The 57,671-nt window shown below is 36.0% G+C and carries 58 protein-coding genes (2 of these 58 only partly in view); 29 read left to right on the top strand and 29 right to left on the bottom strand.

Translation table 11 applies throughout. The features are described from left to right. Positions 1 to 692, top strand: the 3' portion of a protein-coding gene (locus CH364_RS01090) for an arylamine N-acetyltransferase family protein (protein WP_100741793.1). The gene continues 127 nt to the left of window position 1, outside the view; 692 of the gene's 819 nt are visible here — the last part of the coding sequence; its start codon lies off the left edge, out of view; the stop codon is at positions 690 to 692. A 97-nt stretch (positions 693 to 789) separates the two neighbouring features. After that, positions 790 to 1,290: a group II truncated hemoglobin gene (locus CH364_RS01085; protein WP_243401185.1), complete on the top strand. Its 501-nt coding sequence runs from the start codon at positions 790 to 792 to the stop codon at positions 1,288 to 1,290. 20 nt (positions 1,291 to 1,310) lie between these two features. On the opposite strand, the gene CH364_RS01080 is transcribed toward CH364_RS01085, so the two are convergent. The 7 genes from CH364_RS01080 to CH364_RS01055 form a co-directional block, all read right to left on the bottom strand. Further along, positions 1,311 to 2,876: a methyl-accepting chemotaxis protein gene (locus CH364_RS01080; protein WP_100741791.1), complete on the bottom strand. Its 1,566-nt coding sequence runs from the start codon at positions 2,874 to 2,876 to the stop codon at positions 1,311 to 1,313. 294 nt (positions 2,877 to 3,170) lie between these two features. Further along, entirely contained in the window at positions 3,171 to 3,680 is a 510-nt protein-coding gene (locus CH364_RS01075; RefSeq protein WP_243401184.1) for a DUF1554 domain-containing protein, read from the bottom strand. Between the two features lie 395 nt (positions 3,681 to 4,075). Continuing rightward, a complete protein-coding gene (locus CH364_RS01070) occupies positions 4,076 to 5,119 on the bottom strand; it encodes a hypothetical protein (RefSeq protein ID WP_100741789.1) in 1,044 nt (347 codons plus the stop codon). A 30-nt stretch (positions 5,120 to 5,149) separates the two neighbouring features. Continuing rightward, positions 5,150 to 5,401, bottom strand: coding sequence for a hypothetical protein (locus tag CH364_RS01065; RefSeq protein WP_100741788.1), 252 nt, complete (start codon positions 5,399 to 5,401; stop codon positions 5,150 to 5,152). A gap of 162 nt (positions 5,402 to 5,563) precedes the next feature. After that, a complete protein-coding gene (locus CH364_RS01060; RefSeq protein WP_100741787.1) occupies positions 5,564 to 6,265 on the bottom strand; it encodes a hypothetical protein in 702 nt (233 codons plus the stop codon). Between the two features lie 49 nt (positions 6,266 to 6,314). Further along, entirely contained in the window at positions 6,315 to 6,482 is a 168-nt protein-coding gene (locus CH364_RS18660) for a hypothetical protein (RefSeq protein ID WP_165779466.1), read from the bottom strand. Then, the gene (locus CH364_RS01055; RefSeq protein WP_100741786.1) at positions 6,479 to 6,877 is read right to left on the bottom strand and encodes a TetR/AcrR family transcriptional regulator C-terminal domain-containing protein; all 399 of its coding nucleotides are present in this window, start codon (positions 6,875 to 6,877) and stop codon (positions 6,479 to 6,481) included. The genes CH364_RS18660 and CH364_RS01055 overlap by 4 nt, the downstream gene beginning before the upstream one ends. Positions 6,878 to 7,155: 278 nt before the next feature. Between CH364_RS01055 and CH364_RS01050 the strand changes: the two genes are divergently transcribed. The 3 genes from CH364_RS01050 to CH364_RS01040 all read left to right on the top strand — a co-directional run bounded on the left by CH364_RS01050 (position 7,156) and on the right by CH364_RS01040 (position 8,557). After that, positions 7,156 to 7,398, top strand: a complete 243-nt coding sequence (locus CH364_RS01050) for a hypothetical protein (protein ID WP_125178633.1) — start codon at positions 7,156 to 7,158, stop codon at positions 7,396 to 7,398. Between the two features lie 72 nt (positions 7,399 to 7,470). Continuing rightward, positions 7,471 to 7,926, top strand: a complete 456-nt coding sequence (locus CH364_RS01045) for a DUF3995 domain-containing protein (protein ID WP_100741784.1) — start codon at positions 7,471 to 7,473, stop codon at positions 7,924 to 7,926. A gap of 73 nt (positions 7,927 to 7,999) precedes the next feature. Further along, positions 8,000 to 8,557 (top strand): dihydrofolate reductase family protein, encoded by a 558-nt coding sequence (locus CH364_RS01040; RefSeq protein WP_100741783.1) that lies wholly within the window; start codon positions 8,000 to 8,002, stop codon positions 8,555 to 8,557. A gap of 41 nt (positions 8,558 to 8,598) precedes the next feature. Here CH364_RS01040 and CH364_RS01035 read toward each other — a convergent pair whose 3' ends face one another. Further along, positions 8,599 to 9,660 (bottom strand): hypothetical protein, encoded by a 1,062-nt coding sequence (locus CH364_RS01035; protein ID WP_243401183.1) that lies wholly within the window; start codon positions 9,658 to 9,660, stop codon positions 8,599 to 8,601. Positions 9,661 to 10,066: 406 nt separating this feature from the next. Here CH364_RS01035 and CH364_RS01030 point away from each other — a divergent pair, with 406 nt between their 5' ends. After that, positions 10,067 to 10,432: a DUF2200 domain-containing protein gene (locus CH364_RS01030; protein ID WP_100741782.1), complete on the top strand. Its 366-nt coding sequence runs from the start codon at positions 10,067 to 10,069 to the stop codon at positions 10,430 to 10,432. A gap of 33 nt (positions 10,433 to 10,465) precedes the next feature. Here CH364_RS01030 and CH364_RS01025 read toward each other — a convergent pair whose 3' ends face one another. Beyond that, positions 10,466 to 12,028, bottom strand: a complete 1,563-nt coding sequence (locus tag CH364_RS01025) for an aldehyde dehydrogenase family protein (RefSeq protein ID WP_100741781.1) — start codon at positions 12,026 to 12,028, stop codon at positions 10,466 to 10,468. Next, complete coding sequence (locus CH364_RS01020; protein WP_100741780.1) at positions 12,018 to 13,337, bottom strand: proline dehydrogenase family protein; 1,320 nt, start codon at positions 13,335 to 13,337, stop codon at positions 12,018 to 12,020. Before CH364_RS01020 ends, CH364_RS01025 begins: the two co-directional genes overlap by 11 nt. Positions 13,338 to 13,443: 106 nt before the next feature. On the opposite strand from CH364_RS01020, the gene rocD reads away from it, so the two are divergent. Next, positions 13,444 to 14,664, top strand: a complete 1,221-nt coding sequence (gene rocD, locus CH364_RS01015) for an ornithine--oxo-acid transaminase (RefSeq protein WP_100741779.1) — start codon at positions 13,444 to 13,446, stop codon at positions 14,662 to 14,664. A 33-nt stretch (positions 14,665 to 14,697) separates the two neighbouring features. On the opposite strand, the gene CH364_RS01010 is transcribed toward rocD, so the two are convergent. Beyond that, on the bottom strand, positions 14,698 to 15,744 hold the full coding sequence (locus CH364_RS01010) for an alpha/beta hydrolase family protein (RefSeq protein ID WP_100741778.1): 1,047 nt from the start codon (positions 15,742 to 15,744) through the stop codon (positions 14,698 to 14,700). Positions 15,745 to 16,106: 362 nt separating this feature from the next. Here CH364_RS01010 and CH364_RS01005 point away from each other — a divergent pair, with 362 nt between their 5' ends. Both CH364_RS01005 and CH364_RS01000 read left to right on the top strand, forming a co-directional pair. Beyond that, entirely contained in the window at positions 16,107 to 16,712 is a 606-nt protein-coding gene (locus tag CH364_RS01005) for a hypothetical protein (RefSeq protein ID WP_100741777.1), read from the top strand. Positions 16,713 to 16,715: 3 nt separating this feature from the next. Next, positions 16,716 to 17,471, top strand: a complete 756-nt coding sequence (locus CH364_RS01000) for an oxygen-binding di-iron domain-containing protein (protein WP_100741776.1) — start codon at positions 16,716 to 16,718, stop codon at positions 17,469 to 17,471. Positions 17,472 to 17,623: 152 nt separating this feature from the next. Here the strand turns inward: CH364_RS01000 and CH364_RS00995 are convergent, their stop codons facing one another. The 8 genes from CH364_RS00995 to CH364_RS00955 all read right to left on the bottom strand — a co-directional run bounded on the left by CH364_RS00995 (position 17,624) and on the right by CH364_RS00955 (position 29,258). Next, positions 17,624 to 18,364, bottom strand: a complete 741-nt coding sequence (locus tag CH364_RS00995; protein WP_100741775.1) for a type 1 glutamine amidotransferase domain-containing protein — start codon at positions 18,362 to 18,364, stop codon at positions 17,624 to 17,626. Positions 18,365 to 18,417: 53 nt separating this feature from the next. Then, complete coding sequence (locus tag CH364_RS00990; protein WP_100743331.1) at positions 18,418 to 19,827, bottom strand: beta-propeller fold lactonase family protein; 1,410 nt, start codon at positions 19,825 to 19,827, stop codon at positions 18,418 to 18,420. Between the two features lie 160 nt (positions 19,828 to 19,987). Continuing rightward, positions 19,988 to 21,391 (bottom strand): beta-propeller fold lactonase family protein, encoded by a 1,404-nt coding sequence (locus CH364_RS00985; protein WP_100743330.1) that lies wholly within the window; start codon positions 21,389 to 21,391, stop codon positions 19,988 to 19,990. Positions 21,392 to 21,726: 335 nt separating this feature from the next. Further along, positions 21,727 to 24,111 carry a ribonucleoside-diphosphate reductase subunit alpha gene (locus CH364_RS00975; protein WP_100741773.1) on the bottom strand — a complete coding sequence of 795 codons (2,385 nt, stop codon included), beginning with the start codon at positions 24,109 to 24,111 and terminating at the stop codon, positions 21,727 to 21,729. A gap of 24 nt (positions 24,112 to 24,135) precedes the next feature. After that, positions 24,136 to 25,107 carry a ribonucleotide-diphosphate reductase subunit beta gene (locus tag CH364_RS00970; protein WP_100741772.1) on the bottom strand — a complete coding sequence of 324 codons (972 nt, stop codon included), beginning with the start codon at positions 25,105 to 25,107 and terminating at the stop codon, positions 24,136 to 24,138. A 455-nt stretch (positions 25,108 to 25,562) separates the two neighbouring features. Next, on the bottom strand, positions 25,563 to 28,301 hold the full coding sequence (locus CH364_RS00965) for an MASE1 domain-containing protein (RefSeq protein WP_100741771.1): 2,739 nt from the start codon (positions 28,299 to 28,301) through the stop codon (positions 25,563 to 25,565). A gap of 45 nt (positions 28,302 to 28,346) precedes the next feature. Then, positions 28,347 to 28,763 carry an SRPBCC family protein gene (locus CH364_RS00960; RefSeq protein WP_100741770.1) on the bottom strand — a complete coding sequence of 139 codons (417 nt, stop codon included), beginning with the start codon at positions 28,761 to 28,763 and terminating at the stop codon, positions 28,347 to 28,349. A 45-nt stretch (positions 28,764 to 28,808) separates the two neighbouring features. Next, positions 28,809 to 29,258 carry an SRPBCC family protein gene (locus CH364_RS00955; protein ID WP_100741769.1) on the bottom strand — a complete coding sequence of 150 codons (450 nt, stop codon included), beginning with the start codon at positions 29,256 to 29,258 and terminating at the stop codon, positions 28,809 to 28,811. Positions 29,259 to 29,336: 78 nt separating this feature from the next. Here CH364_RS00955 and CH364_RS00950 point away from each other — a divergent pair, with 78 nt between their 5' ends. After that, on the top strand, positions 29,337 to 30,140 hold the full coding sequence (locus CH364_RS00950; protein WP_100741768.1) for a helix-turn-helix domain-containing protein: 804 nt from the start codon (positions 29,337 to 29,339) through the stop codon (positions 30,138 to 30,140). Positions 30,141 to 30,142: 2 nt separating this feature from the next. Here CH364_RS00950 and omp85 read toward each other — a convergent pair whose 3' ends face one another. Both omp85 and CH364_RS18875 read right to left on the bottom strand, forming a co-directional pair. Then, positions 30,143 to 31,666, bottom strand: coding sequence for an Omp85 family outer membrane protein (gene omp85, locus CH364_RS00945; protein WP_100741767.1), 1,524 nt, complete (start codon positions 31,664 to 31,666; stop codon positions 30,143 to 30,145). A gap of 144 nt (positions 31,667 to 31,810) precedes the next feature. Continuing rightward, on the bottom strand, positions 31,811 to 33,364 hold the full coding sequence (locus CH364_RS18875; protein ID WP_100741766.1) for a methyl-accepting chemotaxis protein: 1,554 nt from the start codon (positions 33,362 to 33,364) through the stop codon (positions 31,811 to 31,813). A 623-nt stretch (positions 33,365 to 33,987) separates the two neighbouring features. On the opposite strand from CH364_RS18875, the gene lsa14 reads away from it, so the two are divergent. From lsa14 to CH364_RS00915, 4 genes are read left to right on the top strand one after another with little or no spacing between them, the layout of a single operon-like run. Next, entirely contained in the window at positions 33,988 to 34,377 is a 390-nt protein-coding gene (gene lsa14, locus CH364_RS00930; protein ID WP_100741764.1) for an adhesin Lsa14, read from the top strand. Between the two features lie 13 nt (positions 34,378 to 34,390). Further along, the gene (locus CH364_RS00925; protein ID WP_100741763.1) at positions 34,391 to 34,708 is read left to right on the top strand and encodes a TRL-like family protein; all 318 of its coding nucleotides are present in this window, start codon (positions 34,391 to 34,393) and stop codon (positions 34,706 to 34,708) included. 2 nt (positions 34,709 to 34,710) lie between these two features. Continuing rightward, a complete protein-coding gene (locus CH364_RS00920; protein WP_100741762.1) occupies positions 34,711 to 35,046 on the top strand; it encodes a TRL domain-containing protein in 336 nt (111 codons plus the stop codon). Between the two features lie 3 nt (positions 35,047 to 35,049). Next, entirely contained in the window at positions 35,050 to 36,054 is a 1,005-nt protein-coding gene (locus CH364_RS00915; protein ID WP_100741761.1) for a hypothetical protein, read from the top strand. Positions 36,055 to 36,162: 108 nt separating this feature from the next. Here the strand turns inward: CH364_RS00915 and creD are convergent, their stop codons facing one another. From creD to CH364_RS00890, 5 genes are all read right to left on the bottom strand, one after another. Continuing rightward, positions 36,163 to 37,491, bottom strand: coding sequence for a cell envelope integrity protein CreD (creD, locus tag CH364_RS00910; RefSeq protein ID WP_100741760.1), 1,329 nt, complete (start codon positions 37,489 to 37,491; stop codon positions 36,163 to 36,165). Between the two features lie 74 nt (positions 37,492 to 37,565). Continuing rightward, entirely contained in the window at positions 37,566 to 38,963 is a 1,398-nt protein-coding gene (gene creC / locus CH364_RS00905; protein ID WP_341476393.1) for a two-component system sensor histidine kinase CreC, read from the bottom strand. A gap of 43 nt (positions 38,964 to 39,006) precedes the next feature. Beyond that, positions 39,007 to 39,675 (bottom strand): response regulator, encoded by a 669-nt coding sequence (locus CH364_RS00900; protein WP_100741758.1) that lies wholly within the window; start codon positions 39,673 to 39,675, stop codon positions 39,007 to 39,009. A gap of 10 nt (positions 39,676 to 39,685) precedes the next feature. After that, positions 39,686 to 41,548, bottom strand: a complete 1,863-nt coding sequence (locus CH364_RS00895; RefSeq protein ID WP_100741757.1) for a gamma-glutamyltransferase family protein — start codon at positions 41,546 to 41,548, stop codon at positions 39,686 to 39,688. 64 nt (positions 41,549 to 41,612) lie between these two features. Further along, positions 41,613 to 43,607 (bottom strand): methyl-accepting chemotaxis protein, encoded by a 1,995-nt coding sequence (locus CH364_RS00890; RefSeq protein ID WP_100741756.1) that lies wholly within the window; start codon positions 43,605 to 43,607, stop codon positions 41,613 to 41,615. Between the two features lie 182 nt (positions 43,608 to 43,789). On the opposite strand from CH364_RS00890, the gene CH364_RS00885 reads away from it, so the two are divergent. Beyond that, positions 43,790 to 44,248, top strand: coding sequence for a hypothetical protein (locus tag CH364_RS00885; RefSeq protein WP_100741755.1), 459 nt, complete (start codon positions 43,790 to 43,792; stop codon positions 44,246 to 44,248). Positions 44,249 to 44,310: 62 nt separating this feature from the next. Here CH364_RS00885 and CH364_RS00880 read toward each other — a convergent pair whose 3' ends face one another. Beyond that, positions 44,311 to 45,156 (bottom strand): DUF4349 domain-containing protein, encoded by an 846-nt coding sequence (locus CH364_RS00880; RefSeq protein ID WP_100741754.1) that lies wholly within the window; start codon positions 45,154 to 45,156, stop codon positions 44,311 to 44,313. A 161-nt stretch (positions 45,157 to 45,317) separates the two neighbouring features. Beyond that, complete coding sequence (locus tag CH364_RS00875) at positions 45,318 to 46,571, bottom strand: U32 family peptidase C-terminal domain-containing protein (RefSeq protein ID WP_100741753.1); 1,254 nt, start codon at positions 46,569 to 46,571, stop codon at positions 45,318 to 45,320. Positions 46,572 to 46,696: 125 nt separating this feature from the next. Between CH364_RS00875 and CH364_RS00870 the strand changes: the two genes are divergently transcribed. The 6 genes from CH364_RS00870 to CH364_RS00845 all read left to right on the top strand — a co-directional run bounded on the left by CH364_RS00870 (position 46,697) and on the right by CH364_RS00845 (position 50,489). Further along, positions 46,697 to 47,197, top strand: a complete 501-nt coding sequence (locus CH364_RS00870) for a hypothetical protein (RefSeq protein ID WP_100741752.1) — start codon at positions 46,697 to 46,699, stop codon at positions 47,195 to 47,197. Between the two features lie 48 nt (positions 47,198 to 47,245). After that, on the top strand, positions 47,246 to 48,643 hold the full coding sequence (locus tag CH364_RS00865; RefSeq protein ID WP_100741751.1) for an OmpP1/FadL family transporter: 1,398 nt from the start codon (positions 47,246 to 47,248) through the stop codon (positions 48,641 to 48,643). A gap of 11 nt (positions 48,644 to 48,654) precedes the next feature. Next, entirely contained in the window at positions 48,655 to 49,137 is a 483-nt protein-coding gene (locus CH364_RS00860) for a hypothetical protein (protein WP_100741750.1), read from the top strand. A 21-nt stretch (positions 49,138 to 49,158) separates the two neighbouring features. Continuing rightward, complete coding sequence (locus CH364_RS00855) at positions 49,159 to 49,572, top strand: hypothetical protein (RefSeq protein ID WP_100741749.1); 414 nt, start codon at positions 49,159 to 49,161, stop codon at positions 49,570 to 49,572. Positions 49,573 to 49,577: 5 nt separating this feature from the next. Beyond that, positions 49,578 to 49,988, top strand: a complete 411-nt coding sequence (locus tag CH364_RS00850; protein WP_100741748.1) for a heme-copper oxidase family protein — start codon at positions 49,578 to 49,580, stop codon at positions 49,986 to 49,988. An 87-nt stretch (positions 49,989 to 50,075) separates the two neighbouring features. Further along, entirely contained in the window at positions 50,076 to 50,489 is a 414-nt protein-coding gene (locus tag CH364_RS00845; protein WP_100741747.1) for a hypothetical protein, read from the top strand. A 14-nt stretch (positions 50,490 to 50,503) separates the two neighbouring features. Here the strand turns inward: CH364_RS00845 and CH364_RS00840 are convergent, their stop codons facing one another. Further along, the gene (locus CH364_RS00840; protein WP_100741746.1) at positions 50,504 to 50,941 is read right to left on the bottom strand and encodes a bacteriohemerythrin; all 438 of its coding nucleotides are present in this window, start codon (positions 50,939 to 50,941) and stop codon (positions 50,504 to 50,506) included. 322 nt (positions 50,942 to 51,263) lie between these two features. Here CH364_RS00840 and CH364_RS00835 point away from each other — a divergent pair, with 322 nt between their 5' ends. The 8 genes in view from CH364_RS00835 to CH364_RS00800 are tightly spaced (at most 30 nt apart) and all read left to right on the top strand, a layout consistent with a single transcriptional unit that may run on beyond the window. Next, positions 51,264 to 51,827: a fasciclin domain-containing protein gene (locus CH364_RS00835; RefSeq protein WP_243401179.1), complete on the top strand. Its 564-nt coding sequence runs from the start codon at positions 51,264 to 51,266 to the stop codon at positions 51,825 to 51,827. A 30-nt stretch (positions 51,828 to 51,857) separates the two neighbouring features. Beyond that, positions 51,858 to 52,319 carry a c-type cytochrome gene (locus CH364_RS00830; RefSeq protein WP_100741744.1) on the top strand — a complete coding sequence of 154 codons (462 nt, stop codon included), beginning with the start codon at positions 51,858 to 51,860 and terminating at the stop codon, positions 52,317 to 52,319. An 8-nt stretch (positions 52,320 to 52,327) separates the two neighbouring features. After that, entirely contained in the window at positions 52,328 to 54,247 is a 1,920-nt protein-coding gene (nosZ, locus tag CH364_RS00825; protein ID WP_100741743.1) for a Sec-dependent nitrous-oxide reductase, read from the top strand. 5 nt (positions 54,248 to 54,252) lie between these two features. Next, positions 54,253 to 54,864 (top strand): hypothetical protein, encoded by a 612-nt coding sequence (locus CH364_RS00820; RefSeq protein WP_100741742.1) that lies wholly within the window; start codon positions 54,253 to 54,255, stop codon positions 54,862 to 54,864. After that, positions 54,854 to 55,240, top strand: coding sequence for a nitrous oxide reductase accessory protein NosL (locus CH364_RS00815; RefSeq protein ID WP_100741741.1), 387 nt, complete (start codon positions 54,854 to 54,856; stop codon positions 55,238 to 55,240). Before CH364_RS00820 ends, CH364_RS00815 begins: the two co-directional genes overlap by 11 nt. Next, complete coding sequence (locus CH364_RS00810; protein WP_243401178.1) at positions 55,194 to 56,552, top strand: nitrous oxide reductase family maturation protein NosD; 1,359 nt, start codon at positions 55,194 to 55,196, stop codon at positions 56,550 to 56,552. The genes CH364_RS00815 and CH364_RS00810 overlap by 47 nt, the downstream gene beginning before the upstream one ends. Further along, positions 56,549 to 57,256: an ABC transporter ATP-binding protein gene (locus CH364_RS00805; RefSeq protein ID WP_100741739.1), complete on the top strand. Its 708-nt coding sequence runs from the start codon at positions 56,549 to 56,551 to the stop codon at positions 57,254 to 57,256. The genes CH364_RS00810 and CH364_RS00805 overlap by 4 nt, the downstream gene beginning before the upstream one ends. Then, positions 57,253 to 57,671: the 5' portion of an ABC transporter permease gene (locus CH364_RS00800; protein WP_100741738.1), read on the top strand. 367 nt of this gene lie beyond the right edge of the window; the window shows 419 of its 786 coding nt (coding positions 1-419); the start codon lies at positions 57,253 to 57,255; its stop codon lies off the right edge, out of view. Before CH364_RS00805 ends, CH364_RS00800 begins: the two co-directional genes overlap by 4 nt.

Below are 57,671 nucleotides of genomic sequence, written 5' to 3'. Positions count from 1 at the left end.
TAGATATTTTGTTAGGTAAAACCATTGATATTCGTTTGGATGCTGTTTTTGAAAAATTAATCATTCAAAAACGCGGTGGTTATTGCTTCGAACAGAATGGACTTCTTTTGTTAGTTTTGCAGAAACTAGGATTTGAAGTGACTCCTATCAGTGCGAGAGTTCGTCTAGATCGACCAAGGGATTTTACTCCTCCGCGAACACATGTTTTTCTACGCGTAGAACTTTCTGGTAAATCTTGGTTCACTGATGTTGGTGTAGGTGGAGTATCACTCACATCAGCAATCCAATTCATTCAGAATACGGAACAAAAAACAAATCACGAAACAAGGAGAATTGTTTGTGAAGGAAATCGTTATTTCCACCAAGTTCTATTTCCTAATGGATGGGTTGATGTTTGTGAATTTACATTAGAAGAAATGCCTGAAATAGATCGTGAGTTAGCAAATTGGTATACAAGTAACCATCCAAAATCTCATTTTAAAGATCGTTTAATCGTTGCTAGGGCAGGAGAGAACGGGAAAAGGTTTACACTTGTAAACAGAGAATTTTCGGAACGGGACAAAAATGGAATTTCCAATAAAACAATCATCAAATCACCCAAAGAACTAATAAAACTTCTTAAAGAAAATTTCAATCTTACCTTTCCTTTAGATACAGAATTTCAGACGTCTGGAATAAAATGGGATTTATAATTTCAAAAATTATAATTATATACGTAAAAAACCTAGGAAAATTGTATAACAACGAATAGATGGAAACAAAACCACAAATGACCAAATGGAGCCAACTTTGAACAAAGACAATTCTACTAAGAAAAATATCCCGACACTTTTCGAATGGGCAGGCGATATGGCGACCTTTGAAATGTTATTTGGCAAATTTTATGAAAAGGTTCTCAAAGACGATTTACTCGGTGACGTTTTTAAAAATATGTCCCCAAATCATGTACAACATGTAGCACACTTTGTTGCAGAAGTTTTTGGTGGAGACAAATTATATACGAGCCAAGACAAGGGTAGCCATTCCCAAATGATTGGACGCCACATTGGAAAAATGTTATCAGAAGAAAAAAGACAACGTTGGGTTCATTTATTATTACAAACAGCGGATGAAGTCGGTTTAAAAAGTGACCCGGAATTTCGCTCTGCCTTTGTTGGTTACATTGAATGGGGCACACGCCTAGCGGTGATTAATTCCCAGCTTACCGAAAATCCAATGGTCACGAACGAACCAATGCCCAAATGGGGTTGGGGAGAAACGGGCGGACCATATCAACCAAACGAAAACTGAGATCCAAAAACCAACCTATCTTAAATGTGTTTTGCCAATCGTTCTGATTGTTTTGAAAGTCCATCCACATTTTCACGTAAGTGAGAGGTATTGGATGCAAGCGAAGAAGCAGATTGTTCGATCGATACAAGTGCTCTTGACATTTCTTGTGTTCCCGTTTTTTGTTCTGATGCCACTACTTCCAATTGTTTAGAGAGTGAGAACAATTCCTGAAATGAATTTAAAAATGATTTATGAATCGATGTTTGTTTTTCCACTTTGATCTTTAAATCAGATAGGTTGGAAACAAGAATCCCAAAACTTTTGTCTTGGATTCCCATTTTTTCTTTTGTTTCGGAGGCAGCAGTGTTTCCACTAACAATCTGTTTGGCTGCTTGTGTAATGATTTTTGAAATTAAGGAAGCATTTTCTTGTGCACTATCGGCAAGTTTTGCAACTTCTTGAGCTACCACTGCAAATCCTCTTCCATGTTCGCCTGCTCTTGCTGCTTCAATTGAAGCATTTAATGCAAGTAAGTTGGTACGATCGGCAATGTCTCTTAAAATCTGGTTCACCTCTTCCACTTTTTGAAAACTTTCTTTGATTTCTTCAAAATTGGAACTTACAGAATCCATTGCTGTGGTAACTTGAAAACTATACTGTTTGGATTCATCTGTGGTTTGCGCCAAATTGATTGTTGATGAATAAACTTCAGACAAAATTTTATCCATCACAGAACTTTCGTGGTTTAAGTCATCAATTCTAGTAAACTGTGATTTTACAAAATCGCTGGCACTGTCCATGGAAGCTGCAAGTTCTTCCATTGATGCGCTGATTTCTTCTACACTTGAAACTTGTGTCTGGATTTCTGAATTTAATGAATCCATGAATTTCAGCATTTCTTGAACACTTTTATTCAATGTCTCTGCTTCCGACTGGATGTTTTGTTTTGTAAGATTTGCTGCTTCTGACTTTTGCCTTGCATCTTCTGCAGATTTTGTTGCTTCAATACTAGAGTTCGACATAAATTTTACGACAGCACTCATCATATGAACACCGCATATTAAAGCAATCGTATTGATTCCAATAAAGGGGATTCCAAATTGATTTGCAGCAGTTGCAATAAATTTGATTTCGGCACCACCAATGACCCCTAAATAAACATACAAAAGTAAACTGAAAATTGCGATGTATCCAACTGCCATTGTTAGCCGATAAGACAAAAGAAATCCTGAATAAATTACGACGAAGAGAAGAACTAACATCACAAATGGCAATGTCGCAATGGCGACCTTTTCCACAGGTGTTTTGGACATAATGACTACGATTGCAAATACACTAGCGTAGATGATGATATCGAGTAAAATGGAGATGTAAGCAAATTTTAAATAAAATTTTTTCTTTCTATAGAGCCAAAAAGTAAAAACACCATACGATAAAACCACAAACTCTAAAGAAGATAGAATGAGGCTCATTGTTTTTTCCGTTGTGGGAATCGCCACCATAAAGAAAATATTGATAGATAACATCACAATCGCAAAAGAAATACGAATCGTGTTCGCAATCATACTTCCTTTTTCTAGGTAGTTCCCGGTAACAGATGACATAAGGCAAAATCTCCAATATAATTGACGAAATCTTTTAGAATAATTCGAAAAGAAATATATCGTATTTAATAAATTTGGTCAAGATTCGAAAAAGTAATTTCGGTGATTACTAGTAGATTTTCTACACTAAGTGATTGTAAAACATACAGAGTTAATTTCCTTGGAATATTGAACTATGTTTTTGTTTTGCTTAGTACAAAATGCAAAAGTTTGGAGTAAATCCAATACTAAGGTAACTAAACTTTAATCAGAATTCCTTTTCGACTTCGCAAAAACGGTTGGAACATAAAGAAACTATTGCTCCACGCAGAGTAAATTGTTTAGAGTATTTCCGCTTGCATAAGCGGATGTGATTGCAATCGCACGGCTGTCAGTCCAAGTTGTAACCCCATAGGTTCCACAGTTTGCTGAGACACTGTCAGTCCAAGAAGAACATGTATGCGCAGTTTCTGTCTGCCAATCCCAGTTTGGATTGTTTTTGATTCCGGTCCAAATTCCAGTCGCTGCCGAAATCATGTTGGAGAAGGTACTGTTAAATACCCCATTTTGATCAGATATGAAAATAACATTGGATGTATTTGCTGATTGAACATAACTTACATTTGGTGATAAAACCCAATCAATTTGTTCCAAAACTCCGCCAGAGTTACAATTAGTACTTGTGCAGGCTCTGCGATTGGCATCATCCACAAGTAATGCTTTATAAATCCCAGTAGGAGGTTTATTTGTATCTGATGAACATTTGTTATCTGCACCGGTAATACCGCCTAAATTAGCATTATACGTCGCTACTGTTACGAACATTTTGCAAGGTGAGCAGTGGGGAGTCCGTGGCAAACTCGTTTCGATTGATTTCGGTACGGTTAACTGTAAGATTCCACATCTACTTGAAGTATCAGCAGGGTTACATAATTCTGCAGGTTTGCAGTTAAGAAAACACAATAGGCCAAGGCAATAGAATTGGATTATAATTCTCATAAATTTAGCGATTAGAACTCTATTCTAACATAGTCGTATTTTTTGTCCTCCTGGGACGGGAATCAGGAAGACAAAAAATACAGCATTTATTGGGGTAGCTAGAGTCATGGTTTCCAATATCTGTCGTAAAATTTGCTAATTTCTAATTCTCATACTAATTTAACTTAAATGGATTTAACTAAACAATGGTAAACTTTCTTCGTTCGAGATTCTGTCGCCATTCAATCATTTTTTGTAAGAAAACCATATCTTAAATCCGGATTGTTCCTTTGTTTCCAAATGATAGCGTCAGTAATATAGTGATGAAATGTCAATGTCATTGCAAGAACGACTGCGGTAGGAACCATTGAATCTTTTAAAAAAGAATCGAGAGTGAATCCTAATTCAGGAAGAAGGTAATACACTGGTAGTGCAAACGTAAGGGTTACTAAAAAGTAAGCAGCAATGTGTTTTGTGCCTCGTTGTGAAATCCAAGACAACACTCGCGACTTCGAATCAAGTCCTGAGGAAAATCGGTTTCTGTTGTACATCCAAACAAAAGCAATGTATTGAACATTATGCCAAACGTTGACTAGTAACCAACCCGAACACAACTCTTCGATCAAAAGATAACCAGAAAAAAATATAAGTAGATGTGAAATCATGTATAAACTATGGCCCATTGCAAGTTCCCCTCTACGATAGGCGGTAAAGCGAGTATAAAACCAATACATCCAGAGAATACAACTTAGGAAACCAACAAGATTAACAAGGATCTGAGATACCGATGGAAGCCAAAATTCTTGGAAAAGAAATTCGTTCGGTCGTTGTGCACATCGATTAAGAATTCCCCAAATGGGAACGGACCACAATGTAATCTCTGAAAGGCGAGTTGAATCCCAAATGAGTCCACCCGCCTGACGACGGTAAGTTTGAGTTATCCCCCAACTCTGTCGAACTGTATGGAAAAATTGACCAAAAAAATAAAGCACATATAATCCTCCAAGTCCCAAGGTTTGTGCCAAATAAAAGAGAACTAATAAGACCAAAAGAGGAACAAAAAAAATCAATTGTCCATGACGTTTTCGATCATCGGGATGAACCAAAAGTTTTGTGTATGTGGCCCAAAGGTGTTCGTATCCAAAAAGCCAACTATGAACTGTTAACATCGGTATAAAGAGCAATGGCCAGTAAACCGTGACACCGGCCATTATACTTGCAAGTAGAGCAATTCCGATAATGAAGATCAGATCAAAGTGGGATACTTTAGGCAAAACTAAATTCATAGATCCGCTAATTCCCACTTTCTCCTAATGTTAAGTCACAGCTCCCGGTGGTAACTTTGGTGGAGGTGGAGCCGTGCAAACATTTTTTTCACCATTATTTGTACACTCATGGTGCTTTTGGCATTCGTCGGACGATTTACACTCCTCTCCCGCCTTCTTTTTGTTTGGATCAAAAGGAATGTAAACTTCTTTTGCCATATCTGCCGGTACAGCAGTATATACACTAAAAGTAACTAGTGCGAAAGCAGTAGTGAATATTATAGTCATTAAGATTTTTTTCATGATTGGCTCTCCTTATTGAAAGACATTCGTGTTTCGTGTTTTCAGAAAAATTACTATATTATTTACTTTAAAACAATCACTATTTCTATTTCATAAATAGTTCATGGATCGAAGTATTCTACTCATAAAATTCATCGGTTCCATTTTATGTGATAAAAATATTTATGGATTATATAAATATTCAACTACATAATGATTACCACCATAACTTGCATAATTCGATTTCCTTGCGAACTCTCTTTCTTGTGGATTGTTCCAACCAAGATTCTGGCCAACAGGTGCGAAAAAAATCTCGGTAACAAGGGATCTTCCGTTGACGAACAATCCGACTCCCCCAGTTCCTGAAACGAAAAATTCGATTTGATCGTTTCCAGTAGCTGTAAAAGGTAAAAAAATGGATGAACCATCGATTTCAGTGTTATTAGCACCATCTATGTAGAAGTCCAGAATGGCTTCGTATTTTTTGCCCGAAATCGTATGAAATTTAGGGATACCATTTTCTATAGAAACAGGTGCCTTGGGGACTTGACCGTTTACCACAAGAGTCTCACCTTCAATCAACTGTTCTCTCACAAAAACCAACAATCCACCTCCTTCTATGGACCCATCTCCAATCAGACGAATGGAATTGTGGCCGTCAGATGTAATCGTATCATTTGACAGATTGATCGGAGATAGCCCTATGTTGATTTCTCTTGTTGAAACCAATCCGGTACTATTGAAACTATTTTGTGATTGTATCAAACTAACACTTGTAAGTAAGGAATCAAAAATATTTGAATTGTTTGATTGTTCCGGATTACATTGAAACACACTCGAAAGAAATAAAAAAATTCCGGTATAACGAAATACTTTTTGGATCATATATCTTAAGCAACCTTTGATTTATTTTCAGTTAAAACAAGTTACTATATTATAATGAATCTTCCAAACCGTCGTCCTGGGACTGGATTTCGGAGTAAGTAAAAACTACTTTCTTAACAAAAAGTAGTTTTGGGGACTTTGTGGCAGGTTTCCAAATGATACCGTCAGTAATATAATGATGAAAATCAATGAATGGAATCAAATAAACATGAATCATTTTTTTCCATAAAACTTTAGGAATATTGATACACTATGTACTGCGTGTTTACGAATCTCTTTTTGATTTGGTAAACTAGAATTTCCAAGAAACATTGCTCTGTTTAAAAAATTCGATAAAATCAGCCAATTAAAATCTTCTGCTGCTTTTTTAACATCTTGAATTTGAAGTAGACCTTTCTTACAAAAAACTGCAAATAGTTCTGCAAGTTTATCAAACGCAACTTGTGGACCTTTTTTGAAAAATAGCGCCGCAAGTTCAGGGAAACGTTCGGCTTCACCAATCACTAGTCTTCGAAGTTGGATGACTTCTGGTGTCATTAAAGTAGAAACCTCAACGATGGCATAATCGATTAAATATTTCTGTATATCTTTTACACCTTCAGGAACCTGCAATACTTTATAGGAATCTTCAGTTTTTGAATTGGTTAAATTGATTATTATTTCACTAAATAAAGATTCTTTATTGGAAAAAAGTTTATATATACGATCCGTCCTATGTTTCGAATGAAAATGAATCTAACGAATACAAACAAACAAAACTAAAAGTAGTGACGCTTTTAAATGAAAAAAAACACTCAAAAGCAATTGATGAATTTCTTGTATCGATCGGCATGCCAAGGTTTTTTACTTTCTTTTTGAGAATTACACCAGGATGGAAAAGAACAGTCAAATTGGCACCAACTCTTCTCTATGATATAACTCTTACAGAAAACATTCCGAATATCGCGAGATTATCAAAAATAAATATTCCGATAAGGATTGTTTATGGTGAAAAAAGTCCGGAAGGAATCAAAAAAGTAGCAAGTTTGATCAGTCAAAATATCAGTAGTTCTGAATTACATGAAGCCGCAAGCCAAGACCATATGGTTGATACTAATATCATTTTACAAGAGATGATTCCTTTTTTTAAATGATAATGATGATAATTTTGAAACAAGGAAAATTACTTTTCAAATCCAACTAATGAATATAAAATCGTTGTCTGCATGAACTCGATTTACGCTTTCCAAATTGGATTGACCCCAATTGCCATCATCTCTTCATTCCTCCTCTTATCCCTCGCTGTGATTCATGTCTACTGGGGTTTTGGGGGGCTTTGGCCCGGAAAAAACAAACAAGAGTTAATTGATTTAGTCTTCGGAAAAGGGGAACAGTTTCCTTCTCCATTTATGTGTGTGTTTGTAGCCATTTTTTTATTTTTGTTTTCAATGTTGCCAATCGTCTGGTCGTTGAGAGTTGATCTTTCGTTAGATCACGAAATGATGATTGGAATCAAACTTCTTTTGGCAATTGTATCATTGATTTTTTTCTTACGAGGAGTTCTTGCTTATTTTCCATTCATCAAGAAACAATGGAAACCTATTTTTGTCTATTACACAAAACGCATTTACAATCCACTTTGTTTGGTCATTGCAATGGCTCTTTTAATACTCATCCTATAAAAATTTCTCTACGTTACAAAATATCCGATCAAAATATACTTTCACAACTAAACTTACTTCTTATAAAAAGACTATGAGAAAGGTTATTTTTGCAATCAATGCAACAACAGATGGATTCTATGGCCACACGGGGATGGTTGCCGACGATAACATACATCAGTACTTTACCGACATTTTAAAGAATGCGGATCAAATTCTCTATGGTCGAACCACATACCAACTCATGGTTCCTTTTTGGCCAGACATTGCAAAGAATCAGTCTTTGTCAGCTGTCAGCAATGAGTTTGCTGAGGTCTTTACTTCGCTTGAAAAGATTCTTTTCTCCAGAACAGTCAAACAGGTGGAAGATCCGAATACTAGGGTAGCTAAAAAATCATTAGCAGACGAAGTGAACGATTTAAAACAAAAACCAGGAAAGGACATTTGTATTGGAAGTTTGAGTCTTGCTTCTCAACTTTCTGAAACACATTTGATTGATGAGTATAGATTTGTGATCCATCCGGTGATCGCAGGAAGTGGGCCTCGATTGTTTGATACGGTCAGTTTACGAGAGACTTTCCGATTAGACTTTTTAGGTTCAAAAACTTTTCCCTCCGGTTCTATCGCACTTCATTATAAAAAACAGAGGTAACTGAAAAATTTAATCAAATTTCATTTGAATAAGTTTTTCAGTTAAAATTTATTCAAATATGAAGATTCCAAAAGTGATGAACAAAAGGATCCATTCGATTTCGGATCTATCACCAATACTGAGTTAGTTGTAGTAGAGAAAGGAATTCCATAAATTTTTCCATTGGGTGCCAGTGTTCCACCGTTCCATTTATTAGTACCAACTAAGCCTGTAAGTGACGTAATGTCAGCTGTTTGATTCATTGGATCAAGGATGAGAATTTCTTCGCTTGACGCTGGAATTCCGTAGATTTTTCCATTTGGTGCTAAAACTCCACCAATCCATTTTGGATTAGTACCTGAAATACCTGAAAATGTTGTAGTATCGGCGGTATCATTCATTGGGTCAATGATGAGAACATTTGTCGCATTATATGGTATTCCGTATATTTTGCCATTTGGTCCCAATACTCCAGAAGACCACCTAAATGACCCACTAAGCCCTGTAATTGTAGTAGTGTTAGCAGTATTCGTAATCGGGTCTATGATAAGAACACTATCTGACAGATTATATGGAATTCCATAGATTTTTCCATTTGGCGCCAATACACCTGAGGACCATTTACTTGTTGCCACTCCTAAACCTGTGATGGTTGTCGTACTTGCTGTATCAGTTACAGGATCAATGATTAGAACACTGTCGCTTTCAGAAGGTATCCCGTAAATTTTGCCATTCGGTGCGAGTACACCGCCATTCCATTTACTAGTTCCCGCTCCTAAACCCGTGATTGCTGTTGTATTTGCTGTGTTCGTAACAGGATCAATGATTAAGACATTGGGACTCGCAAAAGGAATGCCGTATATTTTTCCATTCGGTGCGAGTACACCGCCATTCCATTTATTGGATCCAGTTAACCCAACGATAGATGTGGTATCAGCTGTATTCGTAGCTGGATCAATGATAAGAACTGTTGTTGCTTGATAAGGAATGCCGTATATTTTTCCATTCGGTGCAAATACAGCACCTAACCATCGAAAAGAACCAGTTGGAACTGCAATGGAAGTAGAATCGTAAGTAGGACTTCCAGACGAACCTTGTTGTGACTGAAAATTTATTTCATTCAAAAAATTTTGCGAATTTTTAGTTTGTATTACTGAAGGAAAATCTAGATCACAAATATTCGTTGTTATTCTTATTCCACAGTGAGCAGAATGATCACCTCTCCCTACTTTGACAATTAATGTTTCAAGATAGGAATCAGAAATTGAATCGCATGAATTTTCCAAATTAGAAGGTTTACATGTAAGAAGTATCAACAATATTCCAAACATTGCTTTCATTGTTCCTATATTTCAATATAACCAAACAAGTGCTATCTTTTTTTTATAAAAAACTTTATTGAAAAAATAACTTTAGTATTCCTATATTAGGATTTATACAAATCTTAATAAGAAAGATTAAATTTGTAAGGTCAAATAATTCTTGCTATAAAATATAATTGATTCAGGGTTGATTTTTATTTCGTAAACCATGGAACCAACAGACAAACATAACGAAAAAATGGCGCAAATGACATTTGCTTCAGTTTATCCTCTTTATCTGAGTAAGATAGAAAAAAAAGGAAGAACCAAAGAGGAATTGGATTTGGTGATTGAATGGTTAACTTCATTTGATACGAAAAAAATAAAAGAATTAATCGATGCGAAGGTAAACTTTCAAACCTTCTTTGAAAGAGCAAAACTAAATAAAAATGCCCAACTGATTACAGGTATGATTTGTGGATACCGAGTGGAAGAAATTCAAAACCCATTAACTCAAAAAGTTAGATATCTAGACAAACTTGTCGATGAATTAGCAAAAGGAAAGGCAATGGAGAAAATTTTACGAAATTCGTAAAATAAAACCTCAAGGACAATTCGTTAAAATTGTTTATTGAATTGTATCTCTTGAAAATCCTTGACGCATCGTATTTTCTGTAAAAGTTTTCCCTTCTACAAAAAGATATAAATAATCGGGGCCTCCTGCTTTGGCACCAGTCCCAGAAAGTTTACCTCCACCAAACGGATGTCTGTTTACAATAGCCCCGGTCATTCCACGATTGATATATAGGTTTCCGGCATCGATTTTTGATTTTGCATCTAACACATGTTTAGGATTTCGGGAGACCACTCCACAAGTAAGCGCATAATCGGAATCATTGACCAATTGAATTCCTTCGGAAAAACTAGATATCTTTTGCATCGCCAACAATGGACCAAAAATTTCAGAACTCCACATACTGGATTCACTTGGGGGCTCATAAAGACTCGGTGCAATATAAAATCCTTCATCGGGCACCCAAGAAGTTTTACCAACTAAAAAAGATTCGTTCTCTTTTTGAATTTGAGAGAGTCGTAAAAAACTTTCTTTGTGGATCACAGGTCCAATTCGATTCGAAAAATCCAAAGGAGTGCCAACAAGTAAACCTTCCATCGCATCTACTAAACGTTCTTTTAGTTTTTGATAACAATTTTCGTGAACAAACAATCTAGATAAAGCACTACACTTTTGTCCTTGGAACCCAAAAGCAGAAGTTAAAATAGATTGAATGGCAACATCTAAATCAGAATCTGCATCCACAATCATTGCATTTTTTCCACCTAACTCACAGATTACTTTTTTAATCAATGATTGTTTTGGTAAAACTACCGATGCTGAACGAAGAATGGATAGACCCACATCCCTTGAACCAGTAAAATTAATGACGGAAACTTCTGGATGATTGACAATGGCCTCTCCTATTTCGGAACCAAGTCCCGGTAAAAAATGAAATACTTCTTTGGGAACTCCAACTTCCCAAAAACATTTTGCAATCTCATAAGCTGTGGCAGTAGTTTCTTCTGCTGGTTTTGATAAAACAATATTACCAACAACCAGTGGACCAACACACATTCCTGTATAGATGGCCATTGGAAAATTCCAAGGCGATATACATCCCACAATCCCCTTTGGTTGGTAATAATATAGATTGTCTTCGCCTAACAAAATAGTCTTTTTGGGAGACAATTTTTCTAAAGCAGTCATTGCATAATAACGACAAAAATCAACAGCTTCTGCAAATTCAAGTTCTGCTTCAGTGATGTGTTTCCCTGTCTCCCAGATACAAACGGAAATAATTAAATCTTTTTTTGAAATTAAATTCTCTGCCACTTTCATTAACAAATGAGAGCGTACTTCTTGTGGTTGTTCTTTCCAGTGGCGCCAATTTTTTTTTGAAATTTGAATTGCTTCCTCTAGATCATTTGCATTGGACAAAGAAACTTCGGTTACCAATAATTCAGGGTTCCAGGGATTTTTATGATAGATACGTTTTTCTGAATACTTTTCTTTTGTTCCGATTGAAATTGGAATTTTGAAAGGAAGTGATTTGGGAATAGAATCTAAAGCAGATCGAATCGCAGATCTTTCTTTTTCTAATGAAAAATCTCGAATGGGTTCGTTCTTAAATTCCATATTGAGTTTCCTTTTTTGGATTTTTGACTAAAGAATCTAAACGTTTTCCCTGACTCAATTGATACAAAAAACCTTGGTTAGAAGTATTCTCTAACAATCTCCTGATTAAATATGCCATTCCAGGTAACAAAGAACCTATGGGAGAATACTCTCTTACGGTATAACCAAGAGATTCTAATCTAAATTTATATTTACCGGCCATTCCATACAACATTTGAATTTCAAAATCGGTAATAGATTTATTTTGAGCATGATACAGAACATAGGAAAGGGAACGAAGGTTATGTGTGCCGAAAGCAGATCTCAAATAAGGATATGAATCCATAAGGAATAAAACATTTTCTTCGAATTTTATATCTGTTTCTTGTTTTGTATCAAACACAGGTGTTTTCCATCCACGTTCTTCTGATTTGATACGTTCATATTCTAAATAAGCGCCCTTTACTAGTCGGATGGTAATTGGAACTTTCCTGATTCTTGCAAACTCTTTCCATTCAATTAACTCTTCTTTCGAAGACTTTAGGTAAGATTGGACAACAATGCCAAAATGCGGATATAGTTTGAATTCTTCTTCTAAAAATAATTCCTTAGTTGCACGAGTGATTGTTGATTTTAAATCATATTGTTCCATATCAATATTGATTCCAATACCTTTTTCCATTGCCAAACGAAGAATTGGTCGAAGTGCCTCTTTCAAATAGTTGGTACTCGTTTCTTCAGCTTCAGGAAATAATCTGGTTTCAATTCCAGAACATTTAATAGAAATATTGGTTCTTAATTTTGGATCGATGTTATGAATTACTTCAGGCAAACATTCAATTAGTTCCATATATTGTTTTCTATATTCGTTTGCTTCCTTTGGAGATAAAGCCACCTCACCCAAGATATCATATGTTTTTGGCCTTGTTAGGTTATTTTTTTTATTTAAATCATATGGAGAATCACAAAGAATGAATCGTTTTGCAAAAAATTGCACCACTATTAGTAAAATATAAGAAACAAAGGAATTTAAATAAAATAAATTGATAAAAGTATGAATGAAAGTTTTTAGGAAAATTGGTATTTCTGTATCTTCATCAAAGATATAAATTTTTAAATACGAATAAATGTTTTTTGTTTCAAGCGAAGGCAGAACATCTATGAATTTGAAGGTTTGCAATTTGAGTTTTGGATAACGAAACCCGAAGTGAATGATAACGGATGTGATAAAAAATAAAAAACGTTGGAACAAAGAACCAGATGATACATTTAAATTTTTTGCAATTTTAAGAATTTCCTCATCTTCGTCTTGCAATTGTTTTGTAAACATAATGTAACAACTAATCTTTGAATTAAAACTTTAAATTCTTTCGAGAAATTAGATTACTAAATATGAAAGGAGTTGTAAACAATATCTTAGATGTTTTTATTTCCAAATGGGTAAATTAACAGATTTATTTATCGAAAAAGAATCTAAGTTTGGAGCCTTCAACTATTCTCCTTTACCAGTTGTTTTAACCAAAGGCGAAGGAATTTATCTTTGGGATATAGAAGGAAAAAAATATTTTGATTTCCTCTCTGCTTATAGTGCAGTAAACCAAGGACATTGCCATCCAAAGATTGTGGAAGTGTTTCAAAAACAATCTGCAGTTCTTACTCTTACCTCTAGAGCTTTTTATAACGACAAACTTCCACTCTTTACAGAGTTTATGACATCTACTTTTGGATATGATCGTGTATTACCAATGAATACTGGGGTTGAAGCTGGAGAAACAGCAATCAAATTGGCACGGAAATGGGGATACCAAAAGAAAAAAATTCCGCAAGACAAAGCAAAAATCATTTTTTGTGAAGGAAACTTTTGGGGAAGGACCATCGCCGCCATTTCCTCATCTACTGATCCAAAAAGTAAAAATGAATTCGGACCATTTTTGCCTGGATACGAAATCATTCCTTATAATGACTTAGAAACTTTAGAGAAAGCAGTATCAGATCCAAATGTGGCTGCATTTATGGTGGAAGCCATCCAAGGGGAAGCAGGTGTCATTGTTCCCGACGAACATTATTTAAATGAAGTAAGTAGAATTTGCAAACTTCATAATGTTTTGTTAATCGTTGACGAAATCCAAACTGGATTGGGTAGAACAGGAGAACTAGTTTGTTCTGATTATTCTAACGTAAAACCTGATGTGTTACTTTTAGGTAAGGCACTGTCTGGTGGAATGATGCCAATATCCTGCGTGTTAGGTGCCAGTGAGATATTATTACTTTTAAAACCTGGAGAACATGGCTCTACATTTGGAGGAAATCCCCTTGCATGCGAAGTGGCAATGGCTTCCGTCAAAACAATCATTGAAGAGAAAATGCCAGAGAATGCCCAAAAAATGGGATCAATGTTTCGTGATACAATTATCTCTTGGAAACATCCACTCATCCAATCAGTTAGAGGGAAGGGTCTTTTGAATGCTATCCAATTCCAAATTCAAGTAGATGCCAAACAACTTTGTATCGAACTAATGAAACTTGGAATTTTAGCAAAAGAGACTCATAAAAACACAGTTCGATTTGCGCCACCTCTTGTGATCCAAAAAGAAGAAATGAACGAAGCCTTGGGTTTGATCAAAAAGGCGATTGATTCAATTTCGATTTCTAATTAAACGATTTAGAACGGCAAAACACTGAATCGATTTTTATTGCTTTTGGTCTATCGCTTTTAAAAAAAAGAATGAGAATGATGAAATCAGTTTTGGTAACTCCCATAAGGTGGAAATACCAAATCCGGTATCTCCATGAGAAATTAAAGTTGTGATACAAAGTTTACTTTCAACGCCTCTTTGTAACAACTTTTCATGTAACATCGTGGATTCATACGCTGGTACCACATCATCTTTTAAACCATGGATTAAAAGAATCGGCAAATTGAGAGATTGAATATGGTTGGTAACTGACAAAGCAGAAATCAGATCTCTACTTTTACCCCCATTTTTAACTACGTTTTTCCAGTGTTTGATTCTAAATTCCGTATCGTTTTTCAATTGATCAAAAATCACACGATCAGCTTTTTTCATTTTTTTGTAATGAGGTTCCAGCCTTAAGTCTTTTGATTTGTAGTAGTTGTCCAAAATCGCTAGTTTAATGGCAGTGAATAAACTTTGATTTTTACCAATGGAGATGGGAAGAAAGTTGAGGAGAAGGATCATTCTCCCATATTCATCTAAATTCTGGTTTGCAAATAAATTTTCAATGACATCATCTACTTTTGCAAAAGCACCGATGGCACAGATACAATTGATTTTTTCGGCAATCTTTTGATCACTTGCAGCAACAAGACTCAATGATCCTGAAAAGGATGGAGCAAAGATAGAAACTTTTCCAGAGGGACAAATATCTTTTTGATTTGAGATAAACAATATAGAATCTTTAATATCATCTATATTGCGAAGTGAAATTTTATAATCACAAATTTCGTCAAAAAAGGGACTTACAACTGTATAACCAATTTTACAGAGACTTTTATTGACAGTGATAAATCTTGGATCACGGTTTCCGAGCGGAGCTAACCCGTTGATGGTGACTATGGTTCCAAGGGGCTTGGATTTAGGAATATAACAATCTGCTTTTAAAACTCTCTTCTGAATAGGAATTTGAATTTCTTTTACATAAGGAAGAGTTTCGTCATCACTTTGTAATCCAAGTAGAAAGTTGATGGATTGAAACCAAACTTTGAATCGATTCATTGAGTAGAACTACCGAATCCCTTTTTAAAACTGCTATGTATCATGATCATAAAAATCTTTTTATAGTTTTCTATTTGTATGATGATGTTTCATATCTAAATGATTCATTAAATTGTCTAACTAAAAATCCGAGTAAATGGAGTATAAACTAATTTTCAATCGAAGTCTTGCGCCAAGGATTGCAGTGGAAATCGGAGCGAAAGCGTAGATTGAAACGAAAAGCCTGGTCGGGCCACTTTTTGACTGAAATATTGAATCTAATGCGAGGCGCCCCACTCCCGATATCTCTTCTTGACAAATGGGAAGTGATATGATCTTTTAAGTCTGATCCGATAAATTGGAATTCGTGTTAGGTTTTCCTGATGGCAGATGAAGATACAAAAGAGTTTTTCCAGAAAATTATTTTTACCAATGAAGAAATTTTAAAGCTGCGGATTTTATTATATAGTTTAAAAATTCGAGCACTCAATGCACAAATTTTATCTGCAAATTCAGGAGCGTTTGCTGCTAGCTACGGAGTTGTTGCAGCGGAAATCATTCATTTTAATAACAAAATTCAAGAAGTAAATGAGAAGTTAACAAAAGCAATTACTGTTGTGATTCGAATGGCTAGTGAAATGCAAAAAATTTCGAAGGTAAACCGACTATTACAGGTGTCGGTTGAAACTTGCCAAACGAGAGGTGTGAATCTCAATCATTATAAAAACATACAGTTCAGTTTGAACGATCGAAACGCGGAAAAAGATATGTTGGATTTGCAGTTACGAAAAGAATTTGATGACATTCGCCATATTGTTCGGAATTCCACTAAACTTTGTTTAGAAGGTCGTACAGTCTCTTTGCAAACTCGAATCGAATCTGCAACTATTATTGAGAATCAAAAATTATTTTTAGCAGTTGCAGAAAGTTTTGATGGAGCATTAAATATCATTGAATCATCTTATCGATATCTTTCAAAACTATGGTAAACCATGAAAAAGATCCAAACTATATATTCTGATAACGATCACAAGTGGTCTGTCATTGCAAGAGATCCGTCCAAACCAAACTGGTTGATTGACACAAATGAATATTTAATTGAGTCTGATGGAATGGGTTTGCTCACTGATCCGGGTGGAAGCGAAATTTTTCCCGAAGTATTTTCAGCATTGGTGGATGTGTTTCCTGCATCCCAAATTAAAAATATTTTTGCCTCTCACCAAGATCCAGATATTGTTTCTTCGATTTCTCTTTGGTTAGAAGTCAATCCATCAATTCGTTGTTATGTGAGTTGGTTATGGACAGGTTTTTTGCCACATTTTGGGGGGAATGCTGATACTTTCATTCCGATGCCCGATGAAGGAATGGAAATTGTTCACCAAAATATCAAACTCAGATCCATACCAGCGCATTTTTTACATAGTGCAGGAAATTTAAATCTTTGGGATCCCAAGGCAAAAATTCTTTTCAGTGGAGATGTAGGTGCCGCCTTACTTCCTTTAGACGAAACAGACTTGATTGTAAAAGATTTTGACAAACACATTCGATTTATGGAAAAATTTCACAAACGATGGATGGCTTCTGAACAAGCCAAAGTAGCATGGTGTGAACGAATTTCCAACCTCAAACCAGATATGCTTTGCCCACAACATGGCTCTGTGTTTCAAGGTCCCGATGTGGAACGGTTTATCAATTGGTTTTCGGAATTAAAAATCGGTATGGATGCATTGGAATTGCCAAAACCATAAGATTAGGATTGGATTTTGATTTTTGTTAAGGTATTGCAAATACAAAAGGCATCGAAAAAAATTTCTTTGATATAGATGAAATTTAAATTTTTAAAGTAATTTGTTTTCCAAAGTTTAATTTTAAAAAAATCTAGGAAAATTACTTAAATCTATTAGAGCAATCTTTTGAAAACGTTTGTAAATTGATACGCATCCCCAGGCCATCTCGCAGATACATAATTTCCATCTACAACGGTAAAACCAACATCGGGATTCCCTAAACTATCTCTCACAGATAAACTTCCACCAGTTTTGAACTGCTCTTTTGATTTTAAAAAGCTAGTGACTTCTGCTTGTACAGTCAGCGGATACGTTTTGTAATAATTCCCTAACCAAAGTTTCGTAGTGTAGTATGCGAGGAGTTCCTGTTTTTGTAAAAGGGCAGTTGTATTTTTTTCATATAAGACAGATTTATTTGTCTTAGGATCTATACTTCTTGCGGCAAGCAATACGCCATGACAAATTGCCGCCACTGGTTTTTCTGAATGAAAAAAATCCACGACCACGTTTTGTAAAATTTTAGATTCTAAGTATTCTTTCATACCTTGGGCATGTCCCCCTGGCAAAAGAATGGCTTGGAAATCTTTTTCATTGATTTCAGAATAAGGAATGGGGTTCTGAAATTCATTCGAATTTTCCATTTCGAAGTAAGCATCTCTTGCATCTCTGCGTGCCATAAACCCGGATTTCAAAATTCCAAGTCCCTTTCCAGTTAACATCCGTTCATCTGCCTTTGCTTTTTTTCCATTGGGAGTGGCAAACTGAAATTTGAAATTTGATTCCGATAAAAGTTTCCATGGAAGAGAGGCTTCACTCGGATCAAAATCAGAACTAGGGATGGGAATTAGAATCATATCATTTCCTTAAGGGAGATTTCCAGTCTCAAGCGAAAACTTGATTTTGGCCATTATAAAAAAGTTAAATTCCACTGGGGGCCCCCTGCATTGGCAGTCCCCATCGGAGTGAGCTCACCTGTAATTTGGTTGATACTAAATTGGAATAAATTATTACCCGTATTAGCAGCAACATAGGCAAAACGTCCTGAAGGATCGATTACCATAAATCGCAAACTATTTCCAGAATAGCCAGACACGTTAGACGAGTACGAAATTTTTCCCGTATTAGGATCTACCGTATAACAAGAAACCACACCTTCGTTGATGTGAACTAAATACAGAAATCGTCCACTGGGATGGATTGCTGTGCTATTGATGCTCATACCATAAAAAACAGAATCCACAAATCCCATTTGCCCGAAATTACTATCAAAACTCAATACTGTTACAGCCGGAAAGGTACCAACGTATAAGTATTTGCCATTAGGATGAGTCGAAACATGACCTGGACCATTATTAGGAAATGTCGGACTGACACCTACTTGCGATAAACTTCCGTCGCTATAGTTGATTCGATAAGAAGTAATCTCTGTTACAGAAGGATTCATATAAAAAATAAAATTTCCATTCCGCGAAATTTGAATTTCTCCACGGACCATGGTTGGATAAGAATTTAGAAAAGTAAGAGTACCATTTGGATTGATGGCGAAAGCCCGAATGGCTGAAGTTCCTTCGGAAGCTAAATACAAAAACCTACTATCAGGAGTAGTAACTAAATTTCTTGGATTTGCCCCAGCTGCCACAAAGACAGGGGTATTTGATGTAAGGGCTCCAGTCGTTTGGTTGATTAAAAATTGGGAAATGGTAGCCCCACCAAAATCACCAGTATATAAAAATTTACCGGCTGGATCGACTCCAATTCCAGTTGGCTGAGAGGTTCCAACTAGAGCCGAAGCATTGAAAGTCAAGAGTCCAGTAGAATTATCCATTGTTAAAAGTGCTACAGAATTATTAAAATCTAAACTCGTATATACATATCCCGAATAAACTGTAATGGCACTTGTGGCACTTGCTCTTCCATCAGCGGAGGCGACAGTAATGATAACCTTTCCATTTCCAATACTCTGCACAAGACCCGTAGGTGATACAGTGGCAACAGCATCATTGTTACTTGTCCATTGGAAGGTAGAATCTGTTTTGGCACCGTACGAATAGTACTGTGCTTCCAATTGTAAACTTTCTCCTTTGTAAATTCCTGCCCAGGTACGGTTTAGTTCCACCACTGAATTGGAATTAGATAACAAGGCCCATAACACGAATAAAGAATTGCGGGAAGGATCTTTTTCAGGAAAAAGAAGGCTATGAACTATGGGATTGAGAAGACAGGCATTGAACGAAAAAAGACAAACCAGAAGGGAAAAAGTTTTTCGGATGTTTGTAAACGTTGGAAATTTATTTCGATTCGAACAATTCGTTTTCATGGGAACCAACAAACTTAAATCAAACGATTCAGGAAAAAATGTCATTCTTAAAATTTGACTGTTTTGGAATTAAAAACTGGAAAGGTTGCAGGGGAATTGCCAAAAACTTAAACGAGCAATTAGATCTATGTATCATTGGCTTTACAATGGGTTGTAATGTTTATAGGAAGGTTAAATTCCATTGAGGATTACCTGGATTCACTGTCCCCATTAAAGTAAGTTCACCAGTGGTTTGGTTAATCGAGAATTGATGTAAATTTCCACCATTATATGCCACATAGGCGAAACGTCCGCTTGGATCAATGACCATATAACGCAAGTTTGTAACAAGTCCGGACAGTTTAGAGGAAAGTGAAATTTTCCCAGAATTTGGCTCCACCGTATAACAAGAAATTTCACCTTCAGTGATATGAACTAAATAGAAAAAATTTCCACTAGGATGGATTGTCGTCCCATTGATACTCAATCCATGAAAAACGGAATCCACAAAACCCATTTGTCCCGTATTGCTATCAAAACTTAGGACAGTAACAGTGGGACTGGAAGCAACATATAAATACCTACCATTGGGATGGGTCGAAATAAAACCTGATCCACCATTGGGAAAACTTGGACTAATTCCTACTTGAGTTAAACTTCCATCATTATAGTTGATTCGATAAGAAACAATTTCTGTTAAGTTAGGACTGTTATAAAAGATAAAATTCCCATTCCGTGAAATTTGAATCACGTTATGGGGGACAATAGTTGGATAGGCAAAAAGAAAACTGAGAGTGCCATCGGCATTGATCGCAAAAACACGAATCTCCCTATTGCCTTCCGATGCAAGGTATAAAAACCTTCCATCAGGAGTGATCACCAAATTTCTCGGTCCCGAACCCGCTGGATATGTGGGGATAGAATTTGCAGTGAGAACACCCGTACTCTGGTTGATTAAAAATTGAGAGAAAGTCCCACTGTATAAGTCTGCCGTAAATAAAAACTTTCCTGTTGGATCGACTCCGATTCCCGTGGGTCCATTACCAGTTGGATTTGTACCGACCGAAGATAGGAGACCCGTTGACTGGTTCATCGTCAGAAAGCCAACAGTTGAATTTATATCCATCGTGGTATAAACATAACCGGTATACACGGTAATATCGGAGCTAGCGCTGGTCCATCCATCGGCAGCAGTAGCAGTGATCCAAACCTTTCCATTGCCAATGCCTTGGACCAAACCATTAACATCCACAGTGGCCACAGAGTTGTTGCTACTGGACCATAGAAAAGTTGAATCTGTTTTATTACCGTACGAATAGTACTGCGCTTCGAGTTGCAAGTTGTCCCCTTTGCGAATCCCAGCCCAAGTATGGTTGAGTTCGACTACCTGGTTGGAGCTGGCAAGTAAGGCCAAAAGTCCAAACAACGATTTGGAAGAAGGGTCTTTTTCTGGAAAAAGAAGACTATGAACTATGGGATTGAGAAGACAGGCATTGAACAAAAAAAGACAAACCAGAAGGGAAAAAGTTTTTCGGATGTTTGTAAACGTTGGAAATTTATTTCGATTCGAACAATTCGTTTTCATAGGAATCAACAAACATAAGTAAAGCGGATAGTAAAATTGTCATTCCTAAAATTAGGAAGTGGTGACAAACTGAACAAATTTCAAACCGAGTTAGCGCCAGGGATTGCAGTGGAAATCGAAGCGAAAGCGGAGATTGGAACGGAAAGCCCGGTCGTGACAGAAAAAAATGATTCTTTCAGGAGAGATTCGAGGCGCCCAAAAAATAAACATAACGCTTAAATCTACGATTTTACTTGAACTATATGGATTTACTGTAATCTGAAATTCAGTTTAGAAGTTAGGCCTAAAATCTAACTTCTAAACATTAAATCAATCGAACTTCTAAATTTGATTCGTTAACTTCCGCAAACGAGACAACCTTCTTCCATCGAACAAGTTTCCCCTACAAATTCAGGATTCACCTCGTTTTTGTTAGCTGATAAAGACGACTGGACTTCTTTTCCCAGTGGAATTTCTTCCTTTCCTTTATCTATAGTGAATTGGATGGCCTGCGATGCAGCTTTGGTTCGTAAATAATACATACCAGTTTTTAAACCTTGTTTCCAAGCGTAAAAATGCATAGAAGTGAGTTTGGCAACAGTAGGACTTTCTACAAATAAATTCAAAGACTGAGACTGGCAGATAAAAGCACCACGATCCCTTGCCATATCAATGAGTGATCTTTGTTTCATTTCCCAAACAGTTTTATAAATTTCTTTGATAGAATCGGGAATCGAAGGAATGGATTGGATGCTACCACCTGCAGCAATGATTTGATTTTTCATATCTGAATTCCAAAGCCCTAGTTCAATCAAATCATGTAACAAATGTTTATTGACAATGATAAACTCTCCACTGAGAACACGTCGGGAATAAATATTCGAAGTATATGGTTCAAAACATTCATTATTCCCCAAAATTTGCGAAGTGGAAGCTGTGGGCATTGGCGCCACAAGGAGAGAATTCCTTGTTCCAAATTGAACCACTTCTTTTCGTAGTGATTCGAAATCCCAACGTCCTGTTGGTTTTACATTCCATAAATCAAATTGGAAAATTCCTTGGGAAAGAGGGGAACCAACGAAACTGGGATAACTTCCTTCTTCTTTAGCAATGTCTTTACTCGCAGTCATGGATGCAAAATAAATGGTCTCAAAAATCTCGACATTGAGTTTTTTTGCCTCTTCACTTTCAAACGCCATACGAAGGAGGATAAAAACATCGGCAAGGCCTTGGACACCAATCCCAATCGGACGATGTTTCAAATTTGAATTTTTGGCTTCCGGAACTGGGTAATAATTTTCATCGATGATACGATTTAAATTTACTGTCATTTGGTAGACAATCTCATAAAGTTTATCAAATAAAAATTTATCATCGGCAACAAACTTTGGCAAGGCGACAGATGCTAAATTACAAACCGCAACTTCCTCAGGGCTTGTGAATTCTAAAATCTCTGTACAAAGATTGCTACTTTTTATGGTTCCCAGATTTTTCTGATTACTTTTTGCATTGGCCGCATCTTTGTACAATAAATAAGGTGTTCCTGTTTCAATTTGAGATTCAACGATAGCAAACCAAAGGTCTTGGGCTTTGATTTTGGTTCTGGCTCGCCCTTCTCTTTCATATTGTTCATACAAGGAAACAAATTCTTCTCCATACACATCAGAAAGTCCCGGTGCTTCGTTTGGACAAAACAAACTCCAGTCACCACCCTCTTCCACTCGTTTCATAAATAGATCGGAAATCCAAAGAGCAAAAAATAAATCACGAGCCCGCATTTCTTCTTTGCCATGGTTTTTCTTTAATTCCAAAAAAGGAAAGATATCGGCGTGCCAAGGTTCCAAATAGATTGCAAAGGCACCTTTTCGTTTTCCACCCCCTTGGTCTACATAACGCGCAGTATCGTTAAATACACGTAACATGGGAATAATTCCGTTACTAGTTCCATTGGTACCACCAATATAAGAACCTGTGGCGCGAATGTTATGAATGGACAAACCAATTCCACCGGCACTTTGTGAAATTTTTGCAGTTTGTTTGAGAGTATCATAAATTCCATCGATACTGTCGTCTTTCATGGTCAAAAGAAAACAGCTGCTCATTTGCGGTTTAGGAGTTCCTGCATTAAAAAGTGTAGGTGTGGCATGAGTAAACCAACGTTCGCTCATCAAATGATAAGTTTTAATTACATCATCAATTCGATGTTTATGGATTCCGAGTGCGACGCGCATGTACATATGTTGCGGGCGTTCTACAATTTTTCCATCTAGCTTCAACAAATAGGATTTTTCTAAAGTGCGGAATCCAAAATAATCAAATCCAAAGTCTCTATCATAGATAATGGAACTATCCAAAAGTTCTGAATGTTTTTTTATAGTCTCCCAAACATCATCTGCAATCAAAGGCATTTGTTTATTGGTTTTTGGATCGATGTAGGAATATAACCGTTCCATGGTTTCAGAAAAAGATTTAGTTGTGTTTTTGTGTAGGTTACTTACAGCAATACGACTGGCTAGAAGTGCATAGTCAGGATGTTTGGTGGTAAGGGAGGCTGCAATTTCGGCGGCTAAATTGTCCAGTTCGGAAGTGCTAACTCCATCATAAATTCCTTCGATGACTTTTTTGGCTACATCGATGGGGCTAACCAAACGACTAAGGCCATAAGATAACTTTTCAATCCGAGCTGTGACTTTATCAAATTTTACTGATTCAGTTTTTCCATTTCTTTTGAGTACAAACATAGTATTATTTCCTTATATTAAAATTTAAAAGTCTTCATTCAGAGAAAATGTAAACCCTTGTTCCGAATTCAGAACACCTGCCTTTTGGTAATCACCTACACGTTTTTCAAAAAAATTAGTTTTCCCTTGTAAAGAGATCATTTCCATAAAATCAAAAGGATTGGCGGAATAATAAAGTTTTTCAAATCCAAGTTCAATCAGCCAACGGTCAGCTACAAACTCAATGTATTGTTGCATTAGTTTTGCATTCATTCCAATCAAATCCACTGACAAAGATTCGGTGATGAATTCCTTTTCAATATTTACGGCATCTGTAAAAATTTCATACACACGTTCAGCACTTGGTTTTTCTTTTATCATTTTAAAAAGAATACAAGCAAACTCGCAGTGTAAAGCTTCATCACGACTAATCAGTTCGTTTGAAAAACTAAGTCCGGGCAAAAGACCACGTTTTTTCATCCAAAAAATGGCACAAAAACTCCCACTGAAAAAAATTCCTTCTACAGCTGCAAAAGCAAGAAGACGTTCCGCAAAATTTCCTTCACCAATCCAACGTAAGGCCCATTCAGATTTTTTTTGAACGGCAGGTATTGTTTCTATAGAATGGAATAATCTATTTTTTTCTTTTGGATCTTTGATGTACGTATCAATTAAAAGAGAATAGGTCTCGGAATGGATATTTTCCATCATGATTTGGAATCCATAAAAACACCTAACTTCAGGAAGTTGAACCTCACGCATAAAGTTAACTGCTAAGTTTTCGTTTACGATCCCGTCACTTGCTGCAAAAAATGCCAAAACATTACTTAAAAAAAATCGTTCGTTGTTTGATAAAGAATTCCAATCATCTAAATCACTACTCAAATCAATTTCTTCTGCAGTCCAAAAGGATGCTTGTTGTTTTTTATACATTTCCCAAATTTTAGGAAACTTGATGGGAAGGATCACAAATCGATCCTTATTTTCTTTTAACAAAACTTCTGATTGGTAATCCATCCAACAACTCCAGGTTTTCAATTTTTATATTTGTATATGTATCCTTTGCCAAAGGAAGTATTACATATATCACCAACAAACATAAATTTGTTGGTAAAGACTGGAATGGATGTTTATTTTCCACGGCCAAATCTCATCGACCCGGAACACTACAACTTGTTTAGAAGAAGGTGTGGGTATCCCGGTAGCAATAGTCCGGGGCCCTGAAAAAAAATTTCGGTACAGATGATCGTTTACGGGCGATTCATATGTGGGAAGATCCGACTTTCCCTATCCATTTGGATAAGAATTTACGGTTGCGCCGTCAGTTGAGGAATTTCACCTCATTCCTCCCGGAATAGAATCTAAATAAACCGAATGAGACATATTTTGTCAATGGAATAAATCAAAAGTACTTTTAAAAAATGAATTGGAAAGTTTTGTGAGTTTTTGAGGACCAAACGGAGGTCTTGGCTTTATTTTAAATTTTTATAAATCGTTGTCAAAAGTTCAGAAAGAATGATTGGTTTTTTTACATATCCATTCATTCCATTTTCCAAATACTCTTTTAATTGTGAATCCATACTATTTGCTGTAATGGCAATGATCGGAATATCACGGTAAGAATCGTCACGTTTGCGAATGATTTTGGTTGCTTCCATTCCATCCAAAACTGGCATTTGAATGTCCATAAGAATGATATCAAATCTATTTTCCAAATGGCCAAGAGAATCATCTAACAATTGTATTACTTCGACACCGTTTGATGCAACACTGACTTCAATACTCTCTTTCTGAAATATTTTTAGAATAAACTTTTGGTTTAATAAGTTATCTTCTGCAACAAGGATGTGATATTTTTTATCGGAACTAATCGACTTTGAATTATTTTGATCTTCGGTATTTTCTCTTTGGTCTGTTTTTTCAAACGGAATTGAAAATTGAAAACTAGAACCTTCATTTAAATGACTATGAACTTCTATTTCACCTCCCATTAAGTTTACTAGTTGTTTTGAAATATATAAACCAAGGCCAGAACCTTCAAATTTTTTAGTGCGCGAATCTTCTAGTTGGACAAAACGATTGAACAATTTTGAGATATCCTCATCAGAGATTCCTATACCTGTATCTTTAACTGTAAATATAAGAAATTTTCGATCACTACTTAAAGAAACATTTAGACAAACGGAACCAACAAATGTAAACTTCAGGGCATTTGCAATTAGGTTAATCAATATTTGGCGTAACCTGTTTTCATCAACCAATATATGTGTGTCAGAATCTAAATCAGAAACATTGATATGAAATTCTAAATTCTTTTTGAGTGCATCTGCCAAAAACAACTGCACCACATCCTTACATAATTTATTTATATCTGTAGGTTTTGGAAAAATTTCTAATTTTTTATTTTCTAGTTTCGAAACATCTAAAATATCATTGATGATTGTCAAAAGCGATAACACAGATTTTTTCGCGTTATCTAAATAGTCTTTTTGTTCAAAATCTATATTTGTTTGCTCAAGTAGTGTCAACATTCCCAACACACCATTCATTGGAGTTCGGATTTCATGACTCATGTTTGCTAAAAATTCAGATTTTACACGATTTGCTTTTTCTAATTCAAAAGTTCTTTTTTCAACTATGTCTTGGATACTTTTTTCTTTACCCATAATGATGAGTATCAAAATTCCAAGTAGGCCGGTTAACAATGAAGATACAATCAAAAGAAATCGAGAAGCATTTGTTAAATTCAATTGAAAGTATTTTTTTGTGGCAATGGTTTTGATATTCAAAACATGGGAACCAATTGTAATTGGATGTTCATATGAAAATTCAGAAAAAATCTTTTCGTCAGTATTGGAGCAGTCTTTGGAAAATATCTCAATATGATTGGCTTCGTGAACTTCTTCAATTCTAATACATAGATGGTTTTGGTCATTCCCGATAGCTGCATTGTTGACAATGGTTGCGATACGAACTGCTGCCACAGCATATCCAAATTCTCGATTCATTCGAGTCACTGGATAAAAAATTAAAAATCCCAAATTGTTTTCTACATTCTGAACTAAGTTAATTTTTCCTGTGATTTCGATTCCTTTTCTTTCTGCAGCACTAAACAAAGCTTCTTCTCTTGTGGAATCAGATAATAAATTAAATCCAATGGCTTGTTTGTTTTCAGAATATGGAAAAATATATCGAATGAATACATAATCGGATTTTTCCTGTGCAGGAAAACTTCTATCCTCTTTTTTTTCATAGATCCCCTTTGATTCTGGATAATCTATTTTTAATTTTCTTTCACTATCTAGACGTGAAGAATTGCGGATGAGAGGATCCCAAGACAATGCTGATACACCAACAGCATCTTCTATAATAGTTTTTGAAAATCGATCAAAGTTTTGACGATTCAAATTTTCAGTGAGTGTCAAAAATGCACCCAAGGATTTTACAACTCTTAGTGTTTCTAAAAATTGATTTTCAATTCCTGTGGAGATAATTTGTCCATCTGATTTGATTCTATGCTTAATAAATTCTTTTTCCCAATTTCTCGTAACAAAAAATATTGATAAGGTAAAAATAAAGGTACTCATTGTAGCAGAAGCAAATATCAAAAGTCTTAGTAGTTTTTCTTCACCACGATACCATTTACATATCAAAATCATTAAAGGAGTAAAAATGATGATTCCTATCGAATCTCCCATCCACCAAGTAAGCCATGTTTGAAATAAAAATTCAAAATAGATAATTTTGAAATAGTATAAAGACAAACTTCCAATGATCGATGAAATGAGTGCGTTTACAGGACCAGCAAAAATAAAAAAGATTAATATCTCATGTGCTTGAAAGATATTTAAATTTGGATTTGAATATTTCTTTAAAAAATAAGCTCCAAGAATGGCAGCTAAAGAATTTCCAAATGAAATTGTTATGTTTTGCGGATTTGATATCAGAAACTGAATCAAATTTTCCGATGTAGGAAGATGGTTTGTGTTAGTAAAATAGGCTCCGAGAAACAGAGCCGGCCAAATTCGTTTACCAAATAATAAAGCAAACCCAAGTGCCAAACCTGCTGGTGGCCACACAGGCGTGCTGTATCCATCGATGGAAGAAAGATTTAAGCTTAGTTTTCCTGCAAATAAATAGATCCCAAAAACCAGATTCTGCAGGCTTATTTCCCGAATGAAATTTCTGGTAAAGACATTCAAGGGGCTCATACACTTAAAGACGATGAAAATTGAAAGAAAATGTAAAAAATAAAGTTAATTGGACTCTACATACTTTTTAAAGTTATCAAGTATGGCTTGCCATCCACCCCTTTGCATCTCAATTGGATTTTGATTTTCAGCGTCAAACTTTATAGTTACTTCTGTTTGACTTCCCAAAGATTCAAACGCAACACTTGCTTTTCTGCCATCTTCCATGGTGTAACTAATCAATTTTTGATCTGCAACTTGGTCATAAATGGCTTCAAATTCAAAACCAAAACTTCCGTCTTTTGCTTCCATTCTTGCACTGTATTTGCCACCAACTTTTAAATCATTTTTTGCCCAAGGGCATTGCCAATCATCAGAAGCAAAGTTCCAGTGGATGATGTGTTGTGGGTTGGTGTAATTTTCCCAAACTTTTTTAACTTCTGCGTTAATCGTTGATTGAACTATAATTTGGTCGGAATTCATATCGGAAAATACTATCGATTTAGCTTTTAATTGAAAAGCATTTTCTTATCCCTTTTCAGCAATTTCTTTTATGATATCCAGACATTGGTTCCAACTACTTTCAGAATGTTTTAATTTTTCTTCAGAAGTGAATCCAGTTTGAATTAATTGGATTGTCACAATTCCATTTGCTTCTGTTAGATTATTTTCAATGATCGAGTAGTTTTCAGGATTGTCTGGTAATTCAAAAAAAGCAGTAAAATAAGAATATTTGAATGTATGAGAAGGTTGGAATTTAAGAATGATACCTTTTTCTTCGTATGGTGTTCCTTCCCATATTCCTTTGAATGTAAGAGAACTTCCCTCTTTCCATTCCGAAATTGTATCGGTGCCGTATAAATATTCTTTAATGTATTTGGGTGAAGTGAGAATTTCCCAAACTCTTTCTAAACTAGAATGTATAGATTTGGTAAGACGTAAACTTAAGTTGTGATTCAATTGATTGATTGTATTCATTGTTTTCCTCGAAAGATAACATACCAGAAAAATAAAGATTTGGATTGTAAAAACACGACAAAACAATAAATAAGTGGTATGGTCAGGGAAAAAGGAAAACCAGCAAGAGGAGTTTTAAGGCAATCCAAAGCCGATCTGGTAGCAAAACACAATCGATTTTTTGCTAGTGAAAAATTAGATTTTTTTATTGAGCACTATTGGACTGTTAGTTGGGATTTAACAAACAGTGACCCTTACCTTGCTGAAACTCTCCCCTATCCAAGCATTCATATTGTATTTGAAAGAGAAAATTCAAAAATCTTCGGAGTCACCAAAGGTAGATTTTCTACCTTATTACAAGGAAAAGGTTCTGTGTTTGGAATCAAATTTAGGCCAGGAGCATTTTATCCTTTTTATAATAAATCTGTCTCACTTCTCACTGACAAAAAAATGCCACTTTCAATTCTCGCAAATGACGAAATTTTGACTCTAGAAAATAAAATTTTTAACTTAGAAGAAGAAACCAGTCGTGTTGAATTGGTTGAGACTTGGTTAGAAAAAAATCTAACCAAGCCAGATCCAAAAATCACCTTCATCAATGGAATCATAGATACTATCAAAGAGGATCGAGGGATACAATCCGTAGACCAAATTGTTAAACTTACATCGATGAACCTTAGGAATTTACAAAGACTGTTTCGTGACTATGTGGGAGTGAGCCCCAAGTGGGTGATCCAAAGATTTCGTATACAAGAAGTAGCAGAACGAATTGAAAAAGAAAAAACAATCCACTATGCGGAAATGGCTTTGGAATTAGGTTACTATGATCAGGCGCATTTTATAAAAGATTTTAAGAAAACCATTGGTCATAGCCCAGAGGAATACTTGAAAACCATCCTTTAATTTTAAAAAACATGGCTGAAATTTACAAACAACTGTTCATCTTCTCTCGACTTTGCATAATCGATCATGATGATGGTTGCTTGGTTCCAAGCAATGCGTAATCCGATCCCTCGAGAATAAGCATATCCTTTCCAACCTAACTTATGTTCATCGTCCCAAACACGACCATAATCAAAAAAAGGAACTAAGTTAAAGGCAAAAAATTCGTCTCCAAATTTGGCTTCCGCAAATTTCCATCGAACTTCTGTGTTACCCCAACCCATGGCCCGTCCCACAAATCGATCTTGTTTAAAACCTCGAATGGTTCTTAAACCTCCAAGTCCTCCCACAAGTCCTTCCGTTCCCCACATGTTTCTATATTCATAAAAAGGTGCTTCCCCATCGGTTACACCCAATCCAAATCGATTGGCAATGACTAACTTATCAAACACCTTAGGGAAAGGACTCCAAAACAACTTGGTTTGAGCAAAGTATTTTTGATAATTGTAATCAGATCCAATAGACTTTGTATGTTTTTCATAAGTTGCTTCTGCAAAAATTCCAGAATTTGGATCAGGTTCAAAATCTCTTGTGTCATAAACGAGTCCAACACGAAGAGCATTTACATAACCACCATTATATCCAATTATTTTTTTTCCTTCATAGTCTTCCGTAAGACGAGTTTTTCCGTTGGGAACATCTGCAGTATGTTCACCACCAAGAAGTGGATCCACACCGCGTGCTAATTTTCCATCATACGTTCTGACGATGTTGTTTGAAAATTTTAAACCCGCAACAAGACGTACAGTTCCACCTACAAAGGAACGTTCCGTACTGGTTGTTGCCATCGGGGTTTCAATCGTATAACGGTTGTACATTTTATCTGTTACAACAAATCCTGGGGCCGGTGGAAATCCGGAATAAGTTTTCCCGCCAAGACTAACGGGATCTGAACTATTTCCCGGGCGATAATAAGCCAAGTTGTTTTCTTGGTCCATATAACTTGCGTTTATGATATGCCTTCCATCTTGTTGGTTTCTATCCAAATAAGAAAGTGGCTTCATACTTTCTTCACCAATTCCAAAATAGAGAGTGGTCGGTGTGATGGTTAGAAACAAATCAGCACGTAACCTCCATTGTGTGTCGCCAATGAAGGGCATGTCCAAACTTACTTGATGGTATTGGGCATTTTTATTTGTGTTAAAGTATTGTCCAAAGACACGCATCCGATATGGAGTATAATAATATAATGGATCGGTTTTTTTTCCATTATCATACAAATAAGCGCGGACACCATACCCAATCCCTTCGTTAGGATCAGAGTTTACGAGAGGGAGCCCAGTTGGGTACCAACCTTCCCGTTTGTCCTCTATATCCTTTTTACAAAGTTGTTTTGTCGGATCCATGGGAAAGGGAAGGTTTTTTGGCGGAGGGTCTTTTTCACAACCAGCACTGGGTATATATTCTTGTGCTGAAAGAGAATTTGGAATGGCAATGGATGCCAAAACCAAACAGGAAAAAAGAACAAGGCTACTAGATCGGTTCATAGTTGTGCGAGTGTACACAAACCATGGACAATACCTGCACAATAGAATCAGTCAACAAAAAATGAATTTCCACTCACTTTTTGAAACCTGAACAAAGTCCCGACTCTTACCAGGCCAAAAGAGAAGAAACGGACAAAATGATCCTTAATTAGTCATTTCCTTTGCCATTGTATCCAGCTGAACAATGATCTCTCCGGTAGATTTGCTACTTTCCGATATTTGTTTGGAAATTTCGACTATGTTGGTCGCATATTCAGAAATGCTGGCAGTGATTTTTGTGGACTCTTCGGTTGCAATCTTTTGGAAGTTTGTAGAATTTTCGATGGTTTTGCTGGTTTCGTAAATTCTGGTGTTTAGATTGTCGATGGTTTCAATCGCTTTGTCAATCTCCACGATTTTTGAACCAACTCCGGTGATTTCATTTTTGATGATACCAATTGCCGTATCCAACTTACCCATCATTTCTGAGGATCTGTTGATCAGTTCACTACTTTCACCAATCAATGAAAGATTCTCTTGGATGATTTTAGAAATTTCTTTGGAGTTTCTAGTCGTGGCATCAGCTAACTTTGATATTTCTTCAGCAACAACAGCAAAACCTCGTCCATGTTCGCCTGCTCTTGCGGCTTCAATGGCAGCATTTAAAGATAACAAGTTTACTTTATCTGCAATGTCATTGATCACAGAGACAAAATCAGAAATCTCCGTACTTTTTTCTTGGAGGATATTGAACTTATTAATGGAAAGATGAATGTGTTCTGAAGTGTCAGATGAATATCCCATAACAACATCTAAGTTTTTATAAATCCTACCTGTTCCTGTTTGTACAGTTTCGTTAATGGCTTTTAAATCATTCACAGATTGGATGGATACTTCTGATTCGTTATACAATGATTTTGCGATCTTGTTGTTTGAGTCGGCTTTGGAAGATAGTTCTTGTAATGAAGTTGAAATTTCAGAAAGAGAAGTTGCTTGGTGTTCCGAAATATGTTTTAATTCATCGGAGATTGTATCCTGGTTTTTAATCTGTTGTTTCATCAAATCAATTGTATTGAGAATGGTTTTTGCCATATTCAACAAATTGTCTAAAGCTTTTTTGGCTTCTTTTTGTTTTTCAACTGCTAAGTTTAAGAGAGTTCTTGTTGCTGTTGCCCCAACAGTCGCACCAATCCCGACCCAAACAAAAATTAGAAATCTAACAATGATATTACTTTTAGGGCCACCAGGAATTAACTCTGGTCGCAAAACAAACAAAACAATTTCAGAAATAATGATTAAAATGAAGTTATAAATCGAAGCATTACGGTTAAAGTATAATACACTTAAAACAAATGAAATATAAAATGTTGCGGCAAGTTCTGTTGCCCCATAAATTTCATATTGAAATACTAACAAACACAACGTAACTCCAGTGATGGATATATAACTTGAAGACCAGTGAGTTTTCAATTTTGAAGAAAGTAAAAAACCAATGACCAGTATGGATGTTGCCAGAACAAACTCGATGAGTATGCTTTGGTAGGTCAGATAATCAGATCCTTTTCCCGCAAGTTTAATGGAAAGTGTAGCTACGTTGGCGAGTGCAAGGATCGACAGAAATGATAGAAACATCCGTTTGTTGTTTCGTAACATCACTTCCGTAAAAAGATCATCGGAAATCGTCATGGCTTTCTTTGGGGCAAAAAATTTAGCAAACAAACAGTACCTTCTTTGGAAAGGGTATAGATTTAGGTCATACTTTTAAATCAGGACCGATTGGCAAGAAACGTCCTAAAACCCAACAAGAGTTCGGAAAACCAAGGTTTTGTCCCTAATTTCCGCCGAATGGCAAATCCAGAACCAGCCAGCGTCCTTCCTTCATTTCGTTGGGCAAAATACCTGAACCTAGTTCACCTTGAAGCTATGAGACGAAGCGAAACAGATAGAATTACAAAATTTTTCCCTATCGCTAGAAGAATCGATTAGAACCTTTCAAAAGACTGGAGCATTGATTTCCAATCCAGTTTCGGGAACTGCCCCTATCAAATTTGAGTCAAAAAATCATTTGCAAAGTATTAGCGATGTCTTTGTAATCCAATGAAATTAGGATTTAGAATTTTTAAAATTTGTTAAGAAAAAAATACATTTATGCAATAAACTTTTCACCACAAGACATTCATTAGGCCAAAAAAAACAACATTCAAATAATATATTATTAAAACATAGTTTTTTCTCTAAATTACCAAGAATCACCTGTTAGTATTTAATTTAAAATTGCCAAGACGGTTGACGCAAAACAGGCATTATTTTACAACTGTTAAAAAAATGATCAGGAGAATCATGTGAAAAAGAGCATTTTCTTTGGCATCTCACTCACATTCATATTACTAACACAAAACTGCACGGGTACTTCATTCCACGCTAGTTATGTGTCAAGTGCTAACACTAACCCAACTAGGGAATACGCAACGGCTTCCACTCTTTACAAAGGTGGACTTTTCTTCCACAAAACCTATGTTCCTGGGCCACTCGGACTCAACGCAGAAGGAACTTCTGAAGGAAGAGGTTGTAGCCATTCCGTTCTATACTTGTTCGCCTTCGGTGACTCATCCATCGAAACAGCAAAGAAAAATGGAAACATTACAAAAGTGGCATATTTGGATTATGAACAACTCGGAATCATAGCGGGTTACATTTACCACAGAGTATGTGTTGTTGTTAAAGGATCATAATCGGAGTTTCCCAATGAAAATGAAATTAGTATTTATCTCTCTATTAAGTGTGTTTTTATTCGCAAATTGTGCTATTGGACCAACGCATGGATTTCTTTTTAACTCAACTAAATTTGCGGGTACGTTTAACCCAGAAAACAATGTGAAGTCAACGAAAGAAGGAAAAGGTTGCCAGTTTACTATCCTTTATCTTTTCAGCGTTGGTGATGCTGGTGCTGGATCTGTCGCAAACAAAAACGGAATCAGCAAAATTGCAACTATTGACCACTCTTCTTTATCTGTCCTTACCGGTTTATTCCGTAACTACTGTACAATTGTATCTGGAGAATAATCATGAAATACCTTTTACTTTCAATTTTTAGTTTGGCCCTTTTTACAAACTGTGTGACCACTCCACTTCCAGGTTACCTATTCTCCAACACCACCCAACATCTAAACGGGGATGCTGTTGGTAATATGGTAACTTCTGCTAAAGTCGAAAAATCAGGAAAATCTTGTAGTCTTTCTGGTTTGATCATAAACATTTTCTATTACGGAGCAGGAAACTCTATTGAGGAAGCTGCACAATATGCAGGGATCAAAAAGATAGCTGTCGTTGATAGAGAATCTTTAACGATTTTGCCATTCGGACTCTTTTATCGCGAATGCGTAATTGTTTGGGGGGAATAGACCGTGTTCCATAAAAAAATCATCCTAACATTGGGGGTGGTGTTTTTATCTTTTGGCAGCCTACTTGCCAAAGACTATGACTCCACTCACGAATTGCCTGAAGTGATACAACCAGACAAACACCGAGTGTATATTCGTGGTAACGTTGGCTATGGAGGATTATATTTTCCAGGAATGGATTATGTAAAAAATGAGATATACACAGGGCTTGCCCTCGGTTCATACACTGTAAATAACCTATCTCAATTTGGTAAATTAAAGGACGCCAATGAAGGAACTTCAAGACAGTTTGATATTGAATACCGTTACATGGACAAATTCCGGATATTTAGGGAAAGTCGTACGCTGGTTAACGAGATACCAAACGATGATTTTAGAAAGTTACAATTCAAAGAGAAAAGTTCCAGCTTAGGAGTTGCTTACTTTCATCCGTTAACACCTCACCTAAATATTGGTGTAAGTTTACGACAGGTAGATATCGACCAAATCACAAGAAAGAACTATGGTACCTTTGATTTTGGATTTATTAACTATACAACTTCTGTTTCTTTGTTATCAGCTATAAACAGAGAGTTCAACATGAATGTGAAAGGTATAGTACCTGGACTTCATATAGAAATTAAACCACTACGCTGGTTTGAAATCCATTTCGGAAAACAATTCTATAATCTTTCAGGAAACGATGTCAGATCCACATTGATAATCGATTCATATCGGGTAGCAAATATCAGTAATGTGATTCCCTACTTAGAAGCTTCTAATGGTAGCGTTGGTTATACTGGAGAAAAAACAACTTTGGATTTTGTGTTCCGATTTTCTTCTTGGTTTGCAACAAAGTGGGGTTACACTGTAGAAAGATACACAATGAAGTATAAAAATTACTTTATATATACGGGTAACATTGAATCATCAATGCTTTATTCTGCAATAGAAGGTTCTCAAAAACAAAAATTTGAGTATGGTTCTATGAATTTCACTTTAGAATTTTCAAAAAGTTTCGGAGAATAATTTCTAAAGGAACCTAACAGGAAATTTGTCTCCTGTTAGGTTCCTTTCTTCACTAATTAAACTTTAAGAACATTTCGATTTTACCTTCTTCTGTAAGTTCGTTTTCAATTAACTTTCCGTTTTAATCCCAAACTGATACCAATCCACCTTGCGAGTAAAATGCATCACAGCGGAAAGAACCAAAAACAGTGCCAAAGAACCCAGAAGTAATGCTTGTTCTTCGGAAGCCAAAATCACGTATAAAAATAAATACAAAACTAAATAATAAGAAGCAGTGATTAGTCCTTTCTTTTTATTTTTTAAAACACTGATGGCATAATATCCGATGAGTCCAGTCACAGCCAAACTAGACAAAAGATAGGCTATCAAAAATCCAAAGTGCTCCGAAAACGATAAATTTAAAATATAAAACAAAACCATAGCTGATCCAATCAGAATGTATTGGATGGGATGTAACAAAACTCCGCCAAACACTTCCATAAGAAAAAATAAGGCAAAACTTGTTACAATAAAAAGTAACCCATACTTAACCGAACGTTCCATTTTTAAATAATGATCCACCGGAATCACCAAATTCACACCATAAGCAGAATTCATAATGGCATTCAATATCGATTCATCCATAGAATGGATTACTTGTGGATAAGATCTAACAAAGTAAGAAGTCTCCCAAACGGCAGAAAAACCATCATCTTGGATCGAACGATCTTTTGGTAAAAAGTTTCCATTAAAAGATGGATCTTTCCAATCTGAATTCATCACTAATTTGGATTTTTTACCAATGGGAACAACTGAAAATGTTTCTGATCCTTTGATCTCTAATTGAATTTCAAATGGAATGGAATTACCAGCTTCTGGAATGGATACAGAGGCATTGAGTCCAGTAGGTAGAGAAGAAGATCGGGTTCCAGGTAAAAACTTTTTATCTTTTCCAGCCCAAATTAATTTTATTTCACTTCCAAGCCCTTTCATATCAGATACAGAAAAAATGACTCTTACATCATCCCAATAAATATACGTTGTGTCCAAAGGAAAATCAGAAGAGTACATTGGTGAAAATTTACCAGAAAGTTTCATCTTACTTGTGTATAACGGAATTTCATAGATACTTCTTTTGCGAAGTTCTGATTTCATCTCAACGACAGAATCCAATTCATCAGGTAAAAAATATGCATAATCAGTAATATAGTCCCACTTATCTTTTTCCTTTGTGGAACCTGATTTCGGAATCCTTAAGTTATAAGGAACCATCAAAATAGGACCCACAATAGTTTGATTTGATCCCCATTTTTCGCCTACTTCCACTACAGCTTGGTTTCTAGATGCACTTCTTTCCTCTATTAAAGAACCAATCATCACAAGTGGGATGATAAATAATAAAACCATTCCACCAAGGATGGCCAAACGAAGATTGACTGATGTTTGTAATTTGCTCATAAAAAACTCCTATCATTAAGATAAGGTTTTTTCGTGAGTCTTTTATGATCGAAATGTGAGGATTCTGTGAGGACCTATTTTTTTGGAAACAGAATTGAAACCTCCACACCACGAGGATTTCGATTTTTTACCTTTAATTTTCCACCATGTAAATCTACAACCTGACTGACAATGCTTAAGCCCAATCCAGAACTTTTTCGATTGTTGGTAGGACGAGGTAAGGAATAAAACTTTTCTGTGATTCGTTCCAATGCAAAATCCGGAATGAGGTGCCCCTCATCCATTACAGTAAGATTCACTGAATGATCAGATTCTTCAATGCGAATCAGAATAGAATCTTTTTCATTGGCAAAGTCGATCGAATTTCTAATTAAGTTTTCAATGGTTAAATACAAATAGTTTCGATTTCCTTGCATTTCTAAATGTTTATTTTCACATTCTATGATAATTTGAATGGATTTCCATTCTACTTCAGATTTAAAACTGGCGATCACTTCCAAAGTTAGATCATATAACAACACTTTGTCTTCAATTGAAATAGATTTATTTCCTTCCAAGGATGAAAGCTCTAACATCTGCTCAATGAGATTCTGAATTCGTTTTGCTTCTTCATGAATGTTCTTGGTGAGTCGTACTGATTCATTTGGATGTGATAATAAAAGTTCAACAGATGCCAAAATGGAGGAAAGAGGACTTTTGATCTCATGAGTCAGGGTTTGCACATAAGATTCTATATATTTTTTTCCTTCAATTTCTTCGACCAACAAATCTACTTCTTTTCCAAGTTCATTAATTTCACGAATTCCAATTTTTGGAAATACCACCTTTTCTTTTTTCCGTAAAGAACTGACATACTTCGAGAGGCGTAAAATTGGACGAAAACTCAAATAAGCAAGCAAACTGAAAAGGATAGCAATTGATGAAGCAACCAGTAAAGATATTCGCCAAAACTTTCTTTTTGCTTCTTCAATAAATGGAATCACACCTGTTTTAGGTTTAATGACTGTGAGCACACCAACAACTTGATTTTTAAATCGAATGGGAGAAGCCACAAACAATGCACCTTCCCCTTCTGTATCTAGCAGTTTACTTGATCTGGCCCCATACTTACCTTGAAGTGTTAAATACACATCATTAAACTTTGAATAGTCGAGGCCTTCCCTGTAAGATTCAGAATCGAAAATCACCATTCCTTTTCCATTGGTAATATATACTTGAATATCTGTATTTGTTTTTAACAACGAATAGATCTTAGCTTCAAATGAACGTTTGTTAGTATTTTTAAAGACGGGTGAAAAAAAGGAATGGAGGAATTCACTGAAGTGGAAAATTTCTTTTGGATTTTGATCCAACCGTTCCTCTACAATGGCTGATAAAATATGAGCTGTGTCATTGAGTGATTCCTCAACAGTCTCCATATACCGAGGTCGAATCGAATCTTCTGTTTTATCGATTAAATAATAAAAACCAATACTTAGGATAAAAAAAAACTAATAATAATGCGAATCCAAAGGTTCATATTTTTTCCTTTAATCCATAACCTTGTCCCCTTCTTGTTTCAATGGGGTCAAAATTTGGTTCCAATTCTTTGAACCTTGCACGGATGTTCTTGATGACAGTATCCACTGCGCGGTCGAAACTATCTTCCGGCTCTGTCCACACAATGTCCATAATTTCTTCTCTAGTAAAAATTCTTCCAGGCCACTTAAAAAACAGTTCCAAAGTTTTGTATTCGTAAGGCGAAAGATTTAAATTGATTCCGTTAAAATATACCAACTTCTTATCCAATGAAATTCTAAGTTTGTGATCATCTTGATTTTGTGTTTGTGTGGATCTTCTTAAAATAGCACGAATCCTTGCCAAAAGTTCCCTGGGGCTAAATGGTTTGACTATATAATCATCAGCGCCAATTTCGAGCCCCAAAACTTTATCAATTTCGGTATTTCGTGCCGTCAAAAATATAACAGGAGTTACATATTTTTTTCGAATTTCCTTTAATACTTCAAATCCATTTTGGTCAGGTAAACCAACGTCGAGAATGACCAGGGAAACCTCGTTTGAAATCCTTTCTATTCCTTGTTTCCCAGTGGAGGCTATAGAAACAATAAAACCTTCTGATTCCAATGTAATTTGGATAGTTTCTTGAATTCCAGGTTCATCTTCTATAAGAAGTATTTTTACCATTGATTCGTAATTATTTTCCTTCTGCCCAAGACTCTTCCCTTGGATCAGCAACGCCAATGAGTTTATGATTTTTAGTGTCGTTTAACACTGCACATACGGAACCTAAATCATTATCCAAATGGCCTTTTTTATATACTTTATATCCTTTTTCTTTTAATGAATCTGATACTAAATTGTATAAAGATTCTTCTAGTTCAATTCCACCCGGACGATACGTGTGAGGCGAAAAACTATCCGGCCAGTTCACCGAACGAAATCTAGGTGCTTCTACTGCCTTTTGTGGATCCATGCCAAAGACGATGACATTCAAAAAAAACTGAATCATAGCTTGGCTTTGTACATCTCCACCAGGAGTACCAAAACTCATCCATAACTTTCCATTTTTCAGAACCATACCTGGATTGGGAGTGATTCTTGGACGTTTGCCAGGAACCAATGAAGACGGGTGATTTGGATCTAGCCGAAATTGAGTCATTCGAATGCCTAAGGTAAGCCCAGTACCGGGAACCATTGGTGACTGAGGGAAGTCACTTGGAGTCAGAGAAACTGCATTTCCTGATACATCAACGATACTTAAATACGTTGTGTCTTTTCCATATTTAATTTCACCTACAGAGACATCCTTTACTTCGTTAGGTGGTGTTTGTATAGAGATAGGTTTTTTAGATGAGAACAACCAAGGATTCCCGCTAGGAGGAGTGGCCCCAAATGCTTCTTTCTGTAACAGTTTACGTCGAAGCATCGCATATTTTTTGGAAAGTAATCCTTCAACAGGAACATCCACAAATTTTGGATCTCCAAAATACCTTTCTCTATCTGCTACTACCAGTTCGATTGCTTGTGAAACTGTGTGAATGTACTCCGGTGAGTTGTGACCCATTGATTTTAAATCCACACCATCTAACAATTGTAATACCATTGGAACCACGGGACCTTGCGTCCAAGTTTGGTTAGAAAGAATTTGGTATTCCCCATACTCACCAGAAATTGGTTTTTCCCAGCCACCAGAATAATTTGCCAAATCTTCTTTTGTAAAGAGTCCACCTTTTTCAGTATGTAATTTAACGATTGAATCGGCAACTGGACCTTTATAAAAATAATCTCTTACAGATTCTAACGCTTGTTTTCTGGTTTTTCCTTTTTTGAGAGATATAACTTCTTCATTTGCCATAGACTTCCAAGTTTTTGCAAGATCCAAACGTTTTGTAAGTTCGCCTTCTCTTATTCCATACCACCATTTTTTTTCCAGATATACTTCTGAATTATAAGGCATAATCAGTGTAAAACCCAATCGTTTGTAGAGAGGTAAATCTAAATTTTTCACCAGAATTCGATTGGCAGGAAATCCTTCTTCTGCAACTGCAATAGCCGGTTTTACTAACTCAGAAAAAGATTTTGTTCCATGATCTTGTAACAGTCTTACAATGACATCTGGCGATGCAGGTAACAACTGAGCCAAAATAGAATTTTTCGGCATCACATCATAACCGTTTTCTTTAAACCATTCTATATTTGCTTTTTTAGGAGCTGTACCTGCACCAATATAACTTTTGACCTGTCCTGTTTTTTGGTCATAAACCAAAGTAGGTGCAACAGATGGAAAACTAGCTGCTTCACCATTTGTTACGTTTAACACTAACAATGCGGCTACTGCTGCATCAACGGCATTCCCACCTTCATCTAAAACTTTGATAGCTGCTTTGGTTGCGAGTGGGTTTCCGGTAGAAACCATATATTTTTTTCCAACGGCCGTTTCCCTTAAACTTCCTTGTGGGTCTACATAGGAAGGAACAATGGGTCTACGACTTCCTAAACATTGAAAGAAAAAAACAAAGGCAATAAATGAGATTAAAATTTTAAAAAAATGAAACATAGAACCCTCAAAACCATCATTTGATCAAGATGATGGCAAATTTTGATTCTATGTCGAACCATTTTTATAACTTAAATCGGTCCGTAATCCCTTTTAAAATCTCAGCGGTGGATGCTAAATTTTGTGCAGATGAAGACATTTCTTCTGATCCCGAAGCAGTACTTAACGTGTGTTCGTTGATTTGGATAATGACTTCGGAAATTTCTCGAACTGCTCTTTTCTGTTCGTTAGTAGAAAGTTTGATTGATTCAGCATCTTGTCCCATTTGATCAGCACCTTCGTCTACTTCTCGTTTAATGGATTCTTGTGCTGAAGTAACAGAATACAATTTGTTCATTGCTATACTCACTGTTTCCACATTTTGAATGATACTGTGTAGCATTGCAGCTGAAGAACGAATGGCATTGGCACCTGAGTCCAACTCCCGATTGTTTTTTGTAATCATTGTTCCGATCGATTTAATAGATGAAGCTGTTTTTTCTGAGAGTTTGGAAATCTCATCAGCAACTACGGCAAACCCTCTTCCAGCTTCACCTGCCCTTGCTGCTTCAATCGCAGCGTTCAATGCCAAAAGTTGTGTTTGGTCAGAAATTTCATTGATGATTTGAATGATCGCCGTCATCTCTCCCGAAGAATGAAGGATGTTCTCAATCATTTGGCTCATTCCTTGGATGGATTCTTCACCTTTTTTAGCTTGGTTCGAAATGGATTCTGCTAATTTCAATGTGCTTTCAATTTCAGAACCAATTTTGCGGATGCTTTCTGATAGTTCGCGAATTTTTGAATGGAAGTTGGCGAAGTTTCCAAACTGTCTTTCAGTAGAAGCAGCAATATAATCCATTCCCGCTGACATTTCTTCAATGGTGGCTGACATTTCCTCTGAGGAGGCAGCTGTAGACTGTGCCCCAGTTGCAAAATTATTTGAAGAAGAGGTAAGCTGTTCTGATGCCGAAGCAAGTTCCATTGTTATTCTTTGAATTTCTTCGAAAGATTTTCTTAAGCTAGATATAAAAGTATTAAGGCCTTGGCCCATTCTTCCAATTTCGTCATCATAGACTACTTTGATGGAAGAAGTTAAATCTCCTTCGGACATTTCTCTGAAAATGTTACTAACCTCTTCCAATGGATTTAACCGTTTACTAAGTAATATATACAATAACCAAATAGAAATTAAAGCAATGACGATAGAAGAAATTACAATAAGAACAAGTAATTCTAAAAGGGCTTCCTTGATTTCTTCTTGTGGTTGGATTGCAAGAATGATCATTCCCCAATCATTGAGCTGATGGCTCACGGCTAGATGGTCTCGTTCTAAATATTTAAACTCAAGGACTTCTCCGGTTTTTAGAGATAACATGCGCGAACCCGATTCATCTTTAGATAAATCATATTTTAAAATTTGAGCTTTTTCTTTTAAAGCGATCAGTAATCCAGCTTTTGTAGAAACTACAACATAACCATCACGACCAATTTTAATTTTATTAATCACTTTGTCCGTTAAGTTCATAAGTGAAAGAGCTATGCCTGCATTTCCAATCAATTTGCCATTATCATAAACTGGGTATGTAATCGTAACTACAGGATTGTTAGTGAGAGGATTTAAAATTGGTTTCCCGATAAAATATCTTTTTTCTTTTCCAGCCTTTAGTTCTTCAGGATCCATATCTTCTGGTTTCATTTTCCATCCGATGGCTTGCCCAGTAGCATCGGCAACAACTCGAGGATCATTATCATAAGTATGAGTGTATATATTTTCATATACCGCATAACGATCATTCAATTCTTTAAAATATGTTTGTGCGATTGGTTTTCCTGTTTTAATGGAATCAATAGTTCTTCTGTCATTTGCTACGGTTTTAATGACATTGACATGGTTAACAAAAAAATCGTCGATTTCCTGGCCAACAACACCTACTATTCCATGCATTTGACCAAGATAAGCTTCTTTTATCTTTTGTTGTCCAAAGTAATATGCTACAGCTCCAACAGAACAACTGATGATAAAAAGAATGGAAGCACCACTCAGTAGTAATATGAATTTTATAGAATTACGCTGCATATAATTTCCTTGTTTTTTTATTTTGAAGGAGGTTAAGAATATCAAAATATTCTTAAAAAACTCAATCTCAGGCTTTTAGGTAAGAATTTGAAACCGCTGTTTTTTTGCAATCTACCTAGAATGATTCTAAGGAAAAACCCTTTTTTTGAGACCTAGGGATTACTCCTCAAAGTCCAAGAAATATGAAAAACGAAATATATACCAAATGGGAAAAGGAATCTGACCTTGTGGTCACGCGCTTCTCTGGTGCCATCTCAGAAGCAGAAGTAACGGAATGGAAACAAAGTTTAGAAACAACGTTCGCCACCATACCTGCGGGAACCAAATTCAAAATCTTTGTTAATTTACACGGACTCAACCCCATCTCTGTTTCTGCTCACAAAGCTTACCGAGATATCATCCCGCTACTCTTAAGCAAATACAATTGGCGGATTGGATACCTTGACTTGTTTGAAGAAGCAAAAGATTTAAAACTAACATTTGAAAATGGAATTGAATGTCTGGCAGCAGTGCATTGCCATCACGATAGTTATAAAATCAATGAGTATGAAAGTCGATTTGGAAAACCATCGGAACATTTTTATGATGATCCAAATAAATCGGAAACTTGGATAAGGAGTTATTCGATTTCCGCAAATTGAAAACAACTAATCATAAAAAAGATAGGAATCAAACATTTGGTTTCATTCCTATCTAAATATATTTATTTTTTAAACTGTTTGTATATCTTCTTGATTGGGAAATAACAAACGATAACCAATAAAAGAAAAGGTACCATCCAAACCAAATAATAGGTTAATTCTAAAAATACATTAAGAATGCCTACAAATGCATTTCGATATAAAGGAACTTGAATTCTATCCGGAGGAATTGGACTTGTAAAATTGATACTCAACGTGGCCCATTTCACCTTATCTTTTATTTTCCAAATCTCGTGTTCTGCAGTGTCCAAATTATTTTCGCTATCGGTAACTGCTTCTTCAATCGCCTGCCAATTTTTAGAATTTGCCGATGTTTGGTTGTTTGCATTGGTTCGCCTTGTTAAACGAATTTTTTCACGGTTTGATTTTATCTTTTGCCAAACCATTCCTTCTGTGTGATCCACAGTCGATATATCTTCGCTGAGTAACACTCCATACGTATCCAATTCAATCAATGCTTCATATAATTTTTCAGATTTTATATGAATGCTTAAATTCATATAAGGTGAATCCGTATTCACAGCGGAACTACTTTCAATATAACCATACTTTGAAATAAAACCAAGGATATCTTTTCTCGTTTTAATCAAGTCCTGAGTTTGGTAACTTAATTGGACTTGGTATTCGAGCAATCGCTCTGTACTATTTTGAATTGGTATAAATACTTGCCCGAGTTGATTCTCAACTGACGGTTGTTCTACGCCATCGTCGATGCGAGAGGAACTGGCAGCCAATTTTTTTTCCATAGGCATGTCCATAGAACGTTTTTCCGCTTCGACTGATGCGGTAGATTCGCTGTTTGATTCTCTGCCACATTGCAGAAGGAAGGCAAAAAGAATGAAGACCATCAATTTAAAAAATTTTTTCACAAAAGATCCCTACTTGTTTCTACTTAGACTTAACAGTTCTCATGAAAAAGTTTCTCAAGTTTTAGGGCGAATCCAACACCAAAAGGTGTTGGACCGGGCTTTTCGCTGCAATCCCTTTCGCGTTGGATCTGGTTAATAAACTACACCTTTTTACTTAAAAATGATCGGGAAGGAATGGCAAAAGGAACTTCCAACTCCACAGTTCCCATCCCACCACTGATCACTTCGACTGGATTTTGTTTATAAAAAATTTGATCTACTGTAAAGGTTGCGGGATTAGAATCAATGGCTGTGATGACTTCCATCAAATCGCCTTTTTGGATTTTATTTTTAACTTCAATGACAATTCGTTTTGTATCTGGTTTATACTCTTTTACAAAACCTGCATACTTTTGGTTCATTTGCAAACTAGTTCCAAATTCATTGTTTTGAAAATTTTGTTCTTCTTCGGGAACTCTGTCTTCCATCCCACGAGTTAAAAAACCAGAAAAATATTTTCTGGAAGAAACTTTATCCAATTCTTCTAACCACTTCCGATCAAACCCTTTGCCACGTGCAATGTTATCTAATGTATGTCGATAACTACGTGCGACCATTCCCACATAATAATCATTTTTAGTTCGGCCCTCTACTTTCAAAGAATCAACACCAGCATCACATAACTCTTGTAAAAATTCGATGGCACGTAAGTCTTTCGAATTCATCAAAAAAGTTCCTTCTTCATCTGTAATGAGTTCCATTGGCTCATCATTCTGTTTGGGATTTGTGACATACACTTTATACAAGTCACGACATGCATTATTACAAGAACCTTGATTGGCATCCCGTTTTTTAAAATAATTACTCATAAAACAACGACCACTATGTGCAATACAAATCGATCCATGAACAAACACTTCGATTTCCATATCAGGAACGTGATTTTTAATTTCTGCAATTTCAGAAATAGATACTTCACGGGAAAGAATCACTCGAGTCGCACCAAACTGTTTCCAAAATCGAACTGCAGCATAATTCATTGTATTGGTTTGAACAGAAATATGGATGTCAATTTCAGGATGAGCTTCCTTTGTCAAAAGGATCAACCCAGGATCTGCCATAATCAAAGCATCTGGTTTTAATGCAGCCATTTGATCCAAATACTTTGGATATGAAGGAAGTTTGGAATTTCTTGGAATGTTGTTTACAGTAAAATAAATTTTTTTACCAAGTTGTCTTGCTATCGAAACTCCCTTTTCCAAAGCCTCCATCGTAAATTCATTTTCCCTCGCTCGTAATGAAAACCGAGGCACTCCACAGTAAGCTGCATCCGCACCATAAAGATAAGCAATTTCTAATTTTTCTAAATTTCCTGCAGGGAGTAACAATTCTGGAATGTTTCGAATCTGGGACATATACAATACCAATCCCAAAAGAATCCCGTTTTCGAAAAGGGAAAATATATAACTTATTTTTTAGATTGTTTCTAAATGTAAAAAGGAAACGACAAAGAAATCCTCATTTCTAATTTTAAGATATCATGTTTCTTTACTTTGTACTTTTAATCCTTCACGTTCTCTCTGCAATGATTTGGGTTGGGGGAATGATATTTTATGTGATTGTTTTTATTCCTGTCATTCGAAACCCAGAACTAAAAGATCAAAAACTCCGCCTCTTGCAACTAACAGCAATTCAATTCAGAAATATTTCTTATTATATATTTTCTGTATTTATTTTTTCAGGAACTGGAATTTTATATCAAAAAGGATTTTTCCAATCTGGACTTAATTGGGAATTATGGACATCTAATATTGGTTTTATGTTTATAACAAAAATTGGTTTGTTCACTATATTATTTTTATCTTCCTTATATCATGATTTTGTCACTGGACCAAAAACTTTTACATACTTAATATCCGATCCCGTACGTTTTGAACGGTATAGAAAAACATCTTCATTTTTCGGAAGATTTAACCTACTCGTTTCAGTTACCATTGCGATCTTTGGAATTTTCGTTTCCAGAGGGTTCTCGATTTTCTAGTCATTTATTCCCCTTGACAGTGCCAGAGGCCTTCATTCCCTGAAACAAATGATTTCGAGTCGCATTTTCATAACTATTTTCATTCTAATTCTAATCTTGGAGCCAAGCCTTCCGCAGAAGGAAATCCAAGCCTTTCACGGAATCATGCAACCTGCTTTTGGTGCCAGACAAGCGGGAATGGGAGGAGCCTTCCAAGCAGTCGGAGGATCTGTGATGGATTTAGAATCCAATCCTTCTCATTTAGCAAGAGTTAAAAGAACAAAATGGGAGTTAGGTTCTGCGATTCATCTTCCGACCATCGAATACAATGATGAATACATCGATCCAGACCCCAATCGTTCCTATCGAAATGCAACTGTGGAACATCCGAGGGCAGTTCTTCCCTATATCGGTGTCATAAAGCCAGTCACCGATAATATTAGCATTGGATTTGCTCTTTATGCTCAAGGCGGCGGCGGTGGCCAATTTAAAAACATCAAACGTAATACTCCCGATGGAAGAACTCTGAATGAAACTTTTGGATTGAACATTCCCATCATTGGAGAAAGTACAAAAACTGTAGAAGATTTGAATTTTAAGTTTATGACCATGAAATCCACGTTTGGTGCCGGTTACAAAAAAGGTAACTTCGCCATTGGAGCAGGGATAGATTTTGTTTATGGGTTTATGGAATTAAAAAGAACCTACCAAGACGAAACAAGAAGCCTTACAATTCCTGGTGGAATTCGTTACCAAAGTGATTCCGCTTATACGATGGGAGGAAAAGTAGGAGCTTCTTATGATTTAACAGAAAACATACGGGTAGCCTACTCTTATACAACCAGAAACCTTTTACCAATGGATGGAACCATGAAAGTAGATGGTTATGCTCCGGAAAGATCATTTGGGACGAGAGTATCTCGCTATATGATTTGGCCCGACAAACATGTAGCGGGAATCTCTTACCGCACAGATAAGTTTATCATTGATTTTGACATTAAATACATTCCTTGGTCCGAAAGTTTTAATACCAGTAAGTTTCGTTTAGAAGATGTTTGGATGAGAACACCTATCGGTGTAGAAACAAATACCTTCCAGTTTAATTTAAATTGGAAAAACCAAACTATATTGGCAGTTGGATTTGAATACAAATGGAATGAACGTTTTATGAGCCGAATGGGTTATAGTTATGGTAACAATATAATTCCTGCTAGTGGAGTGAGTCCGATGTTAGGAGCCAGTATCGAACACCATCTTGCATTGGGAGGAAGTATTTCTTGGAATGATACTTCGTTTCATATTGCATGTGAGTATGGATTTCCTAAAAAAACCTATGGTGGAAAAACTTCCGACTGGACTTTATCTCATGCCGTTTTTTCTAATAAAGAAATTCATCCATTCCAGTTTTCATATAATAAACAAATGAGTATTTTTAGTATTTATCTGGGAATGGAACAAAATATATAAAAGGAAAAACTATGAATTCAAAAATTATTGGGAAATTAGCGATTGGGCTTTGGTTTGTTACCATCATTACCTTAGGATATTTTTTTTATTTCGGAAGTACGAGTCGTTCTCTAGACAACCGCACAGCCATTCATTTGACACCAGCAGAACGCCAATTGGTTTTAACAGAAATGAGAGCCTTACTCACAGCTGTAAATGGTATGTTAAGTGGGCTTGCAGACAAAGATTACGAAGGTGCTGCCAAAGCAGCTGATGCCGTTGGTATGGGACTAGTTGCAAGTTTAGAGAACCAAGAAAAAACCATCCTACTAAAACTTCCCGTGGAATTTAAAAAACTGGGATTTGGAACTCACGAAAAATTTGATGCCATCGCTGTCAAAATTCGCAACAAACAAGAAATCCATTCTTTACTAAAAGAGATGGATGAACTCACTCGCAATTGTGTCGCTTGCCATGCAAGTTACAAAATAGAAGTTGATACAAATGAAAAATAATCTAATATAAAACCGATTTTTATGCCAAAACTTTCAAGGTACTTTATAAAATCGGGAATGTTGTATTTATTTTTTGGAGTCCTTGTTTATGCTTTTTCAGAATTCCCAGGATTACAATGGGAAATTCACCTAATGCCGGTTTATTGGCATATGATCACTCTCGGATGGATTACCCAAATCATTATGGGAGTTTCGCTTTGGATGTATCCCAAAGGGAAAAACCCGACTCCTAAAAATGGAACCAAGATTGCTTGGACGGCCTATTTATCTTTAAACTTGGGTTTAATCCTTCGAATCGTTTCTGAACCATTTTTGTATCAACATAAAGAACTCTCCATTTATCCTTTTGTTTGTTCCATCTTCTTTCAATTATTAGGAATTCTTTGTTTTGTTTTGGAAATTTGGCCAAGGTTAGAACCACAAGGGAAAAAATAAATTTTATGTTTCCTCTTCCATCCGTTTGGTTGATTCGAGTTTCCCTTATTTATTTAATGATAGGATCTTCATTAGGGGCTCTCTTAATGATCAATAAAGCATTTGCCTTAGATCCAGAAATTTGGAGAGTTCTTCCGCTTCATTATTCAATTCTAATTTGGGGATTTTTGATTCAGTTAATTATGGGAACTGCCTATTGGATGTTTCCCAAGTTTCTATCCGAACAACCGAGAGGTTCCACCTGGCAAATTTGGTTTCTATTTTATAGTTATAACCTGGGTTTGGTTTTATTTTTAATGACAAAGTTTATTTTTCCTTTTGATTCTTTAGCATTGTTTGGAAAATTTCTAATTTTTTTAGGTTTAGTTACATTTTTGAAGTTAGCTTGGGTGCGCGTGTTTTCCTACAACAAATAGATAATTCCATTTCCACTTTTTATTAAAAAAATAATCACAATTGATTTAGATCAATTTTTTCCTGAAACAAGAATGGTAGTTTGTATCATGAAGTTTTCCCGTTCTATCATATATAGTTTTATTTTATGCCTAATCAGCATGACCTACTCATGCCACGAACACTCGGGCTCAAAACTTCCAGAATTAGAAAATGGTAAACCTTGGGTGGCCGACGAATCTACAAGGATAGGTTTTCAGAAGATGAACGAACTATTTCACCATGCAAATTCTGAAGAGGCTATAGAAGAATATCATAAACAAGCAGAACAAATCACGTCGATTATCAATGAAATTCTATCTTCATGTACAATGACAGGACAAGGACATGAAGAATTACATAAATATATCAATTTATTATTAGAAGAGGTACATACAATGAAAGGTAATGATATCAATTTAGCTAAAAAAGCAAAATCAAACCTTATCGAAAAAATATCAAAATATCCGTTATACTTTGAATGAACAAAGTATAAAAACTAAATATTGAATTTTATATACGGTTTATAATCCATATCCTCTTTTAGAATATGATTTGTCAGCCAAGCTCTCAAAAAATTCAGAAGGTCTCCAAAGAACTGGTTTAGCTCCACATCATTGGAAAGAAGAGTCCCTGAAGTCAGACGATTCTTTAATTCTAAAATTTTATCGGTGAACTTATCGTGTTGTTTTTTATGAGCTTCCAATTCTGGGTATTGGTTTAACTCCATCACACGTTCTTCAATTAAAAAATGACTGAGTGTATAATCTTCTAACTCAGAAACTGCATCCAAAAGTATTTTGGATTTTGCAGACAGATGTTCTTTGTTTTCATCGTAAACTGTTTCAATATTATTAATCAATCGAAAGAGTTTTTTATGTTGAGAATCAATCTCTGAGATATTTGTTTCGTATTTCGAATCCCACTTTGTAACCATGAGGAAACCTCGTTCTTTCAGGTTTTTGTAGCACACCGAGAGGACAAGTGAATAATCCGAACCACTTGGAAACTATAGGTTTCACTAAAGCTTTTCTTAGAATAAGAATCATTCTAACTTTATTTTTACAGGAGCTCTAAACCGACAGAGATTCGGCCAAGGAACGTATCTTCCCGTTTTTCATACGAAACACACTTCGGCTGCTCATCCCCTAATTGACAATTATCAACACAAATGATTCGAACCATCTTGATCTAGATCAATACACAATCCTTCTTTATGGCATTCAATGGACAGTGAACCAATAAGTGGGCGGTATCCAATGAACAAAAAAATTTTTCAATTCACAATGATCACGATAGTCACCTGTCTCTCATTAGCCGGTGCATCTTGCGGAAAATCTGATGATTCCGATGCGGGCAAAGGGATTTCTGCAGTCGCAGATGACAAATCACAACAAGATGTTCTAAAAATTGCTGTAGGTTCCAAAGAGCATACAACACTAGTCGCTGCTGTTCAAGCTGCCGGCCTCGTGGATTCCCTTGCTAACCAAGGACCGTTCACTGTGTTCGCACCAACAAACGATGCTTTTGCAAAGTTACCAGCAGGAACCGTGGATGATCTTCTAAAACCAAGCCAAAAAGATGCTTTGAAGAACATATTAGAGTACCATGTCGTAGTCGGTAACCTAACAGAATCCCTATTGAAATCTGAGTACACTGGTAAGGATGATGAACTCGGTATGGCGAATGGAGGTCACACAAAAGTTTCCGTAAAAAATGGAAAGGTAATGATCAATGGAGCAACCGTTGTTGCATCCATTCCAGCAGCAAACGGAATCATTCATGTGATAGACTCGGTGTTATTACCGCCTGCAAAGAAATGATAAGTAATCAAATACCAAGGAGTATTTAAAATGAACCTTTCAAAAATAAACGGAGTATCTTTCCGAATGAAGTTCGGAATCTTAATCGGACTCTTCGTATCAATGACAATCATATCCTGTGGAGGAGAAAAAACTGAGGAAACACCAACATCTAACGCTGGTTCCAAGGGAATAGGACCGGTAACTTCTGTAACCATCGGTGCTTTAGACCAGGTTATGGCAGATCGTGGTAAAAAACAATTTGAAGCCAAGTGTTCCGCTTGTCACAAATTTGAAGAAAAGGTTGTAGGACCTGCTCTTCAGGATGTAACACTCCGCAGAACTCCAGAGTGGATTATGAATATGATTCTAAATCCAATTGAGATGACTCAAAAAGATCCCATTGGACAAGAGTTAATCGGTGAACACTTAACTCAGATGACATTTCAAAATATAAAGGAAGAAGAAGCGCGAGAGATCCTCGAGTACTTCCGTAAGATGGATTTAAAATAGGTAACGATATGTTAAAAAAATCAAATTTAATACTAGTTACACTTGGAATCGCTCTTTTTGCATTCGTTCCGAATTGCAAAAAAGGTGCAGCAACGGCAACTCTAGCTTCCGATGCTGCTTCCAGAGTGTATGTGGCTCCGGGAGAAAAGGACGAAGTGTACGCCTTTTTGTCTGGTGGATTTAGTGGTCAGATGTCCGTTTACGGAATTCCATCTGCAAGACTTTTCAAAATCATTCCCGTATTCTCTGTTTTTCCTGAAAACGGATATGGGTTTGATGAAGAAACTAAAGACATGTTAAAAACAACTCATGGTTATGTGCCTTGGGATGATAGCCATCACATAGAAGCATCTATGACTGATGGTAAACAAGATGGTCGTTGGATGTTCCTTAACGCAAACAACACACCAAGGCTTGCAAGGATTGACCTAAAATCTTTTGAAACAAAAGAGATTTTGGAAATCCCAAACACTGCCGGTAACCATGCTTCCCCATTTGCTACTGAAAACACAGAGTATTTGATGGCTGCAACTCGTTTCTCGGTTCCAATTCCACAAGCAAGTGTAGCAATCGATAGTTTTTCCAAAGGTGGGTTCAAAGGAACTGTCACTATGGTAAAAGTTGATAAAAACACAGGAAGACTTTCCATTGAATTACAAGTTCTTGTTCCAGGTTTTGACTATGACCTATCACATTGTGGCAAAAAGAAATCCCATGACTGGTGTTTCTTCAGTAGTTACAACTCAGAACAAGCTCATAAAATGTTGGAAGTTGGTGCTTCTAAAAAAGATAAAGACTTTATCTTAGCATTCAACTGGGTTCGTGCGAAAGAATGTAAGGACCAAGGTAAAGCTTATAACTTTGGTGGTGAATACCTAAACAATTTCAAAGAGGAAAACAAACCTGCCGTTTCAACAAAGTTAAGCGGTGTGAAGATGTTAAATCCAAAAGATTGTCCGGGTATGATGTATTACATGCCAACACCTAAAAGTCCACACGGAACTGACGTTGACTCTACTGGAGAATACATTGTTGGTGGCGGAAAGTTAGCATCCGTAATTCCAGTTCACTCCTTTAGCAAAATGATGGAAGTAAAAGACAAAAAGGAACACCACTCGACAGAAATCGAAGGAATTCCAGTTCTTAAATATGAATCCACACTTGCTGGTGAAGTTCAAAAGCCATGTCTTGGTCCATTACATACTGAGTTCGACGGTCAAGGGTATGCTTATACTTCTTGTTTCGTAAGTTCAGAAGTTGTAAAATGGAAACTAGGAACTTGGGAAGTGGTGCAACATTTACCTGCTTATTATAGTGTAGGTCACTTATCCATCGTTGGTGGTAGTTCTACTGAACCTTACGGTAAATATCTAATCGCAATGAACAAAATCACTAAAGATAGATATCTTCCAGTGGGTATGGAGTTACCACAAAGTGCGCAGCTCTATGATATCTCTTCTGGTAAAGCTGAGTTGTTGTCTGACTTCCCTACTGTAGGAGAACCACACTATTCACAAATGATTCCAGCAAAGTTAATTATGGATAAAACTGCGAAACTCTTCCCATTAGAAGAAAACAAACATCCATACGCGACTAAAAATGAAAACGATGCAAGGATCGTTAGACTTGGAAGTACAATCCACATCTACATGACTGCGATTCGTTCCCATTTTAAACCGGATATCATTGAAGCAAGAACTGGGGAAACTTTATACTTCCACGTAACCAACTTGGAACAAGATTATGACATTCCTCACGGATTTGCAATCGGTGGAGCACCTAACATGACTAACCTTCTTATCATGCCAGGTGAAACTAGAACTTTCAAATGGGTAGCACCAAAACCTGGTGTGTATCCTTTCTATTGCACTGATTTCTGTTCTGCACTCCACCAAGAGATGCAACAGTACATCCGAGTAAATCCATAACCTATATGAAAACTTTACTTTTCCAAACGTTAAGTAAAAGAAACCGGCTCCTAATCCTAGGGGTCGGTTTGGTTCTCATCTTAGTTTATTTAATTCCTATTTGGTCCATTTCAATTTCCGCTCCACAGTATCCTGAAGGACTCGGAATGCAAATTTGGATTAACAAAATCACTGGTGCCACACCTTACGATCTCAAAAACATCAATCTTCTAAACCATTACATTGGTATGCAGGAAATTGTTTCAGAATCTATTCCTGAACTTCTTTTTATGCCGTATGTTCTTGGTTATCTGATCTTTGGTGCATTTATCACAGAACTCTATCCCAAAGTGGGAATGGCGATTCTTGGGATTATCAATTTGATCATCGTAGGTCTTGTTGGGCTCTCTGATTTTTGGAGATGGGAATACAACTATGGACACAACTTAAATCCAGAAGCACCAATCATCGTGGAAGGAATGGCTTACCAACCGCCACTTCTTGGCTGCAAGGTAATGTTAAATATTACTGCTTGTAGTTATCCTTCTTATGGTGGTATCATTCTTGGACTAAGTCTCGCTGTATTAGTATATATTCTTTGGGATGAAAATCGAAGGAAAAAAACAAATGCAGTTTAAGAGTTTAACACTAATTTGCATTTTCCTCACAGTCGCACTCGTGGGCTGTGGGGATGTTCGCCCAGAACCATTAACAGTGGGTGAAGTTAAATGTAGTCACTGCTCCATGTCCATTGTAGATATGAGGTTTCATACTCAATTCATTACATACAAAGGTAAAAGATACCATTTCGATGCCATTGAATGTATGGAACAATTTCAGAAACAAAATGATTTGAAAATAAAAGATGTTTGGGTTACTAACTATTTAGATACAAAAGAATTCATTCCTAAAAACGAAGCCATCATCATCCATTCAGACAAAATTCGTTCGCCAATGGGAGCGGGACTTGCCGCTTTTAAAACTCATGAAGATACTATTCCTTTCCAAAAGTAAATTCACTCATCGTAGAACCAATTGGAATCTTAAACTGAATCAAACGAATCGTCTTATCCTTCTCGGATGGAAATACTCTTTCTCAATTATCTTTTTTATACTCATCTCAAGTTTTCCTACATGTTCTTTGTCTTCAAAAACCATTTCTGTTTGTACAAATTGTACGATTCATACTTTAAAAAATGCAATCTCTATGGCCCAAAATGGCGATACAATCAAAATCCAATCAGGAGTTTACAAAGAAGGTTTTTTACCCATTACTAAATCCATTTCCATCATTGGAGAGAACGGTGTGGTGATTGATGGACTCAAAGAAAAGCATGTATTGGGAGTTTATGCCAATGGAGTTCGCATACAAAATTTAAAAGTCATTGGAAGTGGAATCTCGGATTTAAGCGAATTTGCCGGAGTTCATACAGAAAAAGTCAAAGATTGTTATTTTGAAAATTTAAGTTTAGAAGACAATGTTTATGGATTTTATTTAGCCGAAACCACAAACTGCACACTCAAAAACAATTCCTCCATAGGAAATGCAGAAAACGAAGTGTTAGGTGGAAATGGCATCCACCTTTGGTCTTCAAGCCATAACAAAATCATTGGAAACAAATTAAAAAAACACCGGGATGGGATATATTTAGAATTTTCTGAACATTTAGAAATCGAAGGAAATGAATCAGAAGAAAACATTCGTTACGGAATGCATTTTATGTTTTCAAGTCATAACCAATTCAACAAAAACATTTTTAAAAATAATTCCGCAGGTGTTGCGGTGATGTATAGCAAAGACATCAATATGGAGAAAAATGAATTTTTGGATAACTGGGGAGAAAGTTCCAATGGAATTTTATTAAAGGACATTGCCGACAGTACACTATCCAAAAATCGGTTTGAAGGAAATACAATCGCTGTTTTTGCCGATGGAATTACCAATATTAACTTTCAAAACAATGATTTTATCGATAACGGATGGGGGATTAAAATTCTTGGAAATACAGATTATAACAAAATCATTGATAACAATTTTATAAAAAATGTTTTTGATATTAGCACGAACACAAAATCAACTACCAATGTTTTTTCCAAAAATTATTGGGACCACTACGAGGGATATGATTTAGATAAAGATCAAATTGGTGATATACCACACAAAACGATACATTTTTTTGGGTATTGGATTGCTGTGTATCCATTCCTTATGGTACTTTATGAATCACCAGTGGTTCTATTTTTGCAAGGAATCGAAAAAGCATTTCCAATAGTTACACCAATCGAATTTGAAGACCAACATCCAAGGATGAAGGAAAGAATATGATAGAAGTAAAAAATCTTACCATCAGTTATGGAGGAAATTCTGTTGCTGTAAAAGATGTAAATTTTCGAACAGAATCTGGTAACATTGTATCCATCATAGGTCCCAATGGCTCAGGAAAAAGTTCTCTAATCAAAGGGATTCTTGGTCTTGTCCAACCAGTGGCTGGACAAATTTTATTCCAAAACCAAAATGGAACACCAAATACCATCGGTTATATGCCTCAAACTCCGCGTTTCCCAACAAATATTAAAGTAGCCGAACTAATTTCCTTTTTTAAAAAACTAGAACCAGTGGAAGAAGAAAGATTTCAAAACCTTTTATCCATTTTAGAGTTACACAATCACATGGACAAAAAAATTGGATCTCTATCTGGTGGAACCAAACAAAAAATTAGTATCCTCCAATGTTTTTCCTCCAAAAAAGATCTCTATGTCATCGACGAACCCACTGCAAGTTTAGATCCATATATTTCGCATTTATTAAAATCTCTTTTGGTAGAAAAGAAAGAAGAAGGTTCTCTTGTTATTTTTTCAACTCATATATTAAAAGAACTACAAGAGTTAGCAGATAGGTTTCTTCTTTTATCAGAAGGATCGATTCTTATTGATGATTCTCCAGAAAATTTCTTAAGAAAAAACAACAAAACCGATTTAGATCAGGCATTGATGAATTTCTGGAATGAGGAATACAAAACAAAACCATGAAAGAAATTTTATTTTTCGAAATCAAAGAAAATATACGAAGTCGCTGGGTGTTTATATACTCAGGTTTACTTGTTCTTGTAATGATGATCTTAAGTTTTTTTGGAGATCAAAATGGAATTCGGTTGCTTGTCAGTACAATGAACTTAACACTCATTGTCATTCCTCTATTTTCCATCACATTCTCAGGTATGTCTTTTTTAGAATCAATGCCATTCGCTGAAGTGTTACTTTCCAAGTCAGTCAGCAGAAGTTCACTTTTTTTAGGCAAATATTTTGGAATTACCATCTCTCTCTCCTTAGGTTTGTTATTCGGTCTCGGAATTCCTGGTATATTTCTTTTCTCTAATGATCCCAAATATCTTTTTTTATTTTTTGAGTTACTGATTTTTGGAATCTTCCTAACTTGTATCTTCGT

Source organism: Leptospira harrisiae (genome assembly GCF_002811945.1).
Taxonomy (GTDB): Bacteria; Spirochaetota; Leptospiria; order Leptospirales; family Leptospiraceae; genus Leptospira_A; species Leptospira_A harrisiae.
Note: the sequence above shows the minus strand (reverse complement) of the source record. Positions and strands in the feature narration are given on the sequence as shown.

Coding starts and splice junctions, on each gene's coding strand:
- CH364_RS01080 (WP_100741791.1), bottom strand. CDS start 2,876: ATGTCATCTGTTACCGGGAACTACCTAGAAAAAGGAAGTATGATTGCG.
- CH364_RS01075 (WP_243401184.1), bottom strand. CDS start 3,680: ATGTTCGTAACAGTAGCGACGTATAATGCTAATTTAGGCGGTATTACC.
- CH364_RS01070 (WP_100741789.1), bottom strand. CDS start 5,119: ATGAATTTAGTTTTGCCTAAAGTATCCCACTTTGATCTGATCTTCATT.
- CH364_RS01065 (WP_100741788.1), bottom strand. CDS start 5,401: ATGAAAAAAATCTTAATGACTATAATATTCACTACTGCTTTCGCACTA.
- CH364_RS01060 (WP_100741787.1), bottom strand. CDS start 6,265: ATGATCCAAAAAGTATTTCGTTATACCGGAATTTTTTTATTTCTTTCG.
- CH364_RS18660 (WP_165779466.1), bottom strand. CDS start 6,482: ATGATTCATGTTTATTTGATTCCATTCATTGATTTTCATCATTATATT.
- CH364_RS01045 (WP_100741784.1), top strand. CDS start 7,471: ATGAACTCGATTTACGCTTTCCAAATTGGATTGACCCCAATTGCCATC.
- CH364_RS01040 (WP_100741783.1), top strand. CDS start 8,000: ATGAGAAAGGTTATTTTTGCAATCAATGCAACAACAGATGGATTCTAT.
- CH364_RS01030 (WP_100741782.1), top strand. CDS start 10,067: ATGGAACCAACAGACAAACATAACGAAAAAATGGCGCAAATGACATTT.
- CH364_RS01025 (WP_100741781.1), bottom strand. CDS start 12,028: ATGGAATTTAAGAACGAACCCATTCGAGATTTTTCATTAGAAAAAGAA.
- CH364_RS01020 (WP_100741780.1), bottom strand. CDS start 13,337: ATGTTTACAAAACAATTGCAAGACGAAGATGAGGAAATTCTTAAAATT.
- rocD (WP_100741779.1), top strand. CDS start 13,444: ATGGGTAAATTAACAGATTTATTTATCGAAAAAGAATCTAAGTTTGGA.
- CH364_RS01010 (WP_100741778.1), bottom strand. CDS start 15,744: ATGAATCGATTCAAAGTTTGGTTTCAATCCATCAACTTTCTACTTGGA.
- CH364_RS01005 (WP_100741777.1), top strand. CDS start 16,107: ATGGCAGATGAAGATACAAAAGAGTTTTTCCAGAAAATTATTTTTACC.
- CH364_RS01000 (WP_100741776.1), top strand. CDS start 16,716: ATGAAAAAGATCCAAACTATATATTCTGATAACGATCACAAGTGGTCT.
- CH364_RS00995 (WP_100741775.1), bottom strand. CDS start 18,364: ATGATTCTAATTCCCATCCCTAGTTCTGATTTTGATCCGAGTGAAGCC.
- CH364_RS00990 (WP_100743331.1), bottom strand. CDS start 19,827: ATGAAAACGAATTGTTCGAATCGAAATAAATTTCCAACGTTTACAAAC.
- CH364_RS00985 (WP_100743330.1), bottom strand. CDS start 21,391: ATGAAAACGAATTGTTCGAATCGAAATAAATTTCCAACGTTTACAAAC.
- CH364_RS00975 (WP_100741773.1), bottom strand. CDS start 24,111: ATGTTTGTACTCAAAAGAAATGGAAAAACTGAATCAGTAAAATTTGAT.
- CH364_RS00970 (WP_100741772.1), bottom strand. CDS start 25,107: ATGGATTACCAATCAGAAGTTTTGTTAAAAGAAAATAAGGATCGATTT.
- CH364_RS00965 (WP_100741771.1), bottom strand. CDS start 28,301: ATGAGCCCCTTGAATGTCTTTACCAGAAATTTCATTCGGGAAATAAGC.
- CH364_RS00960 (WP_100741770.1), bottom strand. CDS start 28,763: ATGAATTCCGACCAAATTATAGTTCAATCAACGATTAACGCAGAAGTT.
- CH364_RS00955 (WP_100741769.1), bottom strand. CDS start 29,258: ATGAATACAATCAATCAATTGAATCACAACTTAAGTTTACGTCTTACC.
- CH364_RS00950 (WP_100741768.1), top strand. CDS start 29,337: ATGGTCAGGGAAAAAGGAAAACCAGCAAGAGGAGTTTTAAGGCAATCC.
- omp85 (WP_100741767.1), bottom strand. CDS start 31,666: ATGAACCGATCTAGTAGCCTTGTTCTTTTTTCCTGTTTGGTTTTGGCA.
- CH364_RS00925 (WP_100741763.1), top strand. CDS start 34,391: ATGAAAATGAAATTAGTATTTATCTCTCTATTAAGTGTGTTTTTATTC.
- CH364_RS00920 (WP_100741762.1), top strand. CDS start 34,711: ATGAAATACCTTTTACTTTCAATTTTTAGTTTGGCCCTTTTTACAAAC.
- creD (WP_100741760.1), bottom strand. CDS start 37,491: ATGAGCAAATTACAAACATCAGTCAATCTTCGTTTGGCCATCCTTGGT.
- CH364_RS00900 (WP_100741758.1), bottom strand. CDS start 39,675: ATGGTAAAAATACTTCTTATAGAAGATGAACCTGGAATTCAAGAAACT.
- CH364_RS00895 (WP_100741757.1), bottom strand. CDS start 41,548: ATGTTTCATTTTTTTAAAATTTTAATCTCATTTATTGCCTTTGTTTTT.
- CH364_RS00890 (WP_100741756.1), bottom strand. CDS start 43,607: ATGCAGCGTAATTCTATAAAATTCATATTACTACTGAGTGGTGCTTCC.
- CH364_RS00885 (WP_100741755.1), top strand. CDS start 43,790: ATGAAAAACGAAATATATACCAAATGGGAAAAGGAATCTGACCTTGTG.
- CH364_RS00880 (WP_100741754.1), bottom strand. CDS start 45,156: ATGGTCTTCATTCTTTTTGCCTTCCTTCTGCAATGTGGCAGAGAATCA.
- CH364_RS00875 (WP_100741753.1), bottom strand. CDS start 46,571: ATGTCCCAGATTCGAAACATTCCAGAATTGTTACTCCCTGCAGGAAAT.
- CH364_RS00870 (WP_100741752.1), top strand. CDS start 46,697: ATGTTTCTTTACTTTGTACTTTTAATCCTTCACGTTCTCTCTGCAATG.
- CH364_RS00865 (WP_100741751.1), top strand. CDS start 47,246: ATGATTTCGAGTCGCATTTTCATAACTATTTTCATTCTAATTCTAATC.
- CH364_RS00860 (WP_100741750.1), top strand. CDS start 48,655: ATGAATTCAAAAATTATTGGGAAATTAGCGATTGGGCTTTGGTTTGTT.
- CH364_RS00855 (WP_100741749.1), top strand. CDS start 49,159: ATGCCAAAACTTTCAAGGTACTTTATAAAATCGGGAATGTTGTATTTA.
- CH364_RS00850 (WP_100741748.1), top strand. CDS start 49,578: ATGTTTCCTCTTCCATCCGTTTGGTTGATTCGAGTTTCCCTTATTTAT.
- CH364_RS00845 (WP_100741747.1), top strand. CDS start 50,076: ATGAAGTTTTCCCGTTCTATCATATATAGTTTTATTTTATGCCTAATC.
- CH364_RS00840 (WP_100741746.1), bottom strand. CDS start 50,941: ATGGTTACAAAGTGGGATTCGAAATACGAAACAAATATCTCAGAGATT.
- CH364_RS00835 (WP_243401179.1), top strand. CDS start 51,264: ATGAACAAAAAAATTTTTCAATTCACAATGATCACGATAGTCACCTGT.
- CH364_RS00830 (WP_100741744.1), top strand. CDS start 51,858: ATGAACCTTTCAAAAATAAACGGAGTATCTTTCCGAATGAAGTTCGGA.
- nosZ (WP_100741743.1), top strand. CDS start 52,328: ATGTTAAAAAAATCAAATTTAATACTAGTTACACTTGGAATCGCTCTT.
- CH364_RS00820 (WP_100741742.1), top strand. CDS start 54,253: ATGAAAACTTTACTTTTCCAAACGTTAAGTAAAAGAAACCGGCTCCTA.
- CH364_RS00815 (WP_100741741.1), top strand. CDS start 54,854: ATGCAGTTTAAGAGTTTAACACTAATTTGCATTTTCCTCACAGTCGCA.
- CH364_RS00805 (WP_100741739.1), top strand. CDS start 56,549: ATGATAGAAGTAAAAAATCTTACCATCAGTTATGGAGGAAATTCTGTT.